This window comes from uncultured Enterovirga sp., assembly GCF_964242715.1.
In the GTDB taxonomy this organism is placed as follows: domain Bacteria; phylum Pseudomonadota; class Alphaproteobacteria; order Rhizobiales; family Beijerinckiaceae; genus Enterovirga.
On the sequence record NZ_CAXTAZ010000020.1, the window covers coordinates 1 to 56,636 of the forward strand.

General features: G+C 65.1%; 52 protein-coding genes and 3 pseudogenes. 33 read left to right on the plus strand and 22 right to left on the minus strand.

Annotation, left to right across the window (positions count from 1 at the left end; genetic code table 11):
• Window positions 1-236 precede the first annotated feature (236 nt).
• From ACFE87_RS11770 to ACFE87_RS11780, 3 genes are all read right to left on the minus strand, one after another.
• Window positions 237-440: a TetR/AcrR family transcriptional regulator gene (locus ACFE87_RS11770; protein WP_375459825.1), complete on the minus strand. Its 204-nt coding sequence runs from the start codon at window positions 438-440 to the stop codon at window positions 237-239.
• A gap of 779 nt (window positions 441-1,219) precedes the next feature.
• The gene (locus ACFE87_RS11775) at window positions 1,220-2,596 is read right to left on the minus strand and encodes an ATP-binding protein (protein WP_375459826.1); all 1,377 of its coding nucleotides are present in this window, start codon (window positions 2,594-2,596) and stop codon (window positions 1,220-1,222) included.
• Window positions 2,593-3,315: a response regulator gene (locus ACFE87_RS11780; protein WP_375459827.1), complete on the minus strand. Its 723-nt coding sequence runs from the start codon at window positions 3,313-3,315 to the stop codon at window positions 2,593-2,595. Before ACFE87_RS11780 ends, ACFE87_RS11775 begins: the two co-directional genes overlap by 4 nt.
• Before the next feature lie 156 nt (window positions 3,316-3,471).
• Here ACFE87_RS11780 and ACFE87_RS11785 point away from each other — a divergent pair, with 156 nt between their 5' ends.
• The 3 genes from ACFE87_RS11785 to ACFE87_RS11795 all read left to right on the plus strand — a co-directional run bounded on the left by ACFE87_RS11785 (window position 3,472) and on the right by ACFE87_RS11795 (window position 5,918).
• Entirely contained in the window at window positions 3,472-4,260 is a 789-nt protein-coding gene (locus ACFE87_RS11785) for a VacJ family lipoprotein (RefSeq protein ID WP_375459828.1), read from the plus strand.
• 164 nt (window positions 4,261-4,424) lie between these two features.
• Complete coding sequence (locus ACFE87_RS11790; RefSeq protein ID WP_375459829.1) at window positions 4,425-5,315, plus strand: adenylate/guanylate cyclase domain-containing protein; 891 nt, start codon at window positions 4,425-4,427, stop codon at window positions 5,313-5,315.
• A 9-nt stretch (window positions 5,316-5,324) separates the two neighbouring features.
• On the plus strand, window positions 5,325-5,918 hold the full coding sequence (locus ACFE87_RS11795; protein ID WP_375459830.1) for a GNAT family N-acetyltransferase: 594 nt from the start codon (window positions 5,325-5,327) through the stop codon (window positions 5,916-5,918).
• 210 nt (window positions 5,919-6,128) lie between these two features.
• On the opposite strand, the gene ACFE87_RS11800 is transcribed toward ACFE87_RS11795, so the two are convergent.
• From ACFE87_RS11800 to ACFE87_RS11810, 3 genes and pseudogenes are all read right to left on the minus strand, one after another.
• On the minus strand, window positions 6,129-6,677 hold the full coding sequence (locus ACFE87_RS11800; protein WP_375459889.1) for a TetR/AcrR family transcriptional regulator: 549 nt from the start codon (window positions 6,675-6,677) through the stop codon (window positions 6,129-6,131).
• A gap of 87 nt (window positions 6,678-6,764) precedes the next feature.
• Window positions 6,765-7,022: pseudogene (locus tag ACFE87_RS11805) on the minus strand (IS3 family transposase); the annotation flags it as partial.
• A gap of 258 nt (window positions 7,023-7,280) precedes the next feature.
• Complete coding sequence (locus ACFE87_RS11810) at window positions 7,281-7,493, minus strand: hypothetical protein (RefSeq protein ID WP_375459831.1); 213 nt, start codon at window positions 7,491-7,493, stop codon at window positions 7,281-7,283.
• A 257-nt stretch (window positions 7,494-7,750) separates the two neighbouring features.
• Here ACFE87_RS11810 and ACFE87_RS11815 point away from each other — a divergent pair, with 257 nt between their 5' ends.
• Window positions 7,751-8,308 carry a DUF1194 domain-containing protein gene (locus tag ACFE87_RS11815; protein WP_375459832.1) on the plus strand — a complete coding sequence of 186 codons (558 nt, stop codon included), beginning with the start codon at window positions 7,751-7,753 and terminating at the stop codon, window positions 8,306-8,308.
• Between the two features lie 95 nt (window positions 8,309-8,403).
• The gene (locus ACFE87_RS11820) at window positions 8,404-10,620 is read left to right on the plus strand and encodes a putative bifunctional diguanylate cyclase/phosphodiesterase (RefSeq protein ID WP_375459833.1); all 2,217 of its coding nucleotides are present in this window, start codon (window positions 8,404-8,406) and stop codon (window positions 10,618-10,620) included.
• 736 nt (window positions 10,621-11,356) lie between these two features.
• Here ACFE87_RS11820 and ACFE87_RS11825 read toward each other — a convergent pair.
• Window positions 11,357-11,683, minus strand: coding sequence for a hypothetical protein (locus ACFE87_RS11825; protein WP_375459834.1), 327 nt, complete (start codon window positions 11,681-11,683; stop codon window positions 11,357-11,359).
• A 115-nt stretch (window positions 11,684-11,798) separates the two neighbouring features.
• On the opposite strand from ACFE87_RS11825, the gene ACFE87_RS11830 reads away from it, so the two are divergent.
• The 5 genes from ACFE87_RS11830 to ACFE87_RS11850 all read left to right on the plus strand — a co-directional run bounded on the left by ACFE87_RS11830 (window position 11,799) and on the right by ACFE87_RS11850 (window position 16,094).
• Window positions 11,799-12,119, plus strand: a complete 321-nt coding sequence (locus tag ACFE87_RS11830) for a hypothetical protein (RefSeq protein ID WP_375459835.1) — start codon at window positions 11,799-11,801, stop codon at window positions 12,117-12,119.
• Window positions 12,120-12,333: 214 nt separating this feature from the next.
• Window positions 12,334-13,065, plus strand: coding sequence for a lytic transglycosylase domain-containing protein (locus ACFE87_RS11835; protein WP_375459836.1), 732 nt, complete (start codon window positions 12,334-12,336; stop codon window positions 13,063-13,065).
• Window positions 13,066-13,067: 2 nt separating this feature from the next.
• The gene (locus ACFE87_RS11840; protein WP_375459837.1) at window positions 13,068-13,373 is read left to right on the plus strand and encodes a TrbC/VirB2 family protein; all 306 of its coding nucleotides are present in this window, start codon (window positions 13,068-13,070) and stop codon (window positions 13,371-13,373) included.
• A gap of 8 nt (window positions 13,374-13,381) precedes the next feature.
• Window positions 13,382-13,669, plus strand: coding sequence for a type IV secretion system protein VirB3 (locus ACFE87_RS11845; RefSeq protein ID WP_375459838.1), 288 nt, complete (start codon window positions 13,382-13,384; stop codon window positions 13,667-13,669).
• Window positions 13,670-13,676: 7 nt separating this feature from the next.
• Window positions 13,677-16,094 (plus strand): VirB4 family type IV secretion/conjugal transfer ATPase, encoded by a 2,418-nt coding sequence (locus tag ACFE87_RS11850; protein WP_375459839.1) that lies wholly within the window; start codon window positions 13,677-13,679, stop codon window positions 16,092-16,094.
• 32 nt (window positions 16,095-16,126) lie between these two features.
• On the opposite strand, the gene ACFE87_RS11855 is transcribed toward ACFE87_RS11850, so the two are convergent.
• A complete protein-coding gene (locus ACFE87_RS11855) occupies window positions 16,127-16,792 on the minus strand; it encodes a hypothetical protein (RefSeq protein WP_375459840.1) in 666 nt (221 codons plus the stop codon).
• Window positions 16,793-17,089: 297 nt separating this feature from the next.
• Here ACFE87_RS11855 and ACFE87_RS11860 point away from each other — a divergent pair, with 297 nt between their 5' ends.
• The 15 genes and pseudogenes from ACFE87_RS11860 (at window position 17,090) to ACFE87_RS11930 (ending at window position 33,049) form a co-directional block, all read left to right on the plus strand.
• Window positions 17,090-18,259: a transglycosylase SLT domain-containing protein gene (locus ACFE87_RS11860; RefSeq protein ID WP_375459841.1), complete on the plus strand. Its 1,170-nt coding sequence runs from the start codon at window positions 17,090-17,092 to the stop codon at window positions 18,257-18,259.
• A gap of 10 nt (window positions 18,260-18,269) precedes the next feature.
• Window positions 18,270-18,998, plus strand: coding sequence for a type IV secretion system protein (locus ACFE87_RS11865; protein WP_375459842.1), 729 nt, complete (start codon window positions 18,270-18,272; stop codon window positions 18,996-18,998).
• On the plus strand, window positions 18,998-19,204 hold the full coding sequence (locus ACFE87_RS11870) for a hypothetical protein (protein ID WP_375459843.1): 207 nt from the start codon (window positions 18,998-19,000) through the stop codon (window positions 19,202-19,204). Before ACFE87_RS11865 ends, ACFE87_RS11870 begins: the two co-directional genes overlap by 1 nt.
• Window positions 19,201-20,253 (plus strand): type IV secretion system protein, encoded by a 1,053-nt coding sequence (locus ACFE87_RS11875; RefSeq protein WP_375459844.1) that lies wholly within the window; start codon window positions 19,201-19,203, stop codon window positions 20,251-20,253. The genes ACFE87_RS11870 and ACFE87_RS11875 overlap by 4 nt, the downstream gene beginning before the upstream one ends.
• A gap of 38 nt (window positions 20,254-20,291) precedes the next feature.
• Complete coding sequence (locus ACFE87_RS11880; protein WP_375459845.1) at window positions 20,292-21,086, plus strand: virB8 family protein; 795 nt, start codon at window positions 20,292-20,294, stop codon at window positions 21,084-21,086.
• On the plus strand, window positions 21,083-21,862 hold the full coding sequence (gene virB9 / locus ACFE87_RS11885; RefSeq protein ID WP_375459846.1) for a P-type conjugative transfer protein VirB9: 780 nt from the start codon (window positions 21,083-21,085) through the stop codon (window positions 21,860-21,862). Before ACFE87_RS11880 ends, virB9 begins: the two co-directional genes overlap by 4 nt.
• A 3-nt stretch (window positions 21,863-21,865) precedes the next feature.
• The gene (virB10, locus tag ACFE87_RS11890; RefSeq protein ID WP_375459847.1) at window positions 21,866-23,281 is read left to right on the plus strand and encodes a type IV secretion system protein VirB10; all 1,416 of its coding nucleotides are present in this window, start codon (window positions 21,866-21,868) and stop codon (window positions 23,279-23,281) included.
• A gap of 13 nt (window positions 23,282-23,294) precedes the next feature.
• Entirely contained in the window at window positions 23,295-24,239 is a 945-nt protein-coding gene (virB11, locus tag ACFE87_RS11895) for a P-type DNA transfer ATPase VirB11 (RefSeq protein ID WP_375459848.1), read from the plus strand.
• Complete coding sequence (locus ACFE87_RS11900; protein ID WP_375459849.1) at window positions 24,236-26,623, plus strand: type IV secretory system conjugative DNA transfer family protein; 2,388 nt, start codon at window positions 24,236-24,238, stop codon at window positions 26,621-26,623. The genes virB11 and ACFE87_RS11900 overlap by 4 nt, the downstream gene beginning before the upstream one ends.
• Window positions 26,624-27,016: 393 nt before the next feature.
• Window positions 27,017-28,201, plus strand: coding sequence for an AAA family ATPase (locus ACFE87_RS11905; RefSeq protein WP_375459890.1), 1,185 nt, complete (start codon window positions 27,017-27,019; stop codon window positions 28,199-28,201).
• 1,071 nt (window positions 28,202-29,272) lie between these two features.
• The gene (gene yhhA / locus ACFE87_RS11910; protein ID WP_375459850.1) at window positions 29,273-29,455 is read left to right on the plus strand and encodes a YhhA family cyclophane-containing RiPP; all 183 of its coding nucleotides are present in this window, start codon (window positions 29,273-29,275) and stop codon (window positions 29,453-29,455) included.
• A 6-nt stretch (window positions 29,456-29,461) separates the two neighbouring features.
• Complete coding sequence (yhhB, locus tag ACFE87_RS11915; RefSeq protein ID WP_375459851.1) at window positions 29,462-30,589, plus strand: cyclophane-forming radical SAM/SPASM peptide maturase YhhB; 1,128 nt, start codon at window positions 29,462-29,464, stop codon at window positions 30,587-30,589.
• On the plus strand, window positions 30,586-31,164 hold the full coding sequence (gene yhhC / locus ACFE87_RS11920) for a cyclophane-containing peptide 2OG-Fe(II) oxygenase YhhC (protein ID WP_375459852.1): 579 nt from the start codon (window positions 30,586-30,588) through the stop codon (window positions 31,162-31,164). The genes yhhB and yhhC overlap by 4 nt, the downstream gene beginning before the upstream one ends.
• Window positions 31,115-31,882, plus strand: coding sequence for an HEXXH motif-containing putative peptide modification protein (locus ACFE87_RS11925; RefSeq protein ID WP_375459853.1), 768 nt, complete (start codon window positions 31,115-31,117; stop codon window positions 31,880-31,882). The genes yhhC and ACFE87_RS11925 overlap by 50 nt, the downstream gene beginning before the upstream one ends.
• 74 nt (window positions 31,883-31,956) lie before the next feature.
• A pseudogene (locus tag ACFE87_RS11930) lies at window positions 31,957-33,049 on the plus strand (IS5 family transposase).
• 409 nt (window positions 33,050-33,458) lie between these two features.
• Here ACFE87_RS11930 and ACFE87_RS11935 read toward each other — a convergent pair.
• The 4 genes from ACFE87_RS11935 to mobC form a co-directional block, all read right to left on the minus strand.
• Window positions 33,459-33,746, minus strand: a complete 288-nt coding sequence (locus ACFE87_RS11935; protein ID WP_375459854.1) for a hypothetical protein — start codon at window positions 33,744-33,746, stop codon at window positions 33,459-33,461.
• Between the two features lie 197 nt (window positions 33,747-33,943).
• Window positions 33,944-34,648 carry an SOS response-associated peptidase gene (locus tag ACFE87_RS11940; protein WP_375459855.1) on the minus strand — a complete coding sequence of 235 codons (705 nt, stop codon included), beginning with the start codon at window positions 34,646-34,648 and terminating at the stop codon, window positions 33,944-33,946.
• A gap of 122 nt (window positions 34,649-34,770) precedes the next feature.
• The gene (locus ACFE87_RS11945) at window positions 34,771-36,648 is read right to left on the minus strand and encodes a relaxase/mobilization nuclease domain-containing protein (RefSeq protein ID WP_375459856.1); all 1,878 of its coding nucleotides are present in this window, start codon (window positions 36,646-36,648) and stop codon (window positions 34,771-34,773) included.
• Between the two features lie 200 nt (window positions 36,649-36,848).
• On the minus strand, window positions 36,849-37,058 hold the full coding sequence (gene mobC, locus ACFE87_RS11950; RefSeq protein ID WP_375459857.1) for a plasmid mobilization relaxosome protein MobC: 210 nt from the start codon (window positions 37,056-37,058) through the stop codon (window positions 36,849-36,851).
• A gap of 698 nt (window positions 37,059-37,756) precedes the next feature.
• On the opposite strand from mobC, the gene ACFE87_RS11955 reads away from it, so the two are divergent.
• From ACFE87_RS11955 to ACFE87_RS11970, 4 genes are all read left to right on the plus strand, one after another.
• On the plus strand, window positions 37,757-38,446 hold the full coding sequence (locus tag ACFE87_RS11955) for an AAA family ATPase (RefSeq protein WP_375459858.1): 690 nt from the start codon (window positions 37,757-37,759) through the stop codon (window positions 38,444-38,446).
• Window positions 38,446-38,844, plus strand: coding sequence for a hypothetical protein (locus ACFE87_RS11960; protein WP_375459859.1), 399 nt, complete (start codon window positions 38,446-38,448; stop codon window positions 38,842-38,844). The genes ACFE87_RS11955 and ACFE87_RS11960 overlap by 1 nt, the downstream gene beginning before the upstream one ends.
• Before the next feature lie 99 nt (window positions 38,845-38,943).
• On the plus strand, window positions 38,944-39,285 hold the full coding sequence (locus ACFE87_RS11965) for a single-stranded DNA-binding protein (RefSeq protein WP_375459860.1): 342 nt from the start codon (window positions 38,944-38,946) through the stop codon (window positions 39,283-39,285).
• The gene (locus ACFE87_RS11970) at window positions 39,282-39,743 is read left to right on the plus strand and encodes a hypothetical protein (protein ID WP_375459861.1); all 462 of its coding nucleotides are present in this window, start codon (window positions 39,282-39,284) and stop codon (window positions 39,741-39,743) included. The genes ACFE87_RS11965 and ACFE87_RS11970 overlap by 4 nt, the downstream gene beginning before the upstream one ends.
• On the opposite strand, the gene ACFE87_RS11975 is transcribed toward ACFE87_RS11970, so the two are convergent.
• The 10 genes and pseudogenes from ACFE87_RS11975 to ACFE87_RS12020 form a co-directional block, all read right to left on the minus strand.
• Window positions 39,680-40,039: a helix-turn-helix transcriptional regulator gene (locus ACFE87_RS11975; RefSeq protein ID WP_375459862.1), complete on the minus strand. Its 360-nt coding sequence runs from the start codon at window positions 40,037-40,039 to the stop codon at window positions 39,680-39,682. The two genes, ACFE87_RS11970 and ACFE87_RS11975, sit on opposite strands and share 64 nt — an antisense overlap.
• A 288-nt stretch (window positions 40,040-40,327) precedes the next feature.
• Window positions 40,328-40,681, minus strand: a complete 354-nt coding sequence (locus tag ACFE87_RS11980; RefSeq protein ID WP_375459863.1) for a DUF736 domain-containing protein — start codon at window positions 40,679-40,681, stop codon at window positions 40,328-40,330.
• A gap of 716 nt (window positions 40,682-41,397) precedes the next feature.
• Window positions 41,398-42,609, minus strand: a complete 1,212-nt coding sequence (repC, locus tag ACFE87_RS11985; protein ID WP_375459864.1) for a plasmid replication protein RepC — start codon at window positions 42,607-42,609, stop codon at window positions 41,398-41,400.
• A 183-nt stretch (window positions 42,610-42,792) separates the two neighbouring features.
• Window positions 42,793-43,803, minus strand: a complete 1,011-nt coding sequence (gene repB, locus ACFE87_RS11990) for a plasmid partitioning protein RepB (protein ID WP_375459891.1) — start codon at window positions 43,801-43,803, stop codon at window positions 42,793-42,795.
• Window positions 43,800-45,014, minus strand: coding sequence for a plasmid partitioning protein RepA (gene repA, locus ACFE87_RS11995; protein ID WP_375459892.1), 1,215 nt, complete (start codon window positions 45,012-45,014; stop codon window positions 43,800-43,802). The genes repB and repA overlap by 4 nt, the downstream gene beginning before the upstream one ends.
• A 264-nt stretch (window positions 45,015-45,278) precedes the next feature.
• A pseudogene (locus ACFE87_RS12000) lies at window positions 45,279-45,473 on the minus strand (DUF736 family protein); the annotation flags it as partial.
• Between the two features lie 114 nt (window positions 45,474-45,587).
• Window positions 45,588-46,544: a DUF2493 domain-containing protein gene (locus tag ACFE87_RS12005; RefSeq protein ID WP_375459865.1), complete on the minus strand. Its 957-nt coding sequence runs from the start codon at window positions 46,542-46,544 to the stop codon at window positions 45,588-45,590.
• A gap of 324 nt (window positions 46,545-46,868) precedes the next feature.
• Window positions 46,869-47,939, minus strand: a complete 1,071-nt coding sequence (locus ACFE87_RS12010; RefSeq protein WP_375459866.1) for a toprim domain-containing protein — start codon at window positions 47,937-47,939, stop codon at window positions 46,869-46,871.
• Between the two features lie 108 nt (window positions 47,940-48,047).
• Window positions 48,048-50,129: a ParB/RepB/Spo0J family partition protein gene (locus ACFE87_RS12015; protein WP_375459867.1), complete on the minus strand. Its 2,082-nt coding sequence runs from the start codon at window positions 50,127-50,129 to the stop codon at window positions 48,048-48,050.
• Window positions 50,130-50,261: 132 nt separating this feature from the next.
• Window positions 50,262-51,467 (minus strand): DUF932 domain-containing protein, encoded by a 1,206-nt coding sequence (locus ACFE87_RS12020; protein WP_375459868.1) that lies wholly within the window; start codon window positions 51,465-51,467, stop codon window positions 50,262-50,264.
• A gap of 437 nt (window positions 51,468-51,904) precedes the next feature.
• On the opposite strand from ACFE87_RS12020, the gene ACFE87_RS12025 reads away from it, so the two are divergent.
• The 4 genes from ACFE87_RS12025 to ACFE87_RS12040 all read left to right on the plus strand — a co-directional run bounded on the left by ACFE87_RS12025 (window position 51,905) and on the right by ACFE87_RS12040 (window position 56,513).
• Window positions 51,905-53,026, plus strand: a complete 1,122-nt coding sequence (locus ACFE87_RS12025) for an AAA family ATPase (protein WP_375459869.1) — start codon at window positions 51,905-51,907, stop codon at window positions 53,024-53,026.
• The gene (locus tag ACFE87_RS12030; RefSeq protein WP_375459870.1) at window positions 53,019-53,303 is read left to right on the plus strand and encodes a hypothetical protein; all 285 of its coding nucleotides are present in this window, start codon (window positions 53,019-53,021) and stop codon (window positions 53,301-53,303) included. Before ACFE87_RS12025 ends, ACFE87_RS12030 begins: the two co-directional genes overlap by 8 nt.
• Window positions 53,304-53,321: 18 nt before the next feature.
• A complete protein-coding gene (locus ACFE87_RS12035; protein WP_375459871.1) occupies window positions 53,322-55,562 on the plus strand; it encodes a S8 family peptidase in 2,241 nt (746 codons plus the stop codon).
• Between the two features lie 150 nt (window positions 55,563-55,712).
• Window positions 55,713-56,513: a TIGR02391 family protein gene (locus ACFE87_RS12040; protein WP_375459872.1), complete on the plus strand. Its 801-nt coding sequence runs from the start codon at window positions 55,713-55,715 to the stop codon at window positions 56,511-56,513.
• Window positions 56,514-56,636 lie beyond the last annotated feature (123 nt).

Sequence of the window (56,636 nt, forward strand, 5' to 3'; positions counted from 1 at the left end):
AGGTCTGACGCGAGACCGCGGTTCACATCCACGTTGAGCGCTGAGGCACGGGCAAGGCACCATCGATGCGGCCGGGCGCTAGACCGGAGCACTCTCCACCTCGCCTCAGTCCTCGGTCAGCATTTCAGCGACGTCACCGGTAAGCCGCTGGACGTGCGCAAGATCGCGGCATCTTTGGTAGTCGGCAGGAGAAGATGGCCTCGCCGCTGAGGTCGGCCGTCCACTATCGACCCGAGCTAACATTTAATCAGTCCCGTGGCTACGTAGTGGTAGAGGGTTCGTGCTGAGATCCCTGCCGCCAGTGCAACCCCCTCCAGGGTCGTTTTGTCGTATCCCTCCGTCGAGAAAAGCCGCAGCCCTTCACGAGCTATGCGCAAGCGCGTTACCTCGCCTTTCTGTTGTCGCAGTCCAGGACGTTTTCTGGCCGGCTGATTAAGCATGCCGAACGGTAGACAGCGCCGTACACCGCGACAAGCACCCTGGCCGAGCTTAGGCTTTGCAACGCTTCGTTGGACACAGCCCTGCCATTCTGACCGAAATGGGCATCAAGCAGCTCTATGTCGGTCGCCTTCTCGAAGCGCTCAGTCCATTGAACCATGAGCGGAGACACCGTAACGCCGTCACCAGGAGATGACCGAGGCGCCTCGCCTATTATCGTGGATACGGCTCTATCTGGGCGCCCCAGTAATGCTTGGCGATGTTCTGACTGTTTCGGATTACATGGATTGCAATTTGCGGATCGCCCCCGGAGAAAGTTTCTGGATCGGCGCCGCACATCGTGCAATACATTGCCTGATGTACGACTGAAGCGAAATACTCGCTCGGTGGAGGCTGACCTTCTAGATCGCTTGAGTCGAACTCGGCAGCTGCCCTGTCATGCGCTTCTTGTATCGCCTCAAAAACCTTGCGCAACATTGCGCTCTGGCCATCGGAGAGGGCCGTGAGATACTTCGCTTCCGCCGACGTGGGTATCTGACAGGAACGTTCCATTGATCATGCACTCCGAAGTCGCGATGGTTCAGCCCATTTTAGTTCCGCCATGACCGTCCATAGGTGCGATCGGCACGGTCATCTCGCTGAACGACGGCGGGCTCCCGCCAATGTGGACCTTGGCGCCGCCCCAGGGGTGTCTGCTCGAAGACGACGGGCAACTCGGCTGAAGGCCGGAGATGGCATGAAGCTGCTGGCTGAGGTCGGTGCGATCCCGCTAGGTTCATCCTCAGGCACCAGATGGGGTTACGACCGGCAGGGTCATCAGCGCCTCGCAGCCGTCGCCATGGTTGCGCAGCACGAGATCACCGCCATGCGCGCGAATGATGCTGCGGGCCGAGGTCAGGCCGAGGCCTACGCCGCCCGTCGCTCGGCTGCGCGACGTTTCCACCCTCTGAAACGGTGCAAAGACGCGGTCGAGCATGTGCTCGGGGATGCCTGGGCCCTTATCGCGAATGCGGATTTCGACCGTTTGCGCGCTCAGCATGAGGCTCACGACGGGGGGCGTCGCGTATTTCACTGCATTTTCGACGAGGTTGACGATCGTCCGGCGCAGGGCAAACGGGCGCCCGTAGAAAACAGCCTTCGGGGGTCCTTCGTAGCCGATCTCGACCCCCTGGTCGGCGTAGTCGTCTACGATGGAGAGCAGGAGTTCGGGCAGGTCGAACGCCGTCCGGTCCTCCTGGGTTGCATCCTCGCGGAGGAAAGCGAGGGCTGAACTCGCCATGTCCTGCATCTCGTCGACGTCGCGGAACAGCTTCGCCTGCTGTTCGGGATCGCCGATGAACTCGGCCCGGAGCCGCATCCGCGTGAGGGGGGTTCTCAGATCGTGCGAGATCGCGGCCAGCATCATCGTGCGATCGGTGACGAACCGTGCGATCTGCGCCTGCATCGCGTTGAACGCCTTGATCGTCGCCCGCACCTCGATGGGTCCGGACGGCGCGATGGGCGGCGCGTTGGGATCGGTCCCGAAGCGACGCACCCCCGCCCAGAGGTCGACGATGGGTCTGGCGAGCGTCCGCGCGGTCCAGGCCGCCGAGACCAGGATGGAGAGCGCCATGAACCCCAATTGCAGCAGATCGCGTCCTTGCCGCGACAAACCCCAGCGCCGCTCGGGCACCGTGAAGACGAGCCATCCACCCCCGGAGAGCTCGACGCCCATGAAGTGGGCGTCCGGATAGCGTTGCCGGTCATATTGGAACGGCGGCAACGCCTCTACGTCGTCGGAGTCGAAGAGGACGATTTCGCTTTCTGGGCGACCCAGGTGCCTGCGCATCGTAGCACGGACCTCTGGAGCATTGTGCCGGATCCTCTCCGCGGTGGGAATATCCGAGCCATCGGGATGCCACGCGATAAAGTAAGGCTCATCGGCGTTGCCTCCCACCATGGCCAGATGCGGTCGGTTCGCGGGTGGCGAGGCCTCCAACATTCGAACGGCTGTCGCAGCACTCTCCAGCAGGCCTGCTTCTTCGAGCGAGGGGCGCCCCCACACCCCGGCGAACGTCACAAAAAGGGCGTTCATCGCGAAGGTTGCCGCGAATGCCACCGTGATCGTCAGCACGAACCGGCGTGCGATGGTATCCCGGCCCCAATTCGTTTTCATCATGCCCGGCTGACCTTCGCCAGGAAAATGTATCCGCCGTTTCGGACGGTTCGGATCAAGTGGGGAGCCTTCGGATCGTCCTCGAGCTTCCGGCGCAGCCGACTGATCTGGACGTCGACGCTCCGGTCGAACGCCAAATGTGACGAACCTCGCGAGAAATCCATCAGAGCGTCTCGCGTGAGAACGCGTTGTGGGTGCTCGACGAAGGTCAAGAGGAGGTCGAATTCACTCCCCGACAGAAACACCATCGTGTTCGCGTCGGACCTGAGTTCTCGACGGGCTACGTCGAGGCGCCACTTGCCGAAGGTCAGAACCGGACGGCTGTCCTCCGGCTCCGGCGGCGTCCCGGCTCGGCTGGTTCGCCGCAACAAGGCCTTGATGCGTGCGAGCAACTCACGGGCATTGAAAGGCTTAGTCAGGTAATCATCTGCGCCGATCTCAAGTCCGACGATCCGATCGGTATGCTCGGCCAGCGCCGTAAGCATGATGACGGGAAGGCTCGACACCGCGCGTAGGCGCTGCAAAAGATCAAAGCCATTCTCGTGCTGTAGCAACACGTCCAACACGACAACATCGATTGATCCCTTGCCTAATGCCTCAAACATGGCAGTGCCGCCCGACGCGACGGTGACCTCACATGCATGCTGGCGCAAAAACTGGGTTAGTAGGGATAAGATATCGGGATCATCGTCGACGATCAGGACATGAGGCAAGGGGATCATACCTTCTTATACGCCGACGGGTACGCTCTGTAATGACAGAATTGCGACCGCATATTCCAGAACTGAAACATTTAATCAGCGTCGTCGCAATCAGCACATCATCGCGACAACAGCCGCGTCTACATGGTTCTGCACGCCAGTGGAGCCGTACTCGCAATGAGAAGTTATCGCCATTTTGACCTGACGATCGTCGCGTTTGCTTTGAGCGTTACCTACATGAGCCTTTGTACCGTGCCGACCGAAGCCGAAGAAGTTGAGGATCGGAGTGAGATCCTGAACAGGACGGTGCTCGCGGGAAATCAGCTGCTCGACAAGCATTTACTGCGACCCATCGCTACCGCGTACCGCGACACCGTCCCACCCGAAATCAGCGTCTCGGTCGGCAACTTCGTGTCGAACCTTCGCGCGCCGACCGTGCTCGTGAATGATGTCCTTCAGGGCAACCCCGAGAGGGCATGGAACACCGCCCAGCGTTTCGTCCTCAACTCCACCATTGGCGTCGGCGGCTCTCTCGATCCAGCAAGGGATCTCAACCTGCCAGCGCATCGCGCAACGTTTGGACAAACGTTGGCGGTCTGGGGGATCGGACCCGGTCCGGCGTTGCAGCTTCCCCTGGTCGGACCAACCAATCTTCGGGATACGGCCGGTCAGGTCGTCGGCTCACTCGCGAATTCGCTTGGCTTCGTCCCAGGCAACGCGATGAGCGTTATCAGCGCGACTGGCAAGGGATTGGGCGTCCTCCATGGGCGCGCCGCGACGCTCCAGGCCGATGACGCATTGGAGCAGACGAAAGGGGATCGCGACGGTCAATATCGCCATGGCTACGCTCGTCGCGACAAACCCTTCATCGAAGGCGGAGAGCGCGGCGGCTTGGCATCGCGCCGAGGTAATCCGTCTATAAGACTGAGTCTCAACGCACTTCGCTTTGGCTCGGAGCGGGAATGACAGCGCAAATACGCGGCATAAGCGATCGCCGGCAATCTATGCATCGTCATAGGATCGTCGAACTGTTTGCGATTGTGGTGTTGTGCGCAGGCGCGGGATGGCTTTACGGCGGAGCGTTCAATTCTTCGCCCTGGGCATCCGTTCTGCACGGACTTACGATCGGGATGCCGATCCTTCTGTTCGAACGCGGCTACGTTCTGTCCAGATGGCGTGTTAAGCTTCGCAAGGCGTCCACGCCGACATTCTTCATGCTCTCTGTTGCCGTTATGGTGGTAGCTGTTGCTGCCGGAAACGCCGTGGCCGTTTCTCTGCTCCGGTATACGCAGGCCTCAGGGTTCAATCTTGAGGAATCCCCGATCCCAAGCCGTACGACCTTCATCTACTCGGTGGCTATCGCAACGCTTCTCATCACCGCCTTCAGGGTCCGCGATCTGGTCGGTCCCAAGAACCTTTTGAGCCTCATCGTTGGCATGCACCACAAACCGGTCCGAGAAGTCCGAGTGTTCCTGTTCCTTGACCTTGCAGGCTCTACGCGGTTTGCGCGTCAGCATGGGGACGTGAAAGCGCTGGCTCTGCTCGGTCGTGTCTTTGCGTCGCTCGCCGGTCCCGTCCGTAAATTCGGCGGCGAGATCGACGACTACGTCGGCGACATGGCGGTGGTGACCTGGCGCCTCAAGCAAGGGGTTGACCATGCGGCGGTCGTACGATGCCTGTTCGAATTTCTGGACGAAGTCGAGCAGGACGCCGATCAGTGGCGGCATGATTTCGGCGAGGTGCCTCGCTTCCGGGCGGCTCTCCATTGTGGATCCGTACTGACGGCCGAGATTGGGCTCGGGCGGCACAAAATTACGTACTTCGGTAACGTCATGAACACCACCTCGAGGCTCGAATCTCTGGCTAAAGAGTTAGGCATCGACGTCGTTGTCTCGACAGCGCTACTGGAGCTACTCCAACCCCTTCCGCCTGGCTTCAGAGCGGAAGACCTCGGAGTTAGGATGCTACGCGGGCACGACGAGCCGCTCGCCGTCTCCGCGCTGTGTCGCGGCGCGTCGTAGGTCGTGTGAATGTTGACGAGCATAATAACAGCTCGCTTGGTGCTACGTGCGCCAGCGGCTGATGATCTCGCCAGTTACTTGGCCTATCGCAATGATCCATCCAGCTTAGTCTCACAGTTCTTGCCCGCTGTGGACGCTGATAGCGCCCTGACGTTCCTTGATGCGCAGTCACGGCGGGAAGAGAGAGCTTGCGGTTGGAGAATGCTCGCAGTGGAGTTTCGCGAAGAGCCCGGCATCGTAGGGGAGGTCGGCGTCTTCATTTCTGCCGAATGTTCAAATGAGGGCGATCTAGGATGGTGGCTGCACCCGACCCATCACGGGCGAGGCTTCGCGACTGAAGCCGTAAAAGCCCTAATCTGCTGGTGTTTCTCAGAGCGCAAACTCCATCGTGTCACTGCACGTTGTCTCTCGGCCAACGACGCATCCCGCCGTTTGATGAACCGGGTCGGGATGCGCTTGGAGGTACAGGCGATCGAGAGCCGCTGGCTTGCGGGTCGCTGGCATGATGAACTCGGATACGCTCTTTTGCGGCGCGAGTGGGTAGCGAGCGGGCCGAAACCAGTCAGCGATCGTGACCGCATCGCCCGACCACTCGGTGCGTGAGGCGGGCGGTGCCTAAGGGCTTTCCTGCTCGGCGTGGGCCGCCGCAGGCTCAGTCTCGGGCACTACCACGCCACTGTCCCTTCACCGGCCGGTGTAACTTCTCAACGAGTGTCTCCTTCGGAGACGCCGACGAAATCTTCTGAACGACCGATGTGGGGATCGAAGTGACGGCTTCCTTGCTCGAATAGTCCGATCGATCAGAGCGCTTCGCTATCTGCGCGTGTCGGGGTCGGGCCACGCCAGCATGGCCGATGTTTCGATACGCACGCGCTTGTCGCGTGAGGCGCCGTCTCGCGCCGGTGTAGACAGGCCCTGGATCACGGCCATCGCATGTCCCGCCAGAGCCTCGATATCGGTCGTACCCGATAGCTCGCTGCTCGCGACCGCCGCGGCGATCCTGTTCGTGAGCAGCCCTTCGATCCCGCTCCGGAGAGAGGCCAGTTTGGCTTGCACGTCGGCGGTCGCGGCGGAGCAGCTGATGGCCGAGCTGGCCAGCAGGCAACCGGGTGGCGTGTCCTCGCCGGTGAACAAGATCACGGAGCCGCGCAGCAATCCCCACGCCGCCTCGCGCGCGGTCGGAGCCTCCTCGATGAGCTGCTCGGACATCACCGGACCCGACAGGTACCGACGAACCGCCTCGAGGAACAATCGCTTCTTGTCGCCGAACGCGGCGTAGATGCTCGGGGGCGTCACGCCCATCGCGCCCGTCAGGTCGCTGAGCGACGTCGCCTCGTAGCCGTGCCTCCAGAAGAGGAGCATTGCCTGTTCCAGAGTGGCATCGCGATCGAAGGAGAACGGCAGGCCGGTCTTCCGGCGCGCTGGACGGTCGGAGGTTTCATAGTGGTCCCAGCGCTGGTTTGGTCCCTGTGGCAGCGTCATCGGCGCGCGCGTACCGAGAGCCCGCTTGCGACCGCCCCGGCGCCTCACCGTCAGCTTCTCCTCGCGATAGAGCCGGAAGAGCTTCTTGTGATTGAGGGTGACACCCTCGCGCCGAAGCATGATGTTCAGCCGCCGATAGCCGAACCGTCGACGCTCGGCCGCCAGCGCCTTCAACCGCGCTCTCACGCCCGCATCGTCCGGCCGCGTCCACGCGTACCGGCGCGTCTTCGGCTCCATTGATCACCAGCGTGGAACCGTCGCCGGTTCTCGATTCAGGAAAGTCGTTGGACGGCGTGGTCTCGGCCACCGATGATTCGGCATCACATTCGAGTTAGCGGAAGCTTGTCACGACTTTTGCCCCCAAGGCCGGGGCCGAAACCGGGCACCTCATCGCCAGTAGCCATCGGGGGCTTGCGCCCTCGATGGCCAGTGATCAGCGCCAGCGACTCTGCGCGGCGGTCGACGCGGCTACTGAGTTCGAGCTCAGTACCCGTAGCCGTAACGAGGCCGATAGTAGGAGAACCGATAGCCGTAGTGCGGTCGATACTGGTGCCGGTACCCATAGTGACGCCCGTAGCCGTAGTGCGGCCGGTAGTGATGTCGGTAGCCGTACCCGCCACCATAGCCGCCGTACCAGGTCGCCTCGGCCGGAGCCGATGAGGTCGCGAGCGCACCGCCCAGGGTCAGAGCGCCCAACGCACCCAGAGCGAACGTCCTCAAACCTCCCGAAAAACTCACCATTTGCGCATTCCTTGTGATCGTGAATCGCCCTCCACAGTTCAGTCTACGTCCGCCGAAGGGCGAGACCAGTTACAATTCGTTAACATCGAAGGCTGGAATCAGGAGTTTGGTAGATTACGAGCTGACCAATTGCCGTGGGCCCGGACGGCCAAGCGAGAAGACAGGATCATGCCGCACCGGCCGTCGCGATGGGGGAACGCCGGATGGGTGCGATGGGTCCGGGCTGGGTTGCTGGCATCCTTGTGGCTGATCGCAGCCCTTCCGCGGCCGCGACCGCCGAGGCCGGCCAGGAGGTGGACGTCGGTCTCGTGATGGGCGTGGACGTCTCCTGGTCGATGGACCCCGACGAGCAGGATCTTCAGCGGCAGGGCTTCATCGAGGCGTTTCGGTCGCCGGCGGTGCACGACGCGATCCGCAAGGGGATGGTCGGGCGAATCTCGGTGACGTATTTCGAGTGGGCCAGCGCCGCGCACCAGGAGGTCGTCGTGCCCTGGACCGTGATCGAAGGACGTGAAGGGGCGCTGGCCTTCGCCGACCGTCTCGGCCGAGCGCCGCCCGGGCGCGCCTACTACACGTCTGTGTCGGCCGCGATCGACTACGGGATCGGGCTCCTGGCGCACAGCGGCGTTGAGGCCGCGCGACAAGTCATCGATGTCTCCGGCGACGGGCCGAACAACGACGGTCGGCTCGTGACGACAGCCCAAGACGCGGCTGTCGCGAACGGCATCGTGCTCACCGAGCTTCCCATCATGCTCAACACACCATTGTGAAGCGCGAATTCAGCCTGACGACGAAGACGGCACCCCTGAGTAGCAGGTTGTTCATTGCCTGCGTCAGACAATGAGTGAACGCATGAGGAGCTCCCGTGCTCAATCCCTCGTCGGCGTCGCCCGGCTACCCCGTCCCACTGAACGAGGAGGAGCGACTCCAAGAACTGCTGACGTATGACTGTCCGGGCGGAACGACAGAGGCGAGCCTCGACCAGATCTGCCTCTTGGCCCAGAGCCTCTTCAAGGTGCCGGTCGCCCTAGTCACTTTGGTGGGCCGTGATGAGCAAACGTTCCTGGCCAAGTGCGGCGTGAGTGCAAGTGGCACCTCGCGAGAGGATTCGTTCTGCACATACGCGATCCTCGACGACGAGGTCTTCGTCGTGAGTGACGCCACTCAGGACCTCCGGTTCGTGGGCAACCCGCTGGTCACCGGCGATATGCATATCCGCTTCTACGCGGGCGCCCCGCTCATAGTGCGGCCCGGCATCCGTGTCGGTTCGCTCTGTCTCATCGACACGGAGCCGCGCGAATTCTCGGCGATCGATGCCTCTCGCCTGGAGATGCTGGCATCGATGGCCGTCAACGAGTTGCGTCGACGCCGGGCCACGATCGACCTCAAGAGGCAACAGGACCTGCTTTCGCAGACCGCCCGCATGGCGAAGGTCGGCAGCTGGGTCTTGGACCTCAACACTCAGTCACTTGCCTGGTCCGACGAAACCTACCGTCTCTTCGAGGTCGAGCCGGGCGTTGCGCCCACGACGGCGATGGTCGAGGGCTTCTGGGGCGTGGATGGCGCTGCGAAGGTTGCGGCGGGAATGGAGGGTTTGGTTCGGGACGGCATCCCCTTCGATCAGGACCTGCCGATCGTTACGGCGAGAGGCTCGGCGCGCTGGGTGCATTGCATCGCCGAAGCCGAACTCGCGGACGGCTTCGTCAGCCGCGTCACGGGAAGCGTCCAGGATATCACGGAGCAGCGCGAGCATGCCGCCAAAATCGAGCGGTTGGCATTCAGGGACGCCCTCACCGGGTTGCCAAATCGCGCGCTGTTTCAAAAGCGCTTCGCGACCGCGGTGGCTGAAGCCGAGCTATACAAGACCAAAGTCGGGTTGCTGATGCTCGACCTCGATCACTTCAAAGACGTCAACGATACGTTGGGACACAGCGCAGGCGATGAACTTTTGCGCTCAGTCGCTGAGCAACTGCGGTCCGCCTATTCAGGCGACGGTTCCGTTGCCCGCCTGGGCGGCGATGAGTTTGCCGTGATCCTGCCTATCGTATGTGATGTTCGCGAACTGACCGAGCCTACCGAGCGGCTTTTGGAGCTGCTGCGGCATCCCCGCGAGCATGGCGGAAAGAGACTTACGGTCAGCGTCAGCGTCGGCGCGTCCCTCTATCCCGACGATGACGAGCACGCTGAGGAACTGCTGAAGAACGCCGATATCGCGCTCTACCGCGCCAAGAGTGCAGGGCGAAACCGTCTCGTTATGTTTGAACCCAGCATGCGTGAGGAGGTCGAGCGCCGCACCACTCTGCTACGAGAGATCAGGGCCGGGATCGAAGCGGACGAGTTCGTGCTCTACTACCAACCGCTGGTGGGCGTGGCGAAGCCACGGGCCGTCACCGGTTTCGAGGCACTGATGCGCTGGCACCATCCCGTTCGCGGCGTGCTCACCCCAGACAAATTCCTCGCCGGCTTCGAAGACCTCGAACTCTCGCTGGCGTTGGGGGAGATCGCTCTCGATCGAGCCATGGCTCAGATGCGAGGGTGGCTGGATGCCGAGGTCGAGTTCGGCCGGGTCGCTGTGAATTTGTCCGGGGGGCAGTTCCGCAGCGGCGACTTGGCCCAGGCGATCATGGATAAGCTTGCTCGCTGGCGCGTTCCCGCCGAACGTCTCACGCTGGAGGTGACCGAGAACGTCTATATGGGTTGGGGTTCTCAGATCGTCGGCGACACGATCCGGGCCCTGCACGGGGCCGGAATCCTCATCGCGCTGGATGATTTCGGCACGGGCTACGCGTCTTTGACGAACCTCAAGCAATTCCCAATCGATCGGCTGAAGATCGACAGGTCGTTCATCCGGGATCTGCATGACCCTGCAATTGTGTCTGCCGTTCTTAGCCTGGGTGCCAGCATGGGAATGAAGGTCGTCGCCGAGGGCGTCGAGAACATTGAGCAACTTGAGGTACTGGGCGCGATGGGGTGCGACCAGGTTCAAGGCTACTTCTTTGCTCGACCAATGCCTGCAGCAGAAGTCCCAAATTTTCTTGAGTTATTTTCATCGGATGGACCTCTTGTCCAAGCTGCAGCCTGATCAACGCCACAAGCCCTCATTGTCATGTCAGTTGTGAACTGCCCAGTACCAGATGTTTCGAACTCGCCTCCAGGTCACGATGCGGCTCTCGAAATCGTACGTTCGAGCAGTTGGAACGGCGAGGACGACGTAAAGACGGAAGCGAGCGGGCCTGAATGGCAACCCGTCCCCCTCTCCCTGAATTGCGATCTGGCTGGCGACACAGTGTCAACGGTTGGTCGGCAGAAGCGGCTGCGAGAACCTCGGCCGATCGCGAACATCTGCTTGATCTGCGGCCGGCATCCAAAGGTCGCGGAGGGAGATCGCGGCCGGGCTGAACTGGGTGTGGGATACCGAGCGCGCGAGGTGGGGCGTGGTCAGCCGTGCAGGTAAGACGGGTGCTGGCGGGGGCTTGAGCCTAAACGGAGCCGTTCAGTATTCGCGGCGACGTGCTCCCGATAGCGACCGATGACTGTCCGGATCGGGCCGACCATCATCAGGGTGCGGGCGGTGGCAAGCTGCGCCCCGACGAGGCATCGAGTAGGCACTCGTCCACCTCCGCGGCAGCGCGGACCACGGCCGCCGGCGAGCCGGCGCCGTCGCGTGCTCGCGGATGGCTGAATCCTGATGTCGGCGATTATGCCGACGCGGTGATCATCGCGACATTCCGCGAAGTACCGACCGGCCTTGCGGCGGCGACGAGCGCCCAAACCAATCCACGAGAGTGCCGGACTGCTCGAGGAGAGTCCCCGTGCCATCAGCCTGCCCCACCCCCGAAGGCCACCAAGGATCGGCGCTGCAAAGCAGTCGGACCACGATCGAGATCCTCGTCGCGATCGGCACGCAGGAGCCTGATGGTCAGCGCGTCGAGGTCGGCGTACGGCGCGAGCGGCGAAGCCATCTCCTCCGGCGTTCGCACTTCACGGCGGTCGAGCCCGAGCCAAAGCACGACCGTGTCGGCATCCTCCTCACTCGACGGAGGCTCACGGAGGACCGTGCAGAAATAGGTCTGGAGCGGGTTGTCCCACCCGCAGGCGACAGTCATGCCGGCCTGCTTGGACGGGAGAGAACGGCGGCTGCTCAACGACATCTCCTACGCTGCAGAGTATGATGCGCCGTCAGCGCATTGCGGCGTGGTGAGGATACCTCGACGGTCGACCGCGGGATTGCAACAGCCTTAAGTCGCCTATGGTTGACGCATGGTCGGCTTCGTTTCCACTGTCTTTCTCCTCGTGTACCTCGGTCGTGTCCTGGCCTGGACCTGGGGTACAAAGCCGTTCGAAGCCGGCGATGTCGTCTTCCTTCTGCCACTCGTTGTAATCGCCGTCCTCGTCCGCAGGCGCGCTGTGCGCCCGCGATTGCGTCAGCCGCCGGCCGCCGCTGCGGAGATCGACGCGGCCGACGAGCCGTCCGAGTTCGCGCTGCTCGAGGGGCCCAGCAAGGCCAGGATCGACGAAAGCGAGAACCTTCGGCGGCAGCAGGAGTGGGCGGCGGCTGACTACCATTGGTGGAAGCGGTAGCGCGTCGCTCTGGTCTCCTGGCTGCCGTGTGACGAACAGTAAAGGCGCCCGCTGAGCGACCTTCAGGCTCCCATCCTGTGGCGGTCCGACAACACGGAGCCACCCCTGCGTTACACGGCCCAGCATCGGCCCTTGCCGACCGAGAGAGTCGCCTTTAGTTGACTCTTATCGAGTCAACTAAAGTTGATTCGGGAGAGCGGGCGCGAGCGGGAACATGAGGGCGGTCTCTTACGTGTCCATGGTGGTCGCCGCAGGGCTGATCGGCGGTGCGACAGCCGGCGAGAAGCTGCCTAACCGCGTCCTGGCCGCTGCGATCGACCGCGACGGAACCGTCCGGATCGAGGGGCGGCCGGGCGACGCCGCATCGCCCCAATTCATCGGTGCCGCGATCCCCGCCGTGGGCAGCTTTGCGCCCGCGCCGACCGCAGCTGGCACATGTAGCTTCGAAAAGGTCCCCTCCCCCGCTGAGGCAGAGACGCTGGCTCGCAAGGTCGCGACCGAGGAGACCATGGACCCGGGCCTGGTCGTCGCGGTCGCCCGCGCTGAGAGCCGCTTTCGCATGGACCAGGTCTCGCCGAAAGGCGCCATCGGCCTCATGCAGCTGATGCCGGCAACCGCCAAGCGCTTCGGCGTCGACGCCTGCGACCCGGCCGACAACGTCCGTGGCGGCGTCCGCTTCCTGCGCGCGCTGCTGGAGCGCTACCGCAATCCCATGCACGTCCTCGCCGCCTACAACGCGGGCGAGGACGCGGTCGAGCAGCATCGGGGAGTACCGCCCTTCCCCGAGACGGTCCGCTACGTCGCAGCCGTGCTCAACGACCTGAACGGCTGGCCGAAGCCGGCGGCCGGAACCGCTAGCCGGCCACGGCGCGCCGGCGCCGCCCCCGACTCTACGAACCCCGAGGCGAGCTGGTCGCAGGGCTTCGTCATGCACGTGGAGAACTGACCATGCAGCGCAAGGTGCTCAAGCTCGTCGGGACGGCGCTTGTCCTCTCGGCGCTCGCGGCCGGCGAGGCGTTCGCGCAGGCCGGTGGAAGCCTGCAGCCGGTCCAGTCGACGCTCACCCAGCTCGTGACCACGCTGACGGGCCAGATCGCGACCTCGCTCGCCGTGCTGGCCGTGATCGGCTCCGGGTTTCTCGCCTGGGCGGGTCGCCTGACCTGGGGCATTGCCGGCTCGATCATCTTCGGCATCGTGCTCGTGTTCGGCGCGACCCAGATCGTGTCGTTCTTTCAGTCCGCCGTCGGCTCCTGAGCTCGGCGATGGACGAGACCCTGCCCGAGATGACGCCGCTCGTGCGGGCGCTCACCCGGACCCCGACCCTGTTCGGGGCGCCGTACATGTTCTCGATGTTCAACATGGTCGTGACCGCGATCGTGTTCCTGGTCACCAAGAACCTGCTCTCGGGCCTGCTTGTCTTTCCGATCCATGCGATCGGCTACGTGCTGACGCTCCGCGACGACAAGATCTTCGCCATCCTGAGCGTTCGAGCCGCGAAGTGCCCTCCCCGGTCGAAGCCCGTGTGGGGCATCGACAGCTACCGCGCGTGATCGGGCCATGGTGGCGCGCGCGATCCTCGACGAGATGCGCTACGGCGCGGCGGCCCGGCGCGAGCGGCCCGTCTCCTCGCACGTACCCTACACCCGCCACATCGACGACCAGACGCTTCGGACCAAAGACGGCCTGCTCCTGACCGTGCTGAAGCTCGACGGCTTCTGTTTCGAGACGGCCGACATGGCCGAGATCAACACCAAGCTCGAGGGCCGAAACGACCTCCTGCGCACCCTCGGGACCAGCCGTTACGCCGTCTACGGCCACCTCGTTCGGCGCGAGATCAAGCCGGAGATGGACGGCGAGTTCTCCAGCCCGTTCGCGGCGGAGCTGAACCGCCGCTACCTCGCCCGGCTCGCCGAGAGGCGGATGTTCGTCAACGACACGTACCTGACGATCCTGCGCCGTCCCCTTCAGGGCAAGGCAGGGTCGGCCGACAGCGTCATGGCCAACCTCTTCGGTGCGCGAACGGCCGAGGGCGACCGCGCGAAGGAGCTGGATGAGGTTCGCGAGCTTCGCGACGCCGTCACCGCGGTCCGGGAGACGCTCCAAGAATACGGCGCACGGGTGCTGGGTATCCGCGAGGGCGCCGGCGTTCTCTACAGCGAGCCGCTCGAGTTCCTGGTCCAGCTCCTGAACGGCGTGCAGCCGGTCTCGATGCGCCTGCCCCGGATGCCGATCGACAGCGCGATCTCGATGCGGCGCATCAATGTCGGGCGAAACGCCATCGAGTTCGTGGGGGCGGCGCACCCGGCCGACACCCGCTACGCCGCCATGCTCTCGGTGCGCGAGTACCCGGCCTACACGGGTCCGATGCTGCTCGACGGCCTCCTGAAGGTGCCGCACGAGTTCGTGGTCACGCAGTCCTTCGCGATCGTCGACCGGCCGGCGACGCAGGGCCAGATCGAGCTCGTGTCGCGGCAGGTCGAAATGGCCGACCAGGCCGGCTCGGTCGTGAGCGAGCACCTCGACGACGCCCGCAACGATCTCCTCGGCTCGAAGGCGATCTACGGCACGCATCACTTGACCGTGATGTGCCTTGGCGGCACGGTGCCCGAGGTCGACCGCTGCATCACGGCGGTTGGGGCAGCGCTGACCGACCAGTCAATCATCTGGGTGCGCGAGGACCTGAACTGCGAGCCGGCCTTCTGGGCGCAGCTCCCGGGTAATCTCGGCTACGTGGCCCGGGGCGGCCTGATCTCGTCGAAGAACTTCGCGGGCTTCGTGTCGCTGCACAACTTCCCGAGCGGGCGTGCGGTCGGGAACCATTGGGGGCCGGCCGTCTCACTCCTCGAGACCACGAGCCAGACCGCCTATCACTTCAACTTCCACGAACGCGATCTCGGCAATTTCACGGTCGTCGGTCCGTCCGGGTCGGGCAAGACGGTCGCGCTCTCGTTCCTGATGGCGCAGGCGCAGCGGGTGCGTCCCGAGCCACGCTGCGTGTTCTTCGACAAGGACCGCGGCGCCGAGATCTTCATCCGGGCGCTCGGCGGCCGCTACGAGGTGCTGCAGCCGGGCGAGCCGACCGGCTTCAACCCGCTCGCGCTGCCGGACTCGGGCGCGAACCGCGAGTTCCTGTTCCAGCTCTTCGCCTTCATGCTCCGGCGCTCGGACGGACGGAGCCTGCCGCCGACTGAGGAGAGCGTGATCCGGGCGGCGATCGCCGAGACGCTCGCGAGCGAGCCCGCGGGCCGCAACCTCGACGCTTTCCGGTCGCTTCTGCGCGGCCGCATCCGGGCCGGCGACGACGACCTTGTGGCGCGGCTCGAGAAGTGGGTGCGCCGCAACCAGCTCGGTTGGCTGTTCAACAACGCCGAGGACCGCTTCTCTTGGGTGCGCGTGTCCGGCTTCGACATGACGCGCGTCCTCGACGATCCAACCGTGCGCACGGCCGCGCTCATGTACGTGTTCCACCGCGTCGACGAGCTGCTCACGGGCGAGCCCGCCATGATCTTCCTCGACGAGGGCTGGCGGCTCCTCGGCGACGAGGTCTTCGCGCACTTCATCACCGACAAAATGAAGACGATCCGGAAGCTGAACGGGATCGTCGGCTTCGGCACGCAGAGCGCAGCCGACATCGTTCGCTCCCGCTCCGCCAACACCCTGATCGAACAGAGCGCAACCAACCTCTTCTTCCCGAACCCCAAGGCCGATGCCGAGAGCTACGTCGGGGCGTTCCGGCTCTCCGACCGGGAGATGAACTGGATCCTGAAGACCGATCCGGCATCCCGGGCCTTCCTCATCAAGCACGGACGGGACTCGGTCATCGCCCGCATCCGGCTCGGCGGCATGGAGGACCTGATCAAGGTCCTGTCCGGCCGGGCCGAGACGGTGGCCGAGCTCGATCGGCTCAGGGCCGAGGTCGGCGATGATCCAGCTGCCTGGCTGCCGCGCTTTTGCGGCTGGGAGTTGCCGGCATGATCTCGGCCGCCCTCCCCTGCCCGCTCAGGCGCTCACCTGCCGGCGCCGGCCAGGATCGCGCTGCCGGTTTTCTCGGCGCCGGCAAGATCCGGACGCAGCGGCTTTCCGCCCGCGTCGCGCTCGAGCGCGGCGGCTCCGATGCCGACGAGCGCATCGTCAACCACGATGCCGCCGACCGTTCGTCCGCCGCCGCCCTCATCGGCGCGGATGCAAGTCGCCTCTTGGATCGGACGATCGACTTGATCCGTGTAAGCGCGGCACAAGACAGCCTGTGTGGCAAACAGGTTTCCGCTCAGGCGGTCCTGCCAGAAGCTCTCGCAGGTGAACCGCTCGCCCTTGAAGCTGAAGCTCCCCTTTCGCGTGCAGGGCACGAGTCCGTGCAGAGCGATCGTGGGTGTGCCCTGGCCGGCGAAGGCGACCTTCCCGGGAAGGCCCGCGACGGGCTGCATGTAGGCGCTCTGCAGCCAGGTCCGGGTCGAGGCAAGGGTGCCGTCCCGGTTGTAGTATTTGACGACGAGTGTGTTCTGGCCTTTGACCTGCTCCCAGGTTTTGCCGGCAGCGATATAGGGCGCGAGTTCGGCGGCGCTGTCGGCCGCCCTGACCTGCGGGCAATAGATACCCGCGCAGGTGCTCCGATCCTGAGCTTCGGCCCCCGTCACCACGAGCAGGCTCGCCAGGCCCGCGGTCCAGAAACTCAACCTGACCATCGTTCTTGGCTCTCCACGCTGTGCCTAAACCACCCCGGGCCGCGCGCAATCAACTATAGTTGTCGTCGCACCGGTCCGAAAGCCACGCGGCATTCGGGTTGGCGGATGTTCGCTGTCGCCGCCGTCTGCCTCTGGTTCAGCCCCGCCGCGGCCGACCTCCCGACCCGCGACGATCCCCGGTTACAGCCGACGGCGGAGTCAACCAAAGATACCGGCCAGATCGACACGTCCGCAAAGGAGCGCTCGCAGTCGAGTAGCGGTCTCAAGTGCTCCGTCTCGCGTCAGGACATGACGGAGGTCCTGAACGGTGCAGCCGACCGCTACGGCTTGCCCCGCCAGTACCTGGAGAACGCAGCCGTCGTCGAGTCGCGCTGCAATCCGAACGCCGGCGCGAGCAGCAGCTCGGCGAAGGGTCTCGGACAGTTCATCAACGGCACCTGGAAGGCTTACGGCAACGGCAAGGACGTGTACGACCCGGAGGCCAACGCCGACGCGATGGCGCGCCTCACGAAGGACGACGTCACGCAGCTTCAGCGAAAGCTCGGGCGCTCACCAACGTTCGAGGAGGCTTACCTCGCACATCAGCAGGGTATCGGTGGGGCGTCCTGCCTCCTCTCAAACCCGTCCGCTCCAGCGACGAGCTGCGTCTCGGCCGCGGCCGTCACGAGCAATGGTGGCAACACCGGGATGACGGGCGGGCAGTTCTCGACGCTGGTCCAGGGCTACTACAACACCGGCAGCCTGTCCGGAGCCCGGACCGCCGTCGCGAAGTACGACGCGACCGGCGCCGTGCCGAATTCCGGCAACTTCGCCGACGGGTCGAACGGAACGGGTCCTGCGACCGGCACGACGACGGCCGGTGACATACCGCCGTTGAAGCGCACGACGACCCGCACCGCCACTGTGTCCGACCCAGGCCAGACCTCGACGGCCGCGATCGGCTACTCGACCGATCTCGGGACGACGCAACGCCAGAACTTGTCGCTCCTGCAGCAGCGCAGCGCCGCGATCGGCAGCGGCGACCGTGTGCAGGACGCCATCGACATGAACTCGCGGCTGCGGGCCGATCAAATCCAGCTCAGGCAGGAAGCGGGCGATGTCGCGAGCGCCTGGGGCTCGCTCGTAACCTCCTCGCTCGTGCAGGCCGTCGCGCGCCAGAGCCAGGTCGCGACCGCCATGGTGACGGCCGGCGGCCCGGCTCCGGGTCGGTCCGGCGACATCATGCCGGGCATTCCCTCTCCGACCGCCTCGACGGGCGGATGCGCGTCGGCAGGAGCAACTGGCCAGAGCTGCACCGCTCGCATCACCGACAACCCGCTGAACGTCAGCGCCTACTTGGCGAACTTCGCGGCCGGCTCGTCGAGCCCGTCTCATGCCAGCGCGCCGAGCTCCGCGCTGCCATCCGCCGCCGCCTCGCTCATCTCGGTGGCCGCCCAGGCGGCCCAGGCATCCCGATAGGAGACCTCCCGTGAAAGCCACGATCCTCGCTAGCTGCCTTCTCGTGGCAGTCGCCTCCCCTGCCCTCGCCCAGGTGCCGGTGATCGACGCCGCGAACCTGAACCAGGCGCTACAGACCGCCGCGAACACGCGCTCGATCATGGGCACGAACGACCAGATCAAGGCGCTCACGAACCAGGTGCTGAAGGCGATGACCGGGGACCGGACGGGCCCGGCCGGCCAGTTCGCCTCCTCGGCGCTTGGTCAGGGGTTCAATGTCGGGCAGGCCCCGAACCTCGGACAGATCCTCTCCTCCGGTAACATGTCCTGGGGCGGGATGGCGGGCGGCGGTGCGCAATCCGCGACCGACCTCATGAATGCGCTGAAGCTCGTGAAGACGCTGTCGGGTCTGATAACCGGCAGCGGGACGACGCAGGATCAGAGCTACAGCCGAGCCGTGTCGACCGCGACCGCGCTCGCCGGGATCATCGCGTCGACGCAGTCCGCCTCGCAGACGCGGGCCCAAGCCTTCACGAACGCCTCGAGCCAGATTGGCAGGGCGAGCGACCTCAAGGCCTCCATCGACCAGAACAGCCAGCTCGTGGTCCAGGGCAGCCAGACCACGAACGAGCTCATCGGCGCCGTCAATTCCGTGCTCACCGCCCAGAACGTCCGCAACACGCAGGACATCGCCCTCCAGTCCTCGACCGCCTCCGCCATGGCGTTCGACGGCTCGAAAGTGACGTTCGGGTCGAAGTGATGCGGGTCCTCTTCACCCTCTCGGCCGTGCTCACCGTGGCGCTAACTCTCGGTGGCTGCGGCCATTCCGAGGTCAAGGCGCCCTGCTCGGCGAGCGAGGGCTACATGTCGTTCGCGTCGCAGGATCGCTGCGGCCCGATACGGCCCATCAATGTTCCGGCCGAGCGGGTCGTGCATGGACCGGCACCGGGGACACCCGGTCCATGAACAACATCATCGACCAGCTCTTTGCCAAGGTGCAGGCGCTGGGCACGAACTTCACGGCGAACACCTATCAGGCGCTGGCCCAGAGCATGGGGCCGGTCTTCACGCTCGCCTTCGTGCTCTACGTCGTCCTGTGGGGCTACCAGTTCTGGAGCGGCCGCGGCGAGGGCAGCGCCTCCGGCATGGCGGTCCGGCTCTTCCGGGTGTTCGTCATCTACACGCTCGCGACGAGCTGGGGCGATTTCCAGACCTTCATCTACACGGCCGCAAACGAGACCCCGACGGCGATCGGCAACATCATCGTCCAGAAGATCGGCGACGCGGGCTCGGTCGGGACGAGCAATGCCGCGATCGAGCAGGCGCTCTCGAACGTCTACCTGGTCGGGGTCGACGCAGCCTCGAAGCTGACCAGTCACGCAGGCTGGACGAACCCCGGGCCGTACATCTACGGCGCCCTCGTCTGGGTTGCGGTCGGGCTCTTCGTCGCCTTCGCGGCCTTCGTGGTCATTTTTGCCAAGATCATGCTGTGGGTGATGCTGTCGCTCGCGCCGGTGTTCATCGTCCTCCTCCTGTTCAACGCCTCCTCGCGCTACTTCAACGGCTGGCTGACTGCGACCGTGCAGTTCGTGATCGTGCCGATCATCGTCTACGCGCTCCTCGGCTTCTTCCTCTCCATCATCAAGGACGCCGTTCAGGCGCTGAACGACTCGAACGCCACGACGACGACGACCCTGAAAGAGGTCGCGCCCGTCGTGCTGGCCGGCTTCATCGGCCTCTTCATCATGAGCCAGGTGATCCCGCTCGCGGCTCTCCTATCCGGCGGCGCCCCGTTCGGCGTGCCGGGCCTCGCCCGGTTCGCTCGGCAGGCTTGGCGGCTCACGGGTGGGCAGGTGGCGCGGGGCGGGCAGTACGGCATGCGTCGTCTCGACGAGCGCCAGGGGTTCACCCGCATGGGCCGCGAGCGCGCGGTCCGGGTCGACCGCGTCGATTACGCCTTCCGCGAACTCCAGCAGCGCCGCATCGCGGCCAGTCAGCAGGCAAAGAACAGGTAGGGACCGGACCACCAAACGGCGGCCGGACAGGGGCTAGAATGGCATCAGATGAAAGGGCGCCGGTGTCGGGCGCGACGGTGGACCCGCGCTACTTCGCGGAGGCGATCACCTGGGAGAACGACGTGATCCGGACCGTGAAGCGGTCGCGGGCCGTCGCCTGGTTCGTGGCGCTCCTGATGGCAGCCCTCGCCGCGATGGCGCTCGTCTGTCTCGCGCTCCTGCTGCCGCTGAAAAGCTTCGAGCCCTACGTGGTCGAGGTCGACCGCACGACCGGCTTCCTCGAGATCAAGCGCGCGCTGGCGCCCGGCGACCTCGACCAGTCCGAGGCCGTCACCGCCATGAGCGTCGTGCGCTACCTACGGGCCCGCGAGACCTACGATCCGCCGGCGATCAAGGACAATTTCGAACTGGCACAGCTGCTCTCCACCGGGGACGCCGCGCGCGAGCTCGTCGAGCTCTACAGCCCGGCGAACGCCCGCAACCCCGTCCGGCTGCTCGGCCGTGGCGCGACGGTCGCGATCGGCATCAAGTCGATCCAGTTCCCGAACCAGCGCACCGCCATCGTGCGCTTCTCAACCCGGGAGCGGAGCGCGACCTCAGCGGTCACCTCGCATTGGACGGCGCTGATCCGCTTTCGCTACACGCGCGCGCCGATGCGCAACGAATGGCGTTTCGACAACCCGCTCGGCTTCCAGGTCACCGAGTACCGGCGCGACCAGGAATCGGCGCCGACCACCGAGCCGGTGCCCGGCACCGCTCCGGCGAGTGTCGCCACCACGCCTCCAGAGCTGGCCCCATTGCCGGAGCCGCCCATGACCGGGAGCGTCCCATGAGGACGGCCCTCGCCTGCTTGGCTCTTCTCGCCTCGGGGCCGGCCCTAGCCGAATCCACCCCGGCGCCGGGCGCGGCCGACCCGCGCATTCGGACGGTGACCTACAGCCCGAACAACGTGGTGGCCGTCGATGCGAACTACGGCGTCTCGACTATGATCGTGCTGGGTGAGGGCGAGCGGATCGAAACGATCGCTGTCGGCGACAGCGTCGCCTGGAAGGTCGAGCCGAACAAGCGCGGCAACATCATCTTCCTAAAACCCGTCGCCCCGAACGCGATGAGCAACATGAACATCGTCACCGATGCACGGCTCTACTCGTTCGTCCTCCGCTCGAGCGAGGCTCCGGTCCGCAACCAAGTCTACAAGATCCGATTCCGCTACCCAGACGAGATCGCGGGCGCGAGCCTCGCCCGAGAGGCTGAGCAGCTCGTCAACGATCCGACCCGGCGGGCTTTCAACGTCAAGAAGGCCAACACCGATTATGGCTTCAAGGGTGCCGCCGAGCTGAAGCCGATCGCGACCTTCGACGACGGCAAGAAGACTTGGTTCCAGTTCGCGGGCGAGGTCCCGGCGATCTTCGCGGTCGACAAGTCCGGCAACGAGAGCCTCGTCAATCATCGGCGCGAGCGCGAGTTCATCGTCGTCGATCGCGTCAGCCGCCAATGGACGCTCCGGCGCGGCGGGGCCGCGACCTGCATCTTCAACCTGCGGCCGTCCACGCCCGACCCGACCGGGATGGAAGGGTTCGGGCCGCAAAACCTTGGCCCGAAGGCCTGACCCATGCCGACCCGCGAAGACTACCGTCAACTCGAGATCGACGATCTCGCCGCTTCGAAGCTCGTCGGCCCCGGACGACGGGCCGGGCCGGCGCTGAAAATCGTAATTGCGCTCCTCGTGCTCGCGATCGTCGCGGTGTTCGTCTGGCAGAACCGCTCGCGCCCGCAGCGCACGATGCTGGCCCCGGACGCGGACGAGTTCAAGACGACCTCGTACCAGCCACCGATCATCAACACGCCGCCGCCCGCGATCAACCCAGGGCGGCTCGTCATCGAGGCCCCGCCCGCGCCACCGCCCCCCGCTCCACCTCCGGATCTGGGCGGGCGGTTTCCGCCGCAGCCTCAGCCGGCCGTGTTGGCGTCGGCACCGCCGATCGCACCACCATTCGACGATGGCGAGGCGCGCCGCCTCGCTGACGAGGAACGGCGCCGCGCCGAGGAGGAAGAGCGCCGGCGATGGGAACGGCTGCGCTCGCCCATGATGGTGACCGACTCCGGAGGACATGTCGGCGTCGGACCGGCCGACCCAAGCCAGACAGGCTCTCTCCGGGGCGATGACGGCGACCCGAACACCCGCTACCTGAACACCAAGTCGGCCGAGGGGGTCGAGATCTCGCGCGCGACCAAAAACCGTCGCATCGACGCGCTGATCGCGCAGGGCACGATTATCCGCGGCGTGCTCGAAACCGCGATCCAGTCGGACCTGCCCGGCATGGTCCGGGCGACCACGACCGAGAACGTCTGGTCCTTCGATGGGCGGCGCGTGATCGTGCCGTCGGGCACCCGCCTCATCGGCGAGTACAAGTCGGGGCTCGCGACTGGGCAGACGCGCGTGTTCATCGTCTGGACCCGCATCCTGCGCTCCGACGGCGTCTCGGTTCAGCTCGGTTCTCCTGGCACGGACGACCTTGGCCGCACCGGGCTGACCGGCGAGGTCGACAAGCATTATGTCGAACGCTTCGGCTCGGCGATCTTGCTCTCGGTCGTGGGCGGCGGGGCGCAGTACCTCGCCGGACTTGGCAACCAATCGGGATTCGCGAACCAGTCGACGTCGACCTCGACAACGGATCCCGTGACGGGGCTCACGACCACCACCGTGACTGGGCCTGACCAGCAGAGCCTCTACGGGCGGCAGATCGCGGCCCAGAACACGTCGCAGACGCTGACCTCGATCGCGAACGAGGCGCTGAAGAACTCGATCAACATCCCGCCGACGATCCACGTCGACCAGGGCGCCGCGATCGCGATCTTCGTCCGGCGCGACCTCGACTTCTCCAGCCTCTATCCGGACCCCGTCCGTGAGATGATCAGGGAGCTTCAACGTGGGAGAGGCCGTTCGACTGCTGAGCGCGATCCTTCGTCCGACCGTGCACCTCGAGAGGGCGCTTCTGCCACTCGGCGCCTGGTTACGAAGCCCTGACGTTGTCGAGATTGTGCTGAACCGGCCGGGCGAGGTCTGGGTCGAACGACTCGGGGCGCCCGCGATGGAGCACCATGTCGTGCCCTCCATGGACGAGGCCGCGATCCGGTTCCTGGCCGAGCGCGTCGCCGGCTTCACAGACCAGAGCGTCTCGGAGGAGACGCCCCTCCTCTCGGCCGCGCTTCCGTCCGGTGAGCGCTTCCAGGCCGTCCTGCCGCCGGCCGCCGTGGCGGGCGGAGCGTTCGCGATCCGAAAGCAGGTCGTGAAGGACCTCGCCCTCGACGACTTCGAACGTTTGGGCGCCTTCGCCGACACGGTTGTGACTGTCGATGACGAGCTGACGAGCCTCGACGAGGAGCTGTGCCGGCTCCTTGCCGCCGGTCAGAAGCGCGCCTTCATCGAGCTCGCGATCCAGAGCCGGATTTCCATTCTGCTCTCCGGCGGCACCTCGACCGGCAAGACAACGGCTCTGAACGCGCTCCTGAAGGCCATCCCGGCCGACGAACGTATCCTCACGATCGAGGATACGCGCGAGCTCCACCCTGTTCAGCCGAACTTCGTCGCGCTCGTCGCCACGAAGGGTGAGCAGGGCCACGCCCGCGTGACCGCGCAGTCGCTGCTGGAGGCCTCGCTTCGCATGCGGCCGGACCGCATCATCCTCGGCGAAGTCCGGGGCGAGGAGGCCTACACTTTCCTGCAGGCGATCAATTCGGGCCATCCGGGCTCGCTCTCGACGGTCCACGCCGACTCGCCGCACGGAGCCTACGAGCAGCTCGCCCTCAAGGTGCTGATGTCCGGCGCGAACCTCTCGAAAGAGCAGGTGGTCGCCTATATCCGGCAGGTCCTGCCCGTGGTCGTCCAGCTGAAGCGCGAGGGCGGCGTGCGACGCTGGAGCGCGATCTACTTCGCCAGGTTCGCCGAGTGGCGACGCCGGCAAGGCATGGCGGCCGCAGCATGAGGCGGGCAGCGCTGTGGTCGTTTGGGACCGCCTTCGTCCTGGTCGCAGCCGCGATCGTTTGGTCGCTCGCCTATGCGGCCGTGACCGGCTTCGCGTTCAGGACACCTGCCCTCCTATCGACGCTGACCAAAACCGATCCGTTCGTCGCCTACAAGCACGCCATCTACTACTGGCCGTCGGCGGCCGTGCAGCGGAACGCTCTGGTCGCCGCCGGGATCACCGCCGCGCTGTTCGTCGCCGGCTGGATCTCGCTGTTCGTGTGGAGGTCGCCGACCCCGTATGGCGACGCCCGCTTCGCTCGAGGCGGTGACCTTTTCCGGGCGAACCTCCATTCGAAGGAGGGCCTGATCCTCGGCTGGCACGGCTCGACGCTGCTCAGGAACGACGACCCTCGCCACCCGCTCGTGGTCGGACCTACCCGATCCGGCAAGGGCCGCGGCTTCGTGGTCCCAAACCTGCTCGCCTGGCACGGCTCGGCCATCGTTCTCGACATCAAGCACGAAAATTTCCGGGAGACGGCCGGCGCGCGCCGAGCCACCGGCGACGAAGTGTTCATGGTCGCGCCGGGCTCCGCCCGCTCGCACTGCTATAACCCCCTCGATTTCGTCCGCCGCGGTCCGGAGAAGATCACCGATCTCACCAACGTCGCCCACTTCCTCATACCGGACCCTAAGCACGGTGAGCCGATCTGGTCACAGAAGGCGCGCGACCTCTTCGTCGGCATCCTCGGTTACGTTCTCGAGTCCAAGGAGGTGCCGGACGGCGCCCGCACGATCCGGACGGCGCTTCGCCTCCTCTCGACCGGCCGAGATATAGGCGCCGTCCTGAAGGCGATCGTGCAGGCCGAGAGCGAGAGTCTCAGCTCCTTTGTGGTCGGCCGCTTCAACCAGATCGTGGCCGAGCCATCTGACACCCGCGGCTCCGTTCTCGCCAACCTCACAACAGCGCTCGCGCCCTGGGACAACCAGCTTATCGCCGGCGTGACCTCCCGGAGCGACTTCGACATCCGGTTGCTCCGACGCAAGCGGATGACGATCTACATTGGCCCTCCCCCGTCCGACCTCGAGTCGTACCGGAGCCTCATCCGCCTCCTCGTCCAGCAGGTTCACGACGCGCTCATGCGCGAGCTGCCCGGGCCGGAGGATCGCTACGATGTCCTCGTCATGCTCGACGAATTCCGGCAGCTGCAGCGTATGGACGCCATCGTCGAGAAGATCCCGATCAGCGCCGGCTACGGCTTCCGGATGGCGCTCATCATCCAGAACCTCAGCCAGCTCGACGAGATCTACGGGAAGGCGACTCGCGAGGGGATCGTCGCGAACTGCGCCCTCAAGCTGTTCGTCTCGGTCGACGACCTCGCGACCGCGAACTACGTCTCGGACCAGCTCGGAAACCGCACCATCACGACGTCGACGACGAGCATCCGGGGCACCGGGTTCGGGCACGACCGGTCGGTCTCGAAGAGTCTGACGGGCGTGCCGCTCATGCGCGCCGACGAGGTGATCCGGCTTCCGAAGACGCGGTCGATCCTGATGATCGCCAACGAGCGGCCAATCCTCACGACCAAGATTCGCTACGACAGAGACCGGCTGTTCCGGCGGCTGGCCCGAGCTGGGCAGTCCGCGTTCCGATCCGTGCCCGACGTGCCGTTGTTGAAGGAGCAGACCTTGGCGTTGCTGACGCCAGCATACGGGGAGGCTAAGCGGAAGGAGGGTGCCAGTGAGCTAGCGACGGTTCTTGGCGACAATGCCGTCGAGTGTCGTAAGAAGTTGCCCGTGGTGGCGGCGGATCGACTTCGTGATGAGCCATCGGCGGACCGGGCGCCCTCGACTGAAGCCCCTCGTAACGGTAGCCCAGGCGCAGGCTCGAGCGAGTCCGAGCTCATGCCCCTGGCGCCGGCCGAGGTCGCGGGCGCCCCGCTCATCGCGGACTACGAAGCCTGTCCGGCGGCTGGTCGGCCGGAGCCAAGTTCTCCTGAGACGGTTGAGCCGATCGCTTCAGAGGCTGTTACGAAGCGCGGCCGAACGACCGCTCGCGGAAAGCGAAATGGGGCGAGCAAAGCGACCACCCGATCGAATTCGGTCGTCCGCCCCTCTGGTCGGGAACCGGACTCCCTTTTGTCCGTGTTTGGGAGCGAAGCGATGGCCGAGCTCCATTCCGTGGCCCGCGATACGTCGGACGGATTGACCTGGATTGCCGAGAAGCTCGAAGTAACCGCCGACTTGGAAGCCGATCCGCAGCGTCGACGCACGGTCCGAGAGGCCGCAAGCGATCTGCGGAGCTGTGCCGGAGCCAGCCGCGTCAGGGACGACGGCGAGCTTGAGGCTGTGGGTAGGCTATCGGTCAAATCTACACTTGGTCCCCGATGGTGGACGCACTCTTGAACCAATTCGGACCTTGCGTCGGGCCAGCCTTCTTCCACAGGCTGCTAGGGGCCCGTCCGGTGCGAAACAGGCGTCCACTTCACGGCCGCTCACTCGGATAGCACCCGTGTAGCCGTCGGCTGATTCTGTTACCCTTCGGTTGTTCGGCCCCCACGACGCTGTGAGGCCCAGGAATGACCTTGGTGGGAGCAAGCCCAGATGCAACGACCTTCCGCCGCTCACGAGCCAAGTCGCGGCTCGGCATTGGCGCTCTACTACGAGAGCCTTACGTTCGCGAACTTGAAATGCTTCCGGGACGAGCACATCGTTAGCCTCTGTGGCCGTGATGGGCGACCGTCGCTCTGGACACTACTCCTGGGCGAGAATGGGGTCGGAAAGACTAGCGTGTTGCAGATGCTCGCGTGGATGCGGCCGGTGGAACCACCTAAGAACCGCACAACGATTGAACCAGCTTTGTTCGGCGAAGTAGACAACTGGCTATTCCTGAGACTTGTGAGGCAGGCGCAAGCTGCAACTCAGTTGTCGGTGCGGGCCGTCTTTTCTGAACGTTCGGAGGTAGCTTCCAAGCCCGTTCAAACGGCCATTTACATAAAGACCGCGAGGGGTGATCCGCACGAAGGCCCAACAAAGAAACTTACTGTCGTCGCAAGGGGGAAAAACTCTGCAGCCCCCGCGCCGAATCTTCCCGTGATCGCGTACGGCGCGAACCGTCAGATTGGCGTCCAGAACCTGGGCGATCCCGTTCTTACGGACCCTGTCGCAATGCTATTCGCCGCCGTGACCACGCTTTACGACCCCGAATCGATCTTACGGGACCTCGATTATGCGATGCGAATGGACAAGGCAGGGGCGGCGCTTCGTCGACAACAATTCCTTGCGCTTATTGCGACCATCGCCCCTCAAATCGGCAACGTCGAGAACATAGAGTTTTCTGGACCATCGATCGACGCGGACGGGGCAGATCTGACCGGCATAAAATTCCGTAACGCCTTCGGATTGGTCTCCTTCGCCGAAATGAGCCTCGGGCAGCAAACGACAATTGCCTGGGCAATAGATCTCGCGTGGCGGCTCGTCAGGCTCTACCCGAACAGTCCTACGCCAATGAGCGAGCCAGCGATCGTTCTCGTAGACGAGATTGACCTTCACCTTCACCCACGATGGCAGCAGAGTCTCCGCACCTACCTAAGCGAGCATTTTCCCGCTACCCAGTTTATTGCGACGGCCCACAGTCCTTTAATGGCCCAGGCTTCTTTGGACGCGAACCTCGTCGTCTTTCAGGAAAAGGGAGGAATCGTTACCGTCTGGAATGACGCGGAGCGTCTCTTGGACTGGCGGCTCGACCAGGTCGTGACCGCGTTATTTGGGCTTCCAAGTGCTCGAGCGCCTGAGATCCAAATCCTGTTCGACGAGCGAGACAAGCTGCTGGACACCCGTCGACGAACCCCGGACCAAGAAGCCCGCCTAGTCGAACTCAAGGGTCGGATCGCCGGACTATCCGCGCCGGACGTTGTCGCGGACCAGGCAGCAATGGACATCATCCGGCGGGCGGCGATCCGCATCGGTCAGTCGGCCACCTAGTTCCATGATCAAGATTGATCGCCCAGATAGCCCACCAGCAGTTCTAGAGACGCGCGGCGTTTCCCAATCTCAAGCGGACTGCGCTTGCTTTGACGCGGCGCCCGGTCGTTACCGGGCAGGAGAGCTGTCCATAGAGGCGAACGGTAAGATCTACGGGCATGAAACCGTGAAATCGGCTCCGCTCGAGGCTCAGTCCCAGAAATGTTGTTATTGCGAGCGGAAATTCCGAGCATCCGATTACGGTGCAGTGGAGCACTTCAGGCCGAAGGCCGGAGTCCGTCAGGACGACAAATCTGAATTGGAAAAACCGGGCTACTTCTGGTTAGCGTATGAGTGGTCAAACCTGCTTGTGAGTTGCGCAGTTTGCAACACTTCGTGGAAGCAGACTTTCTTCCCGCTGCGTAATCCGCGACAGCGAGCGCGGTCGCCGGCCGATCCTCTCGCAAGAGAGAAACCGCTCCTAGTGGATCCTGCCCAAGATGATCCACGCGACCACATCCGCTACAATGGCGATTCACCTTATGCGGTCACCCCTCGCGGCAAAGCGACCATCGAGAGGCTCGGACTGCGGAGGGGCGACCTCCGGGAGGAGCGCCTCACGCTCCTGAGCACCTTGACCCATCTGCGGACCGTCATCGTCGCCCTTGGGGTGGACGCTCCCGAAGCCCGCGACGCCCTCGCTTACATGCGATCTCTCGCAGAGCCCTCCCGTGAGTTCAGCGCCATGGTGAGCGACTTTTTAGAAAGTCCGTTCCTCCCAGCGCCAATGTAAAATCAGACTAAGGAGTGAACGCTTTTGGCAGAAGAGATCCTCTCTGAGAAAATTAGAAGGTCCAAATCCACCGCTTCGCCTAAGTAAAAACGAGCCAGGATCGCGGCCCGATTAAATCCTTGCCGAACATGGATGATCGGCAACTGGGGAGGAGGAACTGGAAGCCTTCCTTGTGCGGCAGCGCACCTACTGAATACTTCATGAACCGTTGTGAAGTCGACGAGCAGAGGGGAAAACAAATCTAGTACCATTTTCACTCGGGTGGTGTATCATGGAGAATGAAATCGGAGCAATGCCTCGTGGATAACTATGATGGACCGGCGCTGGCGCATTCGGTCGAGGACGTTGGCGATGTCGAGATCGACGCATTCGACGTTCCGCTGGACAGCCCAGCGCTGGCACGGCTGATCGAGGAAGTGAGAGAGGAGGGGGCCGAGGTGTCCCGGAGCTACAATCGAACTTACAACCGCCACAACCGGTAGCAGGGCGTGAGGATTGATACCGTCCTGTTGAAGGTGGTGAGCCGCTGCAATCTCGATTGCAGCTACTGCTACGTCTACAACATGGGCGACGAGTCCTGGCGCTCCATGCCGAAGCGGATGTTGCCCGCCACCCAGGCGCTTGTCGCGCAGCAGCTCGGGCGCCTAGCGATAGAGCAAGATGGCCCATTCGCCGTCGTTCTGCACGGCGGCGAGCCGCTTTTGCTCGGCACTAAAGGGCTCCGTTCCCTGCTAGAGTCGCTTCGCGACGCCCTACCTGCTTCTTGTACGGTAGCCATTCAGACGAACGGTGTCCTGCTCAATGAAGCATTGTTGGACCTGTGCGCCGGGTTTGGGGTGAGCTTGTCCGTGAGTTTGGATGGGCCGGCTGCCGTTCACGACAAGCACCGTGTCGATCGGGGAGGGCGGGCAAGTCACACGCGGGTTGTGGCCGGGCTGTCGAAATTGCGGGCTCATCCAAAGGCGCACGAGTTGTTCTCAGGCGTGCTTGCAGTCGTCGACCCCGACTCCGACCCGGAGCAGGTATATGACTATTTTAGAGGCCTGCAGGTCCCGAGCGTGGATTTCCTCTACCGTGACGGCAATCGAGCTAAACTTCCTTATGGAAAGGCAGGCTTGGAGTCTACAGAGTACGGCCGCTGGATGGCAGTGGTCCTCCATCGGTACATGACAGACACCAATCCTCCTCGGATCCGTGTTCTGGACGACCTGATTAAACTTGTCCTTGGCGGCGCCGGGGCTAAGGAGGGCGTCGGCATCACGGACTTCGGGATCTTAATCATCGATACGGACGGCAGCATCACAAAGAATGATACCTTGAAGAGTACGCCTTCCGGAGATCGGTTCGACTCAAACTGGACTGTAGAGGCGAACGACTTGAATCGCATTGTACAGTCCCGGGAGTTCCTCACCTATCACAAGATGCAGCGTCCGAGTTCCTCAATCTGCAAGGCCTGCCCGGAACTTAGTGTTTGCGGAGGCGGAATGTTGTCGCACCGCTATGACGGCGATACAGGCTACGACAACCCGACGGTCTTTTGCTCGGATCAAAAGCTCTTGATAGGCCGCTTGCGTCGGTATCTTGCGGCCCACGCTTCGACTCGAGCTGCTGCGTGACCGTGAAAGTTACGTCCGTTCCGGCGCGGGCCGTTCCCTTCCCACACTCGGTTTCCGGTGAGGTTATGAGGACCTCGCTCGCGAAAGCTGTTCTGGAGTGGTTCGAGACTGAGGCTCCGTGGCGACTCCGAAGCGAGAGCTTCTATGAGCAGTACGAGCTGAACCTGCATCAGGCCGAGCTACCCTCAAGCGTCGCATTTCTGGTCAGTCCCGAATTTGTCGGCGAGCTGGCGGCCCGGATGCTCTTGCCCTTGACGAGCGACCCGCTTCTGCTGGTCGAGGCGAACGCCCATAAGCTCTTGCCAGGACAGACGATCAAAATTCACAACGACTACATAGACGGTGAGGAAAGCCATCGCATTCTAGTGCAGGTGAACAGGGAGTGGAGCGACGCTAATGGCGGTCTGCTGATGTTTTTCTCCGGTCCCGCGGCAGGGGATGTTGCACGTGTCATACGTCCGCTCCACCGTAGCGGAACGGCATTCGAGATTTCGCCGCGGTCGTTCCACGCCGTCTCCACTATTCATGCCGGCGAGCGATACACTGTTGTCTACTCATTCAAGCCGTCCCGGTGACCTAAATGGGTCCGAGCCGTGGGTACTCCCCCTTGGCCGCGCCTCCGACGGACAGCGCTGTCTCAGGGACGACTGGCTATTCCGCCGGGCACGGGCCCCTACGAGGGAGGTGGAATGCGAGTTGAAAGGCCGCGGTTTCACGTTCGCCCCTAACGCGAGGGTTTGTGTGTCAAACCTGAGAGCCGCCGCCTCTCTCCTGGCCACCGCGCCAAGCCTAGAAGGAGCCGTAGAGCGGTCGGTCGGTGAGGTCGTGTTACTCGTGGCTCCACCCGGCTATGACGTAAGCCACAGTGAGCCACGCTGGCCCGAGACCGTCTTCATATCTGTGCCTGGCGAGGAAGGCCAAGTGGGCGCGTTGCGTACGCTCGAGAACGTCGTGCACGAGGCCATGCACTTGCAGCTGACAACCTTTGAAGGCTCGTCGCCACTGGTCGCAGACTGCGATGCACGGATGCTCTCGCCCTGGCGGCGGGAGCACCGTGACCTTCGAGGCGTTTTGCACGGCGCTTACGTGTTCCGCTGCATATCAGCCTTTTTCCAATGCAAGGCGCTCGGTGAACAACTGGACGCTTTCGGGGCGAAGTACACTGAGAGACGACGTCGCGAGATCGCGGATGAGCTGCGGATGGTCGACTATGACCACCTGTCGTGCGGGCTCACACTCGCCGGCAGAGACTTTCTCGACGCGTTGCTGCGCGATCATACTTGGGGCCTCTAACAGGCTGTTGAAGAACCCGCTCGCGCTGGGGCTTGGGTCATGATTCACTTCAGGCTCTGGGTCGGGAGGGTGGCTTGCGGGGGACGGACGAGCGGACGGGAGCGCTGTTCAGCTACGTGGACCTGGATGCGCGCGTGAGGAAGGACCATCCGCTGCGGACGATCCGGGCGGTGGTGAACGAGGCGTTCGGGGCGATGGAGCGGGAGATTGCCTCGCTCTATTCCGGGACGGGCCGGCCCTCGATCGCGCCCGAGAGGCTGCTGCGGGCGATGTTGCCTGCAAGCCTTCTACTCGATCCGGTCGGAACGCCAGCTCATGAAGCGGATCGAGTTCGATCTCCTGTTCCGGTGGTTCGTCGGGCTCGGGATGGACGATCCGGTCTGGGACCACTCGACCTTCTCGAAGAATCGGGATCGGCTTTTGGAGGGCGCCGTCGCGGCCCACTTCCTGTCCGCGATCCTGGCCCAGCCCCGGGTGAAGAGGCTTCTCTCGGGCGATCACTTCAGCGTGGACGGCACGCTGGTGCAGGCTTGGGCCTCGATGAAGAGCTTCCGTTCGAAGGCGGGGCCGGACGATCCCGCTCCGCCGGAGGGCGGGCGTAACCCCGACGCGGAGTTCCGCGGCGAGAAGCGCTCCAACGCCACGCATGCGAGCACGACCGATCCGGCCGCGAAGCTCTACCGCAAGGGACCCGGCATGGAGGCGAAGCTGTGCTTCATCGGCCATGCCCTGATGGAGAACCGGTCCGGCCTCGTGGTGGATACCTGCCTGACCCAGGCCGGCGGCCACGCCGAGCGTGTGGCGGCGCTGGCCATGATCGAGCCCCGGGCCGAGCGGCCACGACCCGTGACGCTCGGAGCGGATCGCGGCTACGACGCGGCCGACTTCGTGAACGAGCTGCGCACCCTCAACGTCCGCCCGCACGTCGCCCAGAACACGACCCGGCGCTCAGCCATCGACGGCCGCACGACCCGCCATGCCGGCTACGAGGCGAGCCAGAGGATCCGCAAGCGCATCGAGGAGGCATTCGGCTGGATGAAGAGCGTCGGCGGCATGAGACGGCCCATGCTGCGCGGCCTCCCCCGCATGGGCTTCGCCTTCACCTTCACGGCCGCCGCCTACAACCTCGTGCGCCTGCCGCGGCTCCTGGCGGAAGCTGCAACGTGAAGGCCTCGGACAACCCGGTCGTGGGCCGATGGCGCATCGTCGAGGCCGACCTGTGGGACCGGGATCATCTGGACCTCTGCGGACCGGCGACCTTGATCGTCAAGGCGAGTGGAGACGGCGAGATCGCCTTCGGGGCCATGCAGGCCAGCCTCGACATCGATTATGCCCCGACGAGATCGGCTTTAAATGGGCCGGCTTCGACGAGATGGACGAGGTCTCAGGCGCCGGGCCTGCCGAACTTCAGCACGACGGCTCCCTGCAGATCGAGTTCGAATACCACCTCGGCGACGAGGCCGTCCTCAAAGCCGTGCGGGCACCTTCTTCAACAGCCTGCTAGGTCTCCGTCCGTTGAGGCGCCTGATATCGGCAAGGCACTGGGCGCGGACAAACCCGAGCTTGCGGTCTCGGTCTAGCCGGGAGGAGGCGGGAGCAGTGCGCTCAGACCGGCAAAGATCGCGCTGGCGGCGGCGGCCGATGCGGCCCACCGGTTCCATTTGGTTTGGTTGAGCAGGGTGGCGTGAAGGTCGATGCGCTCCCCTTTGGCGTTCGTGGTAAGAAGGTACCCGCCCATCGGAGCGCCGACGCCGGACGTGTGTTCCGGCGCCGGCACGTCCACGTCCGTCGATTTCAACCAGCAGACCGCTGCTATGAGCGCCGAGGCGGCGATAAGCCACGGCAATACGCTTCCAACCGACATCGAGCCTCTCCGGTACCGCTGGTTCTCGATACGACCTTGTGGTCTTGTTATCTAGATCGGAGCGGCACCTCCCATCCTTCCCGCAGCCACACGGAGTACCGGCTTGCTCCACTCGGTCACCACAGGGGCCCGCGTACGCGGAGATCCTCGCAATCGAGGTGACGGGCTACCGTTGGAACCGACCCGCGTTCCGACGGCTAGCTAGTGGGGCAGGTCGATTTGTGAGCAGTAGCCCTTGGGCATCTCGTAGCCGGCGAGATCGTCCTAGCGGCTGCATGTTCAGGGCCGTCAAGGGAATGCGCAGGATCAGCCATTTCAGCAACTTGCCCCCAATCAGCACGACGCAGGCGCCCAGGGCGTAGAGGAACAGTCCGCCGAACACCCGGATTTGCGACCGGCATGCGGTCGTGCAGCTTCGCCACGAGGTCGTTCGCGCTGGTCGTGACAATGGTGAAGGTACGGGTCCATTCGCCCGAGTCCGGGTCCTTCCAATTCTCCCAGAGGCCAGCGAGCGTGAACGGCTGCCCATCGGTCATGCCGATCGCGTAGGGCTGCTTGACCTTGCCGACCGTGCGCCATTCGTAGAAGCCGTCGACCGGGACGAGGCAGCGGCGCTTTGCATACGCCGTCTTGAACGCACCCGTGGTCGCGACAGACTCGGCACGGGCGTTGATGAACTTCCAGGCGACCTTGCGGTCCTTGGCCCAGGACGGGATCAATCCCCAGCGCAGCACGTCGAGCGTTCGCTCGCCCGTTTTCGGGTGGCGGCGGCCGATCAGGTAATCCTGGCCTGGCGCCCCGTTGTAGTGCGGCGGGGTGTTCGGGACGGGTCGCTCGGGCTCGCCCCCGACCACGTGAGTGTAGAGAGTTGGGTCTCTGGCCTGGATGACGCGTCCGCACATAAAAACCAGCTTACCGCGCGTCCTCCGAGGCCGCGAGCGGGATGCTCACTTCTCCGAAGGCACAATCAGATCGCCGTGGACGACGGTCCACGCAGCCGCTGACCCTCAAGCCGTCTACGTGGTCACCGGCGATGGACTCGCGTGTAAGTCAGCTTCTGCGCCTCGAGCCGATCGATGAGAAGCTCGTGCTCCTCGCGAAGCTCCTCGCCGGCGTGCGGCAGGTTCGGGTCGATCTGCACCCGTGTGTTCGGGTTCGCCCGCAATGCCCGCTCCTCCCGTGCCATGGCTTCGGCTTCCGGCCGCTCGCGGCCGGCTACGCGCTCCGCTCGGGCCGCCGCTTCCTCAAGCATCGCCGCCTCTGGCTCGCTCGCCGTCTCGGGCGAGGTCTCGGCGCCGCGAGGCCGTCCAGCTTCGATCGCGGTCGCTTTAAGTGATCTTGCCTCTCCGTTTGCATCGATCGCCTCGCGCTCCTCCCGAATCCGGATCCCGTGCGCCCGTTCGGCCACCTGTCCCCGCTCGACCGCCTCGACGGCCTCGACCTGCTTGGCCAACGAGGCCAGGTAGGCATTGGCACGCTCGGTCGCCTCGACCTTGTCGGCTCCTTCGAGCAGCGGCAGGGCCCGATTCAGGACATCGTTCGCTCGCTTGAACTCGGCCGTGAGATACTCGCTCCTCGCTCGCGCCATGGCGGCTCCTTTCTCCTGCATGTCTGTGGATCCGTCAGCTCGCGCCGCGGCAGCGTGCGAGACGCTCACGGCGGTCGCGAGCCGGGTCAGCTGCTCGCCCGCCGCCGAGCGGGCCTGAGGCGCCTCTGAGGTCGTCTCGAGCGCCTTCCAGGCCTGGTACGCCTGTACGGCACAGGCCCTCCCCTCCTCCCGGACGGGAACGTGGATGGCGTCCCCGCGCTTGGCGACCACCTTGCGCCGGATGTGGTCCGGCGCGACGCCGCGGTCGGTTAGCGCAGCCTCGCCCTGGCTGAAGGCCGGCGCGGAAGCCGTATCGCTCCGGCGCGTCGCGACCATGCGGATGCCGTGGCTCTCGGCGATCTCGGCGTAGCGGGAGCGCCAAGCCGCAAAGGTCGAGATGTCCGGGCGGATACGTTGGCCGTCCTCGCCCTTCACCAGGATGACCGCGTGCGCGTGCAGGTGGCCGCGGTCGTTGTGGACGGCGAACAGGTACTCGTGGCCGGCGAACTCGCTGGCCAGCAGCTCGCGGGCGGTAGACCTGAAGGCGGTCGGATCGGTGCCGGCCTTCGCCGAGACAACGAAATGCATCGCATCCCTGGCCTGCCGCGACCCAAGCCCCTTCCGCCAGGCGTCCGCCGCCGCCCGGACATCATCGACGGTGCTCAGCTCCCGACCCCGTTCGTCGAGAGCAGCTCCGCCAGCCACCAGGAGCGAGAGCCGATGAAGCGCGCCCTCGCGGCCGTGCCCGGTCCCGAGAACCTGCGCCTGGACCTCGGCGCCGAGCCCACGCGCGATCCCGGCCGCGAGCGAGGCTTCGAAGGCCTTGTCGAACTTGAACCGCGGCTGCGCCTTTGCGCCCGCTACCGACAGGGCCGGGTCGCCTGCGGCCGCCACGACGGCCGTGACCTCAAACCCGCCCTCCCCTGCCCTCTCAACGCGGAGCGCGAACCTGTAGCCTTCGAAGGCGCGGCCAAACCCGGTCTGGACGGTCTCGACATCAAGTCCCGCTCGCCCGGCGACCTCGAACCGCACGGTCGCGACATCCTTCGACGGCTGCCGCTCCGAGTACCCCTGGCTCCAGCGCGCGAGCTTCGCGACAACCGCGGCGCTGTCGAGCGCGAGTCCGTCCTGGTCCTCGGTCGCGACCCCGCCTTCACGTTCCTTCGTGACGTAGCTCGCGAGCGCGCCGACCCGAGCGCTGCCGGACGCGAAGCTCACGACCTTCACGACCGCTTTCTGGCCGCCGCCGGCGAGGCCCGAGATCCTTGTGCCGGAGTCGGGCAGGCGCTTGCGTTCCCGGCGAACGGGCGCCAACCGCCCGCCACCGCCGCCGCCGCCTCCCCCATGCGGGTCCTCGTCCTCCCAAGAAGTACGGAGGGGTCGGGCCCGAGCGGTTGCTGATGGTTGACCGAAGCCGGCGAACCCGCCTCCGCCGCGGCGGCGATCCTCATCGTCATGCCGCGCGTGCTCGGACCTGATTGCCTGGAGCCGCGCCGAGAGGGACCGGATTGCGCTCATGTCGACGCCGCTCCGGCGCGGGCCCGGTACTCATCTCGTGCTGCCACGGTCGCTTCGCGGAAGGTGCGGGTCGCGCGGGCCAGCATGTCCGCGACCGCCTCGAGCGCTTCGGCGAGTTCGGCGTCGGCCACCACCTGCCCCGAGTTATACCGGCGCGCGATCTGATTGAGGTTCGTTCCAACCTTCCGAAGCTGCTCCTCGATCACCAGCGCGGTCCGGCGATCAAGCGGCTCACCGTGTCCCACCGCCCGTAGGCACCGGCGCCAGACCTCAGATGCTGGCAGGCTCAGCTCACCGCAGAGCCGCTCGAGCAGCTCGGCATCGGCCGGCCCGAGCCGGACCAGTTTCGCGGCCGAGCCTTTCTGTCGTGTCTCGGGAGCCTTTCGGGGCAAGGGGGATTGTCCTCGCAGGAGGGCCGCTAGAATCGCGGCCACAGCAATGTGCTAACACATTTGCGTATCCTGCCAACACTCACAATCCCTCTTTGCCATCTTTTATGATGCTGTTCTTTCGTTACTTCTCGCCCTTGTTGTTTTGTGTTCTTGTATCTTCGCACTGTTGATCTTTTGTCGTTCGGTTACCTTGCATTTCGGTGAGTCGGTGCGTTTTCACTGACGCTCGGTTACTCCGTCGCACCAGCGTTCCGAAGCACCTCCGAGCGGACCCACCATCGTGTTGTCGCGCCGTGGCTCAGACGCTCCACCGCACCAGCGCTCCCTAGGACAATGGTGATCCTGACCGAACACACGAATGCGCCGTCCATCCGACGATCAGGCTCACGGTGGAACGTCCTCACGAATCCACTATGGTTGACTCGCGTCAGCTCACGGGCGATCCAGGACACAACGGCTCTCAGGTGATTTGGCAAGGTCGTGCACGAGCGTGTCTGAGCGGAGGTGGATTGATGGCCAAGATCGTCGCGCTCGCGAGCCCGAAAGGCGGCACGGGCAAATCCATGCTGACCGCGCTCATCGGCTCGGAAACTGCCGCCCAGGGCCGACGCGTCCTCATGATCGACGCCGACCCGCAAGCCACGCTGATGCTCTGGAAGAGCCAGTGCGAGGCGAACGAAGTCGAGCTGACCAACATGGATTTCGAGCACCTGGTCGACCCGGCCGAGCTCGGTACGCGGCTGCGCCGGCGCTCCGACCACGATCTCATCCTGATCGACAACCAGGGCGCCGCGAACGAGCGCATGACGGTCGCGGCCAGGAACGCGGATCTCGTGCTCATCCCGTCCCGGCCGATCATGACGGAGCTCGTCGAGGCGTCGCGCCTGGTCGAGCTGCTCGCGGCTTGGAAAGGGCGTGGGCCGGAGACGCCGGTCCGGGTGGTCATCAACGCGTTCGAGGTGTTCGACCGCAACTCGATCGCAATGAAGACGGCGCTCGAGTTCATCCGCCAGACGCGGCTGCCCGTGACCGACATCCTGCTGAAGCAGCGGGTCTACTACAAGAACGCCATCTCGGGTTCGACGCTCTGGGCGCTCAAGGGCGACAAGAAGGCCATCATGGACGCGCGCTACAACATCATCGACCTGATCGAGGAGGTCGGGCGGCTCACGGGCGCGACCCTGCTGGCGGAGGTCGCGTGATGGCGGACGAACGCAAGCAGCCCCGCTTCTCGCAGTTCGCCCTGGCGGCCGCGCGGGATACCTCAGCCTTCGAGACGAAGACCGTTCGGCCCGAAGACCCCTCCTCCACCGACGGTTCGCGTCTGCCGGCGTCCGAGGAGGAGGGTGGAACTGCGCCTTCGAGCGATCCGGTTCGGCTGGTCGCAGCCGATGGCGAGCTGAAGGCGGCGCCGAAAACGGCGCGGGCCCCGAAGCCGAGCATCGCGCCGGAACCGTCCGCCGAGGAAGAGCTCGTTAGCTTCACCGTGCGTCTGCCGGCGAGCCTCTACATGCGCATGCGCCGGTCGCTCGGGCTGCGCGAGAAGCTCGGCGAGCTGTGCGTGGCCGCGATCACCCGCGAACTCGATCTGCGCCGCTGAGACGGCCGGACGCGTGCGGGACTGCTCGGATCGAGCGACGGGCTTCTCAGCCGAAACGGAGTCAACTATGATTGACTCGGCGCAATGGGAGCGAGCCGAATGCGAACCACGAACCGCCTGACCCTGATCGGCCATGTCGCGTCGATCAAACCATTCGAGAAGGTCACGAAGGTCACCGTCGCGACCAACCGGACCTGGACGGCGAACGGCGAGGAAAAGAGCGCACCGAGCTACGTTCCGGTTTCGGTGCTCGACGCGCGACAGGCGAGCTGGACTGCCGCCAACGTGGGCGTGGGCGACCTGGTCCACATCGAGGCACGGGTCGAGGAGGCGTCGTTCGGCGAGAGCCAATCCAAGACCTACGTGGTCAACGTGATCGCGGAAACGTTCAACCTCCTCCGTCGCAAGTCGGCGGGCGATGAGCGCGCGGTCGCCGCGTGAACCCGGCTTTGACTCGTGGAGCCCAGCGTGGCTCCGTTGCGGCGATCGCAGCGCTGCTCACGGCCTGCTCCAGCGTCGCCGGCAGACCGGGACCTCGCGTCGACACCGACGCCCCGGCGCCGTTCCTCAGCATGGCCGGCCGGTACCCGACGCAGCAGCAGGCGAACGCCGCGATCGGCCGCGCTGTCGAGGGATACGGGCTCGGCGCGGTCTACAGCAGCTTCGGCGTGGCATCGGGTGATCGCCTCCCGAACTCTGTCACGCTGTTCGCCTGCAAGCCGGGCTTCTACCGTCCAAGCGCCAATGTGGTCGAGCGAAGGGCGGGCTTCGTGCACTGCCACGCCGACGTCATCGATGCGCAGGAACAACTGATTGGCCGGGCGACGATGAGCTTCTACTCGGAGGCCGGCGGCTGGCGCTTGGCAGGGGTGCGCGAGCGCGAGTTCGATGCGCGCTGAGGCGGCTCGGCCGGCGACTCGGCGGTTCGGTATTTCCGCTTCGCGACCGGCGCGCTGGTGGTCGGCGCCCGGAAGAGCGGGCTGAACTCGAGATTCAGCTTGGTCGCCATCTCCTCCAGCGTGTCGAGGGATGGGTTGCCCTTCCCGTCCAGGAGGCTGTGCAGGAATTGTGTCGAGATGCCGAGCTTGTCGGCGAACTGCTTCTTCGTGAGCTCGCTCGCCTCGCGGTAGTATTCCAGCGTCATGGCGAGTTCCCGGCTGGCCCGGGAGGGTGAACGATCAGAACGCGCGACCATAGCCTGCTGCCTTGAAGGCGCTCCCATCGCCAATCTGCGACGCGCGCATGGGTTACACGAGAAGGCTTACGAATCCGAGACTCGACGAGCCGACGTCGTGAGCCCCCTCCCCTTCCCCGGCCCGTTCTGGTGGTACCAACCGGCGCTCGGCGCCGATGACGGGCGTCCTGACGTTCCCCGATGCGGCGCCGCGGCTCGTGAGCGGCGTGGACCCGCGATCGTCGCGATGGAAGACGGGCCGGGTTGAGGGGTTGCCCCGCCCTACGTCGGGCGGGGCGGGTGAGCCGCTCAGTGGCGGCTTTGGCTCCGGCGGTCGGGCTGGCGCTTGGCCGGGCGCTTCGGCCGGTTCCAGATCAGGGTGAAGTTGCCGGTCTCGACGTCCTCGATCAGGTTGGCGAAGACCGGGGCCGCGAAGGAGGGATCATCCAGCCGGACCTGGTGGTAGAGGCGCCCGCTCTCCCGGGCGGTCTTGGCCCAGGCCGCCCCGAGCTCGACGTCGCCCGCGAAGAGCCGGTAGGCGGGCGCGCCGTCCTTGTCGGAGGTCACGGGCTCCATCGAGACGGAGGCGTCGAGGTTGAGGGTGCGGATCTGGCCCTTGAGGAAGCCGTCCCGGTCGGTCGTGAAGGTGCCGATGGTCGCCATGGTGATCTCCTGTCTGTCTCTCAAAGCCGTCCAGCGCGGCCTTGATGGCGACCGACAGGCCGGGGACGAGAGACCCGGCACCCGAAGGGTCGAAGCGCAGCGGAGAACGGCAGGCCGACGGCTATTTTGCTCGCGCGAGGAATGACGGAGGCGAGAGCCGCAGGCAGGGGAAAATAGCTGGCGGACGCCGTTGCCAGGACGATCGAGGGGCCGCAGGCGCCGACCCCGGCCAGACAAGCCCATCACAGGACGACAGGACGGATCTGCCCAAGACAGACACACGGGAGAGAACACCACGCGACAACACGACCCCTCCAACCCGACCGGGCTGCCACAGGGCCGAACCGCCCAGCTCGCTGCCTCGCTTCCTTGGACCGCAGCCAAAACGGGAGTGCGCCCTTCACGCACCTCGGGCCGCATCGAGTTCGCCGGCACACAACCCGCCCAGAAGCTGCCCGCCTTCCAGAGCCGACATCCGATTTCACGCCGTCTGTCGAGTAGTACATCATCCTGAGAACGGCGAGGCACGCAATTGCCATCACCCGAACCCGCCGAGGGCAAACCAGCCCCAAAACGCGCGGCACCGAGAAGGAAGGCGCAGCGGCCCGAAACCACGGTCCCGAGACGGGCGAACTCATTTGCCGTGGCGCCGCGGACCGACAATCGCCAGAGTGGCTCCTGTTCCAAGCGGGCACCGACTTTGGCCCGCGGGAGGTTCACGCTCGCTTCCGGCCACCAACCCCCACCTTTGACCTCAAGAGCGCCATCAGGACCGGACCAAGGGAGAACTGTCCGGCACGGGCCCGATCAGTCAGATTGCGTAGGTATCCACCTGCGCTCTTCACCTCCTCGCCCTTCTGCAGGATGGCCGCGATGAGGATGGCCGCGCCATCCTCACCCATCGCGTCGTTCGCTTCGGCCCACGCGCTCGGACTGATCCCCAGCATCGTTCGCACGACGCCCGCAACGGCGTGGAAATCCCTCCATGAGGATACCCCATGCCGGGCATAGTCGACGATGTCAGGACAGGCCTCGAGCACCATCCCGAGCGGGTAAGCCCGTGGGGGAGGTCGCTTCGCTTCAGGATCGGACTCTGCCGCTCTTCCCTGGCTTTCTCGGAAGCTCAGTTCAGATTCAATAACGGGGTCTGGATTTGAATTCTGATGGTGCCGCTCAGACTGAGACTCATTGCCAGTCGATTCTTGTGTTTTCATCGCCTCCGACAAGCACTTATCGACGTCGAAGCGGAGAGCCCGCAGCTCTACGACGACCGGTTCGAGCTCCTCTCGCTCCGCGGGCCGCCGCGGCATGGGGCCGAGCCGGATCAGCCGGTCGCCGAAAACCTGCCACAGGCCTGGCAAGTCTTCCTCGACGCCAATCGCGATCGTCTTCGCAATGTCGCGCCGGTGAAGCGAGATCTCCTCCCGCAGCAGGAGGCGGGCTTTGGCATCCGCCCGGACGCCGTTTGCCAGCCGCTCGAACTCCGCCGCGCGCGCGACGAGAGGCGTGAGGTCGAAGCCGAAAGCCTGCTCAATCTGCCCCCCCTCCCCTCTCCGGGCGAAACGCTTACCGTTCGGGCTGTCGCGCCGGATTACGATGCCGGCCTCCACGAGTTGACCCAGCGCTCGCCGTAGCGTCGCGGCGGCCGGCCCGTGCGCCCGGACGGTGAGTTCGCGGTTCGACGGGAACACGACGAGGTCGGTGCCCGGCGTGAGGGCGGTCTCGGGGCTGAACGTCAGGAGCGCCCCAAGCACCGCGAGGGCGCGGTCGGAGAGCGCCAGCTCATCCTTCGCTTCTGTGAGGTTGCGCAGGACGTGCCACTTGTGTGCGGCGGCATCGCCTGGGCAGGCCTTCGCGGAGGCCTGCGCCGCCACCATGGCGAGCGAAAGCCTTCGCCGCCCAAAGGGCGTCGTTGAGAGAGTCTCCATGAACCTTGCCTTTCCGAGGCAAAGGAAATCCGCTCGCCGAAACGGCGTCGAAACGCTTGACAGTGATTCGCGGAAGTGAGATTCTCTTAGCTGCGAGACTACAGAGAAGGGCTTCCGGACTCCGGTTCGGGGGCCTTTTTCTTTTGCCGGGTTGCTCCTAAACGGTTGCGATAGGCGAGGCCGTTAAGCCTCGCCACGATCCCCCGAGGGCCGGCTCTCGATATAGCTCTCGAACAGGCCAGGGAGTTGCTCGACGAGGAAGGTCGCGAACTCCGCGTCCACCCCCCGTTCCATGGTGATCCTGAGGTCTCGGCCGGCATGCTTGACGCGTGCGACGCGGTGACCCGAGGCGGAGACGACCGTTTCGTTCTGGTCTGCAGAACGGATTTTTTGAGACGCAACGGCCGCGGCAAGTGCCGCCAGGAATCGCCCGTCAGAATCCTTCGTCCTCAGCTCGGGCTGCTTCAGCGCGGTCTGGACGCGCTTTAGCGCGCCGGAGGTCTTCAAAGCGTCGGAGAAGGACTGCCACCGCCCTCGCCCGACCTTCGGCGCTTTTCCGATCGCCCCGACGACATCCGCCGGAATAGATCGCGCTACTGAGAGCAGTTTGGATGTCTCGGCCCGGTCGATCGACAAGGCTTCCTGAACGATCAGCCGATCGTGGCCTGCATCCTCCAGGCGCATGGCAAAGACCGCCCGCTCGATGAAGCTCAGGTCCTCTCGAGCTGAGTTTTCGATGCCCTGAGAGATGACGAGGTCGGTGTCCGTAAGATCGCGGACAATCGCCTTGACAGGTTGACCCAGCTCCTGGGCGACTCGAATGCGGCGATGGCCGTAAGCGCTCTGGTAGCGGCCGGGCGTGGAGGGATGCTCGCGAAGAAGAACGGGCACTTCCTGACCGCGTTCACGGATCGACGTTTTGAGTGCCTCGAAGGAGGTCTCGTCGTCCCCTGCGAAGCGGTCGGCGACCGGCGACGGGTCAATGAGGCCGGGATCAACGTCGATAACCAGCGCGCCCGACGCCAGCTTCTGGCGGAGGTCGTCGTTCTCCCGCTCGACCCCGGAAAAGGAGTCCCGGAGGGATCGGACAGACCCAGAGGAAACGCGCGGACCAGGCGGATTGTTGTCAGCGGACAACGTCTCGCCCTGAGGCGCAGTGAAGAGCGATCTGATCGTGTCTGAGCGCTTGCTCATCGTCCCCAAGCCGCCGTGATAAGCCGAGTGATCTCCGCATTGACTGCGTCGACCGACTCGAGCGCCCGGTCATACGTGGCTCGGCCGACGGAGCCGCGGTCGAGCTCGTAGAGTGACTGTTTCGTCAAGCCTGCATTGGCGACGGCGGTCGACTTCCAAGCGGTGGAGCGCAGCACATCGTCGCCGAAGAGATTTCGTAATAAGGCAACGATCTGGGCTTCGGGAACATCGTTCGGGTCGTGCCGGGTCACCACGTACCGAAGGAAATCCTGATCGAGACGGCCGCCGGCGTTCTCGATGACGGACATGAGGTCTGCGGTCATCAGCAGGAACTGACTCATGGACGCGACATCCACCATTTGGGGATGGATCGTGACCAGCATCGCGGTTGCGGCGTTGAGCGCACCCATCGTGAGATAACCAAGCTGCGGAGGGCAGTCGATCACGACCACGTCGAAGTCGCCGTCGACCTCTCGGATCGCCCCGGCGACACGGCGAAAGAAGAGTTCATGCCCCCTCGCCTTCCGCTCGATCATCGCCCGCGGCGTATGGTGCTCGAACTCCATCAGCTCGAGGTTGCCTGGGACCAGGCTCAGCCCATCGAAGTAGGTCGGGCGGACAATCTCCCGCATGGGCCGTCGGACATCGTCATAACGGATCGCGCCATACAGGGTCTCGTTCTCGCCGATGTCGAACTCGGGCTGATAGCCGAACATCGCGGACAGCGACGCCTGCGGGTCGAGGTCGATTGCAAGAACGCGAAAGCCGTGAAGGGCGAGATATTGCGCGAGATAGAGGGCGGTCGTCGTCTTTGCCGACCCCCCTTTGAAGTTCGCGACGGTCACGATTTGCAGGTCGTCGCCGGCCCGACGCCCGGGCCTGAACTGGAGGGCCTCCTTCGGCCGCGCCGAGACGAGGTAATCCCTCAGCTCGTTGACCTGAGCGAGCGAGTAGGAGCGCCGCCCGCCAGCTGAAAGCGCTGGCGTCGGCCCGAGGCCGTCCAGGGACAACTGGCGCAGATATCCGTCAGACACACCGACAAATTTCGCGATCTCTCCGGAGCTGAACGTCCTGAGAGATTTGGAGGCCGTTGGTGGGAAGAGGGTGCGGCTGAGCGAGCGCAACTGGCTCGAAAGCGCAGCCGCATGGCGAGCCACCCGCCCTGTTGCGGTGCCGCTTACCGGAACGCTCTCCTGAGCGTGTTGCGCCATCATGCTCTCGTGAGACGGAAACTCAGCGTCTTACGCAACTACGCCGTCTCAGGATGAGGCCACGATTCGGACCGTCGAGCAAGCGATTTAGAGTTAACGAGAGGTTAACACCAGCAGCGTCGTTGCTGACCTATGGTACCGTCAGCGGATGTCCGCTGTTGTTGTCCGCTGACAACATCGTCGTGCCTCGGTCGCGAGCAAGCAAGGCGCCTCGCGTTCCGCGCCTGTCCGCCCCGCCCTACGTCGGGCGGGCGGGTGAGCCGCTCAGTGGCGGCTTTGGCTCCGGCGGTCGGGCTGGCGCTTGGCCGGGCGCTTCGGCCGGTTCCAGATCAGGGTGAAGTTGCCGGTCTCGACGTCCTCGATCAGGTTGGCGAAGACCGGGGCCGCGAAGGAGGGATCATCCAGCCGGACCTGGTGGTAGAGGCGCCCGCTCTCCCGGGCGGTCTCGGCCCAGGCCGCCCCGCAGGCGCGAGTTCGAAGTACTCGACCAGCTTCGGCCCGCTGGGAGCGTCCTCTTCTACCCCATCCGCTGAGCCGGCTCGCGAAGCGAGCCGGCTCAGGAGAGGTGGCGCTTTACGCGCCGCCTCGATCCTGATCGAACCGCATCATCGGGATGCCGAGCTTGCGGGCCTTGTCGGCCAGATTGCCGCTGACCCCGTTCCCGGGGAATACGACGACGCCGACCGGCATTGCCTCGAGCATCTGATCGTTGCGCTTGAAGGGCGCGGCGTTCTTGTGCCGGGCCCAGTCGGGCTTGAACACGACCTGCGCGACCTTCCGGGTCTCGGCCCACTTGGCGGCAATGAGCTCTGCGCCCTTAGGCGAGCCACCGTGCAGCAGCACCATGCTGGCGTGCTTGGCCCGAACCCGATCGAGCGCCGACCAGATCCGGTCGACGTCGTTGCACTCGGCGCCGCCCGTGAACGCGACCCTCGTGCCGACCGGCACGAGCACCTGCGCCTCGGCCCGACGGCTGGCGTTGATGAAGTCGCGGCTGTCGATCATCGCCGCGGTCAGCGCGCGGTGATTCACCATCGAGCCCGAGCGCGGCCGCCAAGTCGAGCCTGTGTGGGCTTCGAAGAGCTCGGCCGCGTGGTCGCGAAAGAACTCGAAGGCGTTTCGACGCTCTACGAGCGTCAGCCCCTGGGTGATCAGCCTCTCCAGCTCGACGGACTTCACCTCGGAGCCATCCTGCTCGCGCTGCATCTGGCGTTGCGCCTGCTCGTTGTCGTCGAGATCGCGTCCGATCCGGTCGAGGCGGCGGTGGTACACGTTGACGGCGGACCAGAGGAGGTCGGGGAGGTCGTCTTCCAGCCTCGTGTCGGCCAGCATGGCCACCAGGGCGTCGAAGCTGTCGTAGAGCAGCCCGCGGGCGGTGTCCGGGTCGGGGAGGGGGCGCGGATCGGGTTCGTCCTGGAAGGGGCGGTAGCCGTGCAGCTGGAGGGCGTCGAGCAGGTGCGAGGTGGGCGAGGCTGCGCCCGTATCGGGCAGGTCAATCTCGAATGTCGGGAAGGTGGTCTCGTCGAGCATGTCGTTCTCCTCCGGGCGGGTCGGCCGCGCCATCGCGGCCTTCGCGGGCGAGAACAGGCCGGAGGTTGGAGCGGGGCTGCATCCCTCTTGGGACCGAAGCGCAGCGGAGGACGGCGACCGGCGGCTATTTTGCTTCGCGATGCAAAGCCGAAGGCGGCGGAAAATAGTCGTCGGGCGCCGTTGCGGCCGCGCTCAGGGCGGCTCGTGCCGCCCGACGCCTCCGGCCCGATCCCCCTCTAGAAGGCCGTGGTGCGGTCCTCTGCAAAAAAGGAGGAGAACGACGCTCGACATCATGCCAACCACACATCGAGCAGACGACCGACGTCACGCGGCAGCTCGCTCCGCCTCGTCCGTCTCGGGTGCAAACTGCATCCGGTCCTCCGGTGCGAGCTGACGCACGACCCGCATCCCGAGCCGCTCTCGCCCAAGCCGCTGCAGGTCGGCGTTGAGATCGGCGTAGGCCGGCGACAGCGAGCGGACCTCGACATCCCGACCTTGCAGCCGCACCCGCAACCGTGTCTCCGCCCGCCGGCCAGCCGAGTCGTTGTCGCGCACGACGTAGAGCCGTCGCACGCCGTCCGGAAGTTCGAGCGCGGCGAGGTGATTGGCCGAGAGCCCGGCGAGCACCGGCATCCGGGGGAGGGCGCTTCGCAGCGACAGCATCGTCTCGATCCCTTCGCCAACGGCCAACACGTGACCGATCAGGCCAAGGCGGACGCCGCCTCCGAGTTGACGCCCAAGCGAGCGACGCGGATCGCCGACCGGCGCCTTTCGGCGGCCGTCCCGGTCGAGCCAGATGCGGTGGACGGCCGTGATGGTCCCGTCGACGTTCGTGATGGCGGCGAGCAGCGCCGGCCATCTCTGCGCCTCGTCCTCGTCCGCCTCGCGATAGTAGCAAGCGGGGTGGAAGCGCAGGCTCCAGAGATCATCGAGCGGCACGGTGAGGCCGCGACCGCGCAGATACGTTTCCGCCAACGTGCCCGTGATCGAACGTGCCCGTGCGAACAGACGTCGCGCTGCCTCGGGCGAGTTGCGGCGTGCGGGCTCGCGCGCGGCAACTTCGTGCCGGCCAGGCTGGGGTTCTGACCTGGGCAGCCTCAAGAACGAGCGGGCTTCGTCCAGCGCGTCTCGGAACGTGTCGAAGCCGCCGCTCAGCCGGATCAGGTCGAGGAGGTCGCCATGCTCACCGGTTGCGGCGTCCGTCCACCTGCCCGCGGCGCCCCTGCCCGAACCCGGTCCTCGCAGCGGGACATAGAGGCTCTGGCCGCGATTATTCTGGACGTCGCCAACAATCCAGTAATGGCCGCTGCGGCGACCGTTTGAGAGGTAGCGCCGGCACACTGTCTCCGCCTGTTCGGCCAAGGCGCGGGCCAGTTCGGCTGCCGGACGGGTCATGGCTAAGTTCCCGGTTTGTTCGTGCAATAACAGGATCAAGGGTTCACGCTGAGCCCGCTGACCTCGCCCACGGAAAAGCCGGGGCTGCTGAGCCGCCCCGGCCCGATCTTACTCGGCCGCGACGGGGTAGTACGCGTCCTCGGTCTGTGCCTCGCCCTCAATCGCCGGCAGGTCCTCCCGAGGGTCGAAGATGACGTCAGGGTCGGCCGCCTCGGCCGCAAAGGGGAGGGGAGGGGAGGCAAGACCCGGCGTCCGCAGGGCGAGCGGCAGCCACCCCGTTCCGCGGAGCAGCGCCTCGGCCTCGCGAGCCATCTCGGCCTTCTTCAGGTGCGAGATGAACGCGGCCGCCTCGGCTCCCTTCGCCTCGCGCACCGCAGCGAGGATCAGCGCCTTAGTGACCCGGCCGAGATAATTCTCGACCGTCGGTGCCCAACCCTCTGCCGCCATGTCGAGGTGGACGACTTCGGAAACCCGGTCGGCATGGCCGATCGCGGCCGGCCGACGGTCGTAAGGGAGGGCGACCGCATTGACACTTCGACTGACGCAGAACGCGAACAAGGCAGCCCGGCTATCGCGGTCGAGGTCGAGCACGAACGCCCACACACCTGTCGCCTGCGACGGCATCTGTCGGCTCCAATCCTCGTGGAGCTTGGTCAGGGCCTGGCCGGCGGGACTGTCGTCGAGGCCCGGAGCGTGGCTCCCGAGCGGGACGCTGCGTGCTTCGATGTCGAGGCAGGTGTCGACCGAGTACGAGCCGCAGAACGTCCGCAGCGTCAGGGCGTGGAGGACCGCGAGGAAGGCGGCGTCCGGATCGTTCGCCAGGGCTGCCCGCAAAGACAGCGTGCGCGCCGCCGTCAGCTCGGTCAGAAGCCGGTCCGATACGCGACCCGACGGGTCCTCTTCCTCGTCAAAGTCGGCATGCGAGGTCGCCGTGGCAGGGGAGGGGACATCGCTGGCCGGCTCGTCGCCGCCCCGCGCCTCCCCATCTGCCCTCGCGATGTCGGCCTCGGGCTCGACCGGCTTCTCGTCCTCCGGCCGCACGAAACCTCGCTCGACCTTGAGCTGGCCCGTCACGTCCAGACTGACAAAAGCGCCGGCCCGCGCGATCTCGTTGTGCTCGAACAGGGCAGGGCGCTCATCGAGCCTGGCCAAAGCCGCCTCGATCTCACCCAGGCGAGCGTCTACCTCTTCGGGCAGCTCGGGAGCGGCCGCGTGCTCGGCCTCGAGGTCATCGTACTCGGTCTGAAGCGCCTCGCGCTCGGCCTGCTCCGTTTCGCTCATCGGCTCGGTCGCCGGGTACAACCGGCGCAACGCAAAGGTACGGCCATACGGGTGTTCGGCCGCGACCTCGATCCACTTCCAGCCCTCGGCCCTGACCACGTCGGCTTGGGTCTCAACCTTCTCGGCGACAAGCCGGTCGAGAAGAGCGACGTCCCGAAAGTAACCACCACCGTCCTCGTGGAACAGGTCGCGCTCGATCACACCGCCCGCGTCCTCGTAGGCCGCGGCGCCCACGAACACGGCGCGCTTGTCGGAGGCCTTCACGGCGCCCTCCGTCAGGAGCCGGCGGATGTAATAGGGCTCGGTGTTGTAGCCTCGCTTCAACGCCTCCCAGACCGCCTCCTGGCGGGCGTGGTCGGAGCTGACGCAGAACGCCATCAGCTGCTCGAGGGAAAGCTCACCGGCGGCATACAGGTCGAGGAGCTTTGGTGAGGCCGCGACCAGCTTGAGCCGCTGGCGCACCACGGCCGGGGTGACGAAGAACCGGGCCGCGATTTCCTCGTCGCAGAGGCCGTGCTCCTCCCGGAGGGCCTGGAAGGCCCGGAACTGGTCGAGCGGGTGCAGGGCCTCCCGCATCGTGTTCTCGGCGAGGGAGTCCTCCGCCCCGATGCCGTCGGTCCGGACAATGCAAGGCACGCGCACCGTCTTCGACAGCCGCTTCTGCTTGGCCAGGAGTTTTAGGGCCTCGAACCGGCGGCCGCCGGCCGGGACCTCGTACATCCCGGTCTCCTGCCCCTCACCGTCGAGCACGGGCCGGACTGCGAGAGACTGGATGAGCCCGCGCCGGGCGATGTCCTCGGCCAAATCCTCGATCGAGACGCCCGCCTTGATGCGGCGGACGTTGGCTTGGGACCGGATGAGCTTGTTCAGAGGCACGTCGCTCACCCCGTTCAGCATGATCTTCGACATCGTGGGTTCTCCGCGACGGGCGGAGGAGAGCCTCTCTCTTCCCCCTGTCTCCCGTCACGAAGTCCCCTCCTTCCTCTCCCTCTCCGCCGGTCCGGTCAGGCCGCAACCTGACTCGTCACGCAACCTGACTTGTCAGGCAACCTGGTCCATGAGGCGCTTCGCCTTCAGCTCTACCTCAAGCCGCGCATCCTGCCGGGCTTCGCCCCGGGCATGGGCGGTGATCCCTTGCACGAAGTCGAAGATGCTCGATGGCGGGTGACCTTCCTCCACCAGGACCGCGTCGATGATCTTGGCCGTGTCGCCCTTCGAGAACCCGCGCTTCCGCAGAAACTCGGTCCGGTCCTCGTCGGAACGCGCCACCACCTTGGCCCGAGCCCCGCGAATGCCAGACACGAACGAGGACGCGCTCGAGTCGGCGAACTTTTCGAGAGCCGGCCTCGCCTCCTGGGCAAAGCGGGAGGCGGCATACTTCGTGTGCCGGATCGTGATCTCCTCGAATTGCTCCGTGCCCCACAGGTTGCGGTTGGCGCAGACCGCCCGAAGATAGAAGGAGGCGATGCCGAGCGTGCGCGAGCCCACCTCCGAGTTCCAGGCGTAGAGGCCCCTGAAGTACAGGTCGGGATCCCCGTTCGGGAGCCGGCCGGCCTCGATCGGGTTCAGGTCGTCGCACAGGAACACGAACACGTCCCGGTCCGAGGCGTAAAGCGTGGTCGTGTCCCTCGTGACATCGACCCGCGGATTGTGGGTCATGGTCGACCAATCGAGCACGCCCGGCACCTTCCAGCGCGTGTCGCCGATGCCGTTGCCTGCGAGGCGCATGATCGCCTCGACGAGCTCGTGATCGTGGATACGCCCGTAATCCGGACCCGTGACGGCGCGAAGCTCCGTCCGGCCAGCCGCGGTCGTGTAGGTCTTGACCAGCTCCGAGCGGTGTTCGGCCAAGCCGTACTGCAGGTTGATGCCGGCGAGCGAGGCCGGCAGCTGGCGGAGGTAGCCGGAGGGCGCGCCCACAAGCGAGCAAAGCTGGCCGAAACTCCAGTGCGTCGGCGCGACCGGCTCCGCGTCGCCGGGCAGGATGAGCGACAGCCGTTCCGCGTCGTCGCGCGCGGCCTCGACTCGGACGGCGCGGGTTTCGAGGGTGCGTGCGGTGGACCGGTCGGCTCGGGCCTTCACCGAGCGGTGCAGGTCGGCGAGGCTCAGGAAGCGCTCGTCGGCGGGACGCGAGAACCACTCGGACGAGACACGCTCGATCCGGTCGCCGCGGCTGATGTCGACCTTGTAGCCGGAGGCCCCGAGCGGGGCAGGAGAGGGGGCCTGGATGGACGGAACACGTTGCATGGGACATCTCCACGACGGCCGCCGGAGAGCCTCTCTCTCCAGTCCGGAACCGTCACGGAGCTCGCTTCCGCTCTCTCCCTATTTCGACCTGGCCGAGGGCTTCGCCGACGAGGATGAACTCACGGTCTCAGCCGCTCGCGCCAGGGGGCGATGCCGATAGGCCGAGACGCGCAGCGGCTGGGTTTACGAGCACCCGGTGACCGACGAAGGCGGGCAGGCGCACGGATTTGCACCCACCCACCGCAACGTTAGCCTCCGTAACGCAACGAATTGAGCTAGACACGCAACGATAAGGGCGCTACTGGCGACGCTCTTCTGCTGTTATGCAACGCGGGCAACGCATGGACCACTTTCCTATTATACAGGCCCTATGTCGCGCCGCACTCGTCCAAGCGTCGCCGGCTGTCCGTAAGCAGATCGAGCGGCTCAGAGACGCATTGGGCAAAGAGGGGGACGGCAAGGCATCCGGCATCCTCAGCGGGCTGCTGACCACGGCCGATCGCACCGTCGAACTTGCGCCCAGTCGCCTTTCCCGGTCGCGTGCGCAGGTCCCGGGTGAAACCCTGTCGCGCAACACACAGGTGCCGGTTGATCGCGAGACAGCGGCCCCACTGGCCGAGGTCATCTTTCCGCCGGAGACCCGCCCTCAGCCCCCGCTTTTTAACGAAACGGTGACCTCGGCGATCACGTCGGTGATGGAAGAGTGGAGCAGCCTACAAGCGCTAGCCGACGTGGGAGTTCAACCCGCTCGGACCTGCCTGATTTACGGAGCGCCCGGTACCGGGAAGACCCGCTTAGCGTTGTGGGTAGCCGCTCAGCTCGAGCTGCCCGTGGTGGTCGCCAGAATCGATGGACTCGTCTCGTCGTTCCTTGGCACAACGGCGCGCAATATCGGCAATCTATTCGCTTTTGCTAACCGATACCGGTGCCTGCTGCTGTTGGATGAGTTCGACGCCATCGCGAAACTTCGAGACGACCCACAAGAGGTGGGCGAAATCAAACGCGTGGTCAACGCGCTTCTGCAGAACCTTGATTCCCGCCACGAACTCGGCGTGACGATCGGAATCACCAATCATCCCCGTCTGCTCGACCCGGCGGTTTGGCGGCGGTTTGAAGTGCAATTGGAGATACCGCGGCCGAGCTTCCCGGTTCGCATCGAGATCGCGCGTACGTTCATGCCGCCCGTCTCCGCCCCGGATGCGCACCTGCGTCTGATCGCATGGTTCACTGAGGGCGCGACCGGCGCCGAGATAGAGGCGCTCGTCCGAACTTATAAGAAGTCGACAGCGGTACGAACAGGAGAGCCTCGACAACTGCTCGACACCCTGCGCCAGTTCGCGACGCTCAATAGTGCGCGCATCGACCCTAAACGACGCGAGCTGCTGTTCGCGGACACAGGCGTCCTCTTCAAGGCCATGAGCCGAGATGCAAGCCTCGGTTTCTCCTACGAGGAGATCGGCGGCATCGCTGGCAAAGACAAGTCGACCGTCAGCCGTCAGATCAGCCGAAGCCCCGACGCAGAAGTAGGGCGGATCGAGGCGGTGCCGAGCCATGGCTAGCCCTATCCAAATTATCCTCAATCAAGAAAATTTCGAGCAGGCCCGCGAGGCCGGAGGCGGCGGGCCCAAGAAGGATTTCTTTGCCGGTAACGACGACGCCTTTCGCAAGCACAAGACGGCGCTTACCGATCAGCTCGACAACGTCGCGGCCGCCATTGAGAGCCAAGAACAAGGCGACGTCGGCGTTATCAAGGTGATCTTGCGCCGACCCGCCTGGGCAAAGAGTCACCGGCCGACCCGCTCCCTCTTTAAGCCGGACCGGATCTCACTGGTTTGAGGCGGCGATCTCGGCGAGATGTATTTTGAGGCCCGGCCGCGGGTGCTGCGCACCATTGCGCGGGAGGTTGCCGCCGCCGAGAATGGGACTAACCTCAAGCGTGATCCGAACACCGGGAAAATGATCCCGCACCCGTCCACGGCGCGCAGCGAAACAGGCGCGATCGACCGCATCGAACTCTACGGGCCCGCCGACCGTCGCCAGTTCTCGGCAGAAGACGCCATCAATTGGCTTGCCAATCCGATGACGGGGAGCAGTTATCAGGTCGAACTCTTCGACGTACCTCCCCCGCGCAGCCAATGGGATGCTGTCGATCAAGGCCATCAACGACTCTACGCGTCCTTCGTAGAAGGGCTTGCCGCAATCGGCCAGGGGCTCGAGGTGCAGCGCGTGCAGACCCGCGAGCCCGAACAGCCCCGGCTCACTCTTCGTCTCGGGAGGTCGGTCGAGCCACCGGTCCTCATGCTTCAGGCGCCGGTTGCCGATCGCAAGCGGGAGCGCGCGCTCGCACCCTTTGACGCAGATCCCAGTCGCCACAGCCGCCTGCTCAAATTTCTCGACCATCATCCGCTGGTGCGGCGGATCGAACTGCCGCCGGTTCTTACGCGCACCATCATCGGCGAACGCCTCTCCGCCAAGTCCGCGGCCGGCGCGGGTCGCGCGCACCCGGGCAATGTCACCCTTCCCGACCGCAACACCGCACGAGCCTATCCCAAACTTGGGATAATCGACGGCGGGGTCGGACCAGCGCTTTCCGATTGGGTACTAGAGCGCTGGGACCTGCTCGACGAGAGCGACACTGATCCCGACCACGGGACCTTCATTGGCGCTCTGGCCGTGGGCGGCAACGCGCTGAACGGCGCCGAGGTCTGTCCCGAGCCCGACGGAGCAGAGATCGTCGACATCGCAATCTTTCCCAACGAGGCCCAACCCAACGCCTTCTCGTCCTACTTTCCGAACGGGCTTGCGGACTTCTTCGATGAGGTCGACAACGCCGTCGCTGACGCGAAGGCGCGGCACGCCACGCGTATCTTCAACCTCAGCCTCAACATTCAACATCAGGCAACGCCTGACCGCTATGGCCCGCACGCGGCGCGTCTCGACGCCATCGCGGAGGCCAACGGCGCCGTGTTCTTCATCTCCGCTGGGAACACCACTCCGCAGGCTCAGAGGACAGAATGGCCTGAGGATGAGACGCAGGCGTTGGTTGCCCTGGCCTCTGCCCGCAACGACGGTTTGCTCATGCCGGCTGAGAGCGTGCGGAACGTGTCGGTGGCGGCGCTGAACCCGCCCGGACTGCCAAACGCTATTGCCTCTGCGCCGGCTCGCTACTCTCGGCGGGGTCCTGGATTGCGGGCCGGCGTGAAGCCGGATCTCGCGCATTTCGGGGGCTCGGGCTCGCCGCAAACGCCGCTCGGGCATGGCCTCTTTTCGCTGAAGCCGGATGGTTCGACCTGCGACGGTTGTGGCACCAGCTACGCTGCACCGCTCGTTGCCAAGACGGCCGCGGTGCTGGACCAGAGCATCGAAGGCGAGGTGTCGCGCGAAACCCTGATCGGCTTATTGCTCCACCACGCGCGCATGCCTGAGGTGCTCGCCACTAAATCGCTTTCTGGCGTCGCGCGAGACCTGGCCGGGTTCGGAATGCCGCCTGCCGCCCGTGAGATCCTCGAAGGCGAGGATCACCAGATTACACTGGTTTTCGCCTCCCGGATTCGGCGCGACCAGCAGATCTCCTTCGCGTTCGCCTGGCCGCCGTCGTTGGTCACGTCCGACGGCAAGTGTCGCGGCTCTGCCAAGCTGACCCTCGTCTCGACACCGCCGCTTGACGCCCGGTTCGGCTCCGAGTTCGTCCGCATCAACATTGACGCGGCGGTCCAGCAGGAGGTCTTCGACAAGACAGGAAAACCGGGTTGGAAGGGTCAGCTCGACGCCGTTTATCTTCCGGGCAAGGCCGATGCACCGGCCATCGAAGCCGAACGCATCGAACACGGGCTGAAGTGGAGCCCGGTAAAGCAGTTTGCCAGGACGATGCCGATCGGGATCGGCAAGTCCTCGAATTGGCGCATGTTTGTAAGCTATCTGACGCGCGCTGGTGAACGCGTCCCAGACGAGGGCGTCCCGTTTACGGCGCTGTTGACCATCTCCGATCCCGGCCGAGACGCCCCTGTGTTCAACGATATGCGCGCCTTGCTCGCTCGCACGGGAGTGCGGATCGAGGATATTCGGACGGCTGCTCGGGTCGCCACGCGAGTTTGATACATTGGAGGATAGCCCAAACGCCTCCTACAGGCGTCGTATAGCGGCAACAGGGTCTGCACGGGCTTTCTTGACTCCCGACGAGAGGCGCCGACCCTGGCTGAGCCGCAGCCCAACCCGTAACCTTGCTCCAGACGCATGGGCGGACCCGTGAGCACCTTCACGCAAAGCCAGATCGAAGCCATTGCAGCCGCACTTGGCGACACAGCCTTGGGGCTCTCCGGTAGCGAGATCAGCCACCTTCTCGTGGTCGCAACCATAACGGACCCCGGTGAGGGAATGACCAAGCGTCATCGTCTTCACAACGCCCTCGCCGAAAGCCAGAACAAGCGTGGCGACCGCGGCGCGATCCTGAAGTTCATGCGCCAGGCGATGAGGCCGGAACGGTACCTGCGCGCGCCAGAGCGCTATGAACCAATGCGCGCCAAACTAAACGCTGCGCTCGCTTTTGCCGGCCTGGAGTTCGATGCGGCGGGCGAGCTCGGTTCCAGCTCCAAGGTTGCGACCTTGCCTAAGGCCGAACGCAGGGCGCGCGAGCTTCGAGCCGATCTGGAGCTTCGCGGTGTTCACGAGGACGTACTGCGCTTCTGCCGCAGCGAACTGCTTGTCGACAACTACTTCCACGCGACGCTCGAGGCGGTGAAGTCGATCGCCGACAAGCTGCGCTCCCGGACCGGTCTCGACGACGACGGTGCTGTTTTGGTCGACCGCGTATTTGCAGGCGAGCTTCCAATGCTCGCGATCAACGCTTTCGCGACCAAGAGCGAGCGCGACGAACAGAAGGGCTTCGCCAATATGCTGAAAGGCGTGTTCGGCATGTTCCGTAATCCCACTGCCCACGAAGCGAAGATTAACTGGGCCATGTCGCGCGTTGACGCCGAGGATCTCCTGTCGCTGGCGTCACTCATACACCGCCGGGTTGACGCCGCTCACATGCCGCCTCGGGTTTGACCGTCTCCAGCCGGTTGCTCGACTGCTGGACCTCGACGGCTGACCCGGCAATGCGCCGGCGCATCCTCGATCGAACGAAGAGGACTGCCGGGCGACGCGGGTGCTGCTCGACGGCAACCGGCC

Excerpts from the sequence above, each read along its gene's own strand:
- ACFE87_RS11770 (WP_375459825.1), bottom strand. The coding sequence starts at position 440 with ATGCTTAATCAGCCGGCCAGAAAACGTCCTGGACTGCGACAACAGAAA.
- ACFE87_RS11775 (WP_375459826.1), bottom strand. The coding sequence starts at position 2,596 with ATGATGAAAACGAATTGGGGCCGGGATACCATCGCACGCCGGTTCGTG.
- ACFE87_RS11780 (WP_375459827.1), bottom strand. The coding sequence starts at position 3,315 with ATGATCCCCTTGCCTCATGTCCTGATCGTCGACGATGATCCCGATATC.
- ACFE87_RS11785 (WP_375459828.1), top strand. The coding sequence starts at position 3,472 with ATGAGAAGTTATCGCCATTTTGACCTGACGATCGTCGCGTTTGCTTTG.
- ACFE87_RS11790 (WP_375459829.1), top strand. The coding sequence starts at position 4,425 with ATGCCGATCCTTCTGTTCGAACGCGGCTACGTTCTGTCCAGATGGCGT.
- ACFE87_RS11795 (WP_375459830.1), top strand. The coding sequence starts at position 5,325 with ATGTTGACGAGCATAATAACAGCTCGCTTGGTGCTACGTGCGCCAGCG.
- ACFE87_RS11800 (WP_375459889.1), bottom strand. The coding sequence starts at position 6,677 with ATGCTCCTCTTCTGGAGGCACGGCTACGAGGCGACGTCGCTCAGCGAC.
- ACFE87_RS11815 (WP_375459832.1), top strand. The coding sequence starts at position 7,751 with ATGGGTCCGGGCTGGGTTGCTGGCATCCTTGTGGCTGATCGCAGCCCT.
- ACFE87_RS11830 (WP_375459835.1), top strand. The coding sequence starts at position 11,799 with ATGGTCGGCTTCGTTTCCACTGTCTTTCTCCTCGTGTACCTCGGTCGT.
- ACFE87_RS11835 (WP_375459836.1), top strand. The coding sequence starts at position 12,334 with ATGAGGGCGGTCTCTTACGTGTCCATGGTGGTCGCCGCAGGGCTGATC.
- ACFE87_RS11840 (WP_375459837.1), top strand. The coding sequence starts at position 13,068 with ATGCAGCGCAAGGTGCTCAAGCTCGTCGGGACGGCGCTTGTCCTCTCG.
- ACFE87_RS11845 (WP_375459838.1), top strand. The coding sequence starts at position 13,382 with ATGGACGAGACCCTGCCCGAGATGACGCCGCTCGTGCGGGCGCTCACC.
- ACFE87_RS11850 (WP_375459839.1), top strand. The coding sequence starts at position 13,677 with ATGGTGGCGCGCGCGATCCTCGACGAGATGCGCTACGGCGCGGCGGCC.
- ACFE87_RS11860 (WP_375459841.1), top strand. The coding sequence starts at position 17,090 with ATGACGGAGGTCCTGAACGGTGCAGCCGACCGCTACGGCTTGCCCCGC.
- ACFE87_RS11870 (WP_375459843.1), top strand. The coding sequence starts at position 18,998 with ATGCGGGTCCTCTTCACCCTCTCGGCCGTGCTCACCGTGGCGCTAACT.
- ACFE87_RS11875 (WP_375459844.1), top strand. The coding sequence starts at position 19,201 with ATGAACAACATCATCGACCAGCTCTTTGCCAAGGTGCAGGCGCTGGGC.
- ACFE87_RS11880 (WP_375459845.1), top strand. The coding sequence starts at position 20,292 with ATGGCATCAGATGAAAGGGCGCCGGTGTCGGGCGCGACGGTGGACCCG.
- virB9 (WP_375459846.1), top strand. The coding sequence starts at position 21,083 with ATGAGGACGGCCCTCGCCTGCTTGGCTCTTCTCGCCTCGGGGCCGGCC.
- virB10 (WP_375459847.1), top strand. The coding sequence starts at position 21,866 with ATGCCGACCCGCGAAGACTACCGTCAACTCGAGATCGACGATCTCGCC.
- ACFE87_RS11900 (WP_375459849.1), top strand. The coding sequence starts at position 24,236 with ATGAGGCGGGCAGCGCTGTGGTCGTTTGGGACCGCCTTCGTCCTGGTC.
- ACFE87_RS11905 (WP_375459890.1), top strand. The coding sequence starts at position 27,017 with ATGCTCGCGTGGATGCGGCCGGTGGAACCACCTAAGAACCGCACAACG.
- ACFE87_RS11925 (WP_375459853.1), top strand. The coding sequence starts at position 31,115 with ATGCCGGCGAGCGATACACTGTTGTCTACTCATTCAAGCCGTCCCGGT.
- ACFE87_RS11935 (WP_375459854.1), bottom strand. The coding sequence starts at position 33,746 with ATGTCGGTTGGAAGCGTATTGCCGTGGCTTATCGCCGCCTCGGCGCTC.
- ACFE87_RS11940 (WP_375459855.1), bottom strand. The coding sequence starts at position 34,648 with ATGTGCGGACGCGTCATCCAGGCCAGAGACCCAACTCTCTACACTCAC.
- ACFE87_RS11955 (WP_375459858.1), top strand. The coding sequence starts at position 37,757 with ATGGCCAAGATCGTCGCGCTCGCGAGCCCGAAAGGCGGCACGGGCAAA.
- ACFE87_RS11960 (WP_375459859.1), top strand. The coding sequence starts at position 38,446 with ATGGCGGACGAACGCAAGCAGCCCCGCTTCTCGCAGTTCGCCCTGGCG.
- ACFE87_RS11965 (WP_375459860.1), top strand. The coding sequence starts at position 38,944 with ATGCGAACCACGAACCGCCTGACCCTGATCGGCCATGTCGCGTCGATC.
- ACFE87_RS11975 (WP_375459862.1), bottom strand. The coding sequence starts at position 40,039 with ATGGTCGCGCGTTCTGATCGTTCACCCTCCCGGGCCAGCCGGGAACTC.
- ACFE87_RS11980 (WP_375459863.1), bottom strand. The coding sequence starts at position 40,681 with ATGGCGACCATCGGCACCTTCACGACCGACCGGGACGGCTTCCTCAAG.
- repC (WP_375459864.1), bottom strand. The coding sequence starts at position 42,609 with ATGGAGACTCTCTCAACGACGCCCTTTGGGCGGCGAAGGCTTTCGCTC.
- repB (WP_375459891.1), bottom strand. The coding sequence starts at position 43,803 with ATGAGCAAGCGCTCAGACACGATCAGATCGCTCTTCACTGCGCCTCAG.
- repA (WP_375459892.1), bottom strand. The coding sequence starts at position 45,014 with ATGGCGCAACACGCTCAGGAGAGCGTTCCGGTAAGCGGCACCGCAACA.
- ACFE87_RS12005 (WP_375459865.1), bottom strand. The coding sequence starts at position 46,544 with ATGCTCGACGAGACCACCTTCCCGACATTCGAGATTGACCTGCCCGAT.
- ACFE87_RS12010 (WP_375459866.1), bottom strand. The coding sequence starts at position 47,939 with ATGACCCGTCCGGCAGCCGAACTGGCCCGCGCCTTGGCCGAACAGGCG.
- ACFE87_RS12015 (WP_375459867.1), bottom strand. The coding sequence starts at position 50,129 with ATGTCGAAGATCATGCTGAACGGGGTGAGCGACGTGCCTCTGAACAAG.
- ACFE87_RS12020 (WP_375459868.1), bottom strand. The coding sequence starts at position 51,467 with ATGCAACGTGTTCCGTCCATCCAGGCCCCCTCTCCTGCCCCGCTCGGG.
- ACFE87_RS12030 (WP_375459870.1), top strand. The coding sequence starts at position 53,019 with ATGGCTAGCCCTATCCAAATTATCCTCAATCAAGAAAATTTCGAGCAG.
- ACFE87_RS12035 (WP_375459871.1), top strand. The coding sequence starts at position 53,322 with ATGTATTTTGAGGCCCGGCCGCGGGTGCTGCGCACCATTGCGCGGGAG.